At 60.6% G+C, this 47,418-nt stretch carries 50 protein-coding genes and 1 pseudogene; 46 read left to right on the plus strand and 5 right to left on the minus strand.

Annotation, left to right across the window (positions count from 1 at the left end; genetic code table 11):
- The coding region (locus BM063_RS13485; RefSeq protein WP_092040145.1) for an ISNCY family transposase at positions 1 to 1,229 on the minus strand (1,229 nt) is incomplete at its 3' end.
- A gap of 176 nt (positions 1,230 to 1,405) precedes the next feature.
- On the opposite strand from BM063_RS13485, the gene rlmN reads away from it, so the two are divergent.
- The 7 genes from rlmN (at position 1,406) to spoVM (ending at position 7,646) form a co-directional block, all read left to right on the plus strand.
- The gene (rlmN, locus tag BM063_RS13490; RefSeq protein ID WP_092040007.1) at positions 1,406 to 2,446 is read left to right on the plus strand and encodes a dual-specificity RNA methyltransferase RlmN; all 1,041 of its coding nucleotides are present in this window, start codon (positions 1,406 to 1,408) and stop codon (positions 2,444 to 2,446) included.
- Between the two features lie 55 nt (positions 2,447 to 2,501).
- Positions 2,502 to 3,254 (plus strand): Stp1/IreP family PP2C-type Ser/Thr phosphatase, encoded by a 753-nt coding sequence (locus BM063_RS13495; protein ID WP_092040147.1) that lies wholly within the window; start codon positions 2,502 to 2,504, stop codon positions 3,252 to 3,254.
- Positions 3,255 to 3,283: 29 nt separating this feature from the next.
- Positions 3,284 to 4,921: a Stk1 family PASTA domain-containing Ser/Thr kinase gene (gene pknB, locus BM063_RS13500; protein WP_245752282.1), complete on the plus strand. Its 1,638-nt coding sequence runs from the start codon at positions 3,284 to 3,286 to the stop codon at positions 4,919 to 4,921.
- A gap of 115 nt (positions 4,922 to 5,036) precedes the next feature.
- Positions 5,037 to 5,921, plus strand: a complete 885-nt coding sequence (gene rsgA, locus BM063_RS13505) for a ribosome small subunit-dependent GTPase A (protein ID WP_092040013.1) — start codon at positions 5,037 to 5,039, stop codon at positions 5,919 to 5,921.
- Positions 5,915 to 6,598, plus strand: coding sequence for a ribulose-phosphate 3-epimerase (rpe, locus tag BM063_RS13510; RefSeq protein WP_092040016.1), 684 nt, complete (start codon positions 5,915 to 5,917; stop codon positions 6,596 to 6,598). The genes rsgA and rpe overlap by 7 nt, the downstream gene beginning before the upstream one ends.
- Positions 6,599 to 6,728: 130 nt before the next feature.
- Positions 6,729 to 7,382 (plus strand): thiamine diphosphokinase, encoded by a 654-nt coding sequence (locus BM063_RS13515; protein ID WP_092040018.1) that lies wholly within the window; start codon positions 6,729 to 6,731, stop codon positions 7,380 to 7,382.
- A gap of 180 nt (positions 7,383 to 7,562) precedes the next feature.
- Positions 7,563 to 7,646: a stage V sporulation protein SpoVM gene (spoVM, locus tag BM063_RS18350; RefSeq protein WP_143085365.1), complete on the plus strand. Its 84-nt coding sequence runs from the start codon at positions 7,563 to 7,565 to the stop codon at positions 7,644 to 7,646.
- A 253-nt stretch (positions 7,647 to 7,899) separates the two neighbouring features.
- On the opposite strand, the gene rpmB is transcribed toward spoVM, so the two are convergent.
- Positions 7,900 to 8,088: a 50S ribosomal protein L28 gene (gene rpmB / locus BM063_RS13525; RefSeq protein WP_092040023.1), complete on the minus strand. Its 189-nt coding sequence runs from the start codon at positions 8,086 to 8,088 to the stop codon at positions 7,900 to 7,902.
- Positions 8,089 to 8,260: 172 nt separating this feature from the next.
- Here rpmB and BM063_RS13530 point away from each other — a divergent pair, with 172 nt between their 5' ends.
- From BM063_RS13530 to coaD, 9 genes are all read left to right on the plus strand, one after another.
- On the plus strand, positions 8,261 to 8,626 hold the full coding sequence (locus BM063_RS13530) for an Asp23/Gls24 family envelope stress response protein (RefSeq protein WP_092040026.1): 366 nt from the start codon (positions 8,261 to 8,263) through the stop codon (positions 8,624 to 8,626).
- A gap of 48 nt (positions 8,627 to 8,674) precedes the next feature.
- Positions 8,675 to 10,315 carry a DAK2 domain-containing protein gene (locus BM063_RS13535; RefSeq protein ID WP_092040150.1) on the plus strand — a complete coding sequence of 547 codons (1,641 nt, stop codon included), beginning with the start codon at positions 8,675 to 8,677 and terminating at the stop codon, positions 10,313 to 10,315.
- Between the two features lie 15 nt (positions 10,316 to 10,330).
- The gene (locus BM063_RS13540; protein WP_092040028.1) at positions 10,331 to 11,185 is read left to right on the plus strand and encodes a DegV family protein; all 855 of its coding nucleotides are present in this window, start codon (positions 10,331 to 10,333) and stop codon (positions 11,183 to 11,185) included.
- 76 nt (positions 11,186 to 11,261) lie between these two features.
- Positions 11,262 to 11,921 (plus strand): L-serine ammonia-lyase, iron-sulfur-dependent subunit beta, encoded by a 660-nt coding sequence (sdaAB, locus tag BM063_RS13545; protein WP_092040031.1) that lies wholly within the window; start codon positions 11,262 to 11,264, stop codon positions 11,919 to 11,921.
- Between the two features lie 27 nt (positions 11,922 to 11,948).
- A complete protein-coding gene (gene sdaAA / locus BM063_RS13550) occupies positions 11,949 to 12,839 on the plus strand; it encodes an L-serine ammonia-lyase, iron-sulfur-dependent, subunit alpha (RefSeq protein WP_092040034.1) in 891 nt (296 codons plus the stop codon).
- Entirely contained in the window at positions 12,836 to 14,884 is a 2,049-nt protein-coding gene (recG, locus tag BM063_RS13555) for an ATP-dependent DNA helicase RecG (protein ID WP_092040038.1), read from the plus strand. Before sdaAA ends, recG begins: the two co-directional genes overlap by 4 nt.
- Before the next feature lie 86 nt (positions 14,885 to 14,970).
- Positions 14,971 to 15,288 carry a hypothetical protein gene (locus BM063_RS13560; RefSeq protein WP_092040043.1) on the plus strand — a complete coding sequence of 106 codons (318 nt, stop codon included), beginning with the start codon at positions 14,971 to 14,973 and terminating at the stop codon, positions 15,286 to 15,288.
- Between the two features lie 914 nt (positions 15,289 to 16,202).
- Positions 16,203 to 16,763, plus strand: coding sequence for a 16S rRNA (guanine(966)-N(2))-methyltransferase RsmD (rsmD, locus tag BM063_RS13570; RefSeq protein ID WP_092040048.1), 561 nt, complete (start codon positions 16,203 to 16,205; stop codon positions 16,761 to 16,763).
- 19 nt (positions 16,764 to 16,782) lie between these two features.
- The gene (coaD, locus tag BM063_RS13575; protein ID WP_092040050.1) at positions 16,783 to 17,274 is read left to right on the plus strand and encodes a pantetheine-phosphate adenylyltransferase; all 492 of its coding nucleotides are present in this window, start codon (positions 16,783 to 16,785) and stop codon (positions 17,272 to 17,274) included.
- Here the strand turns inward: coaD and ylbJ are convergent.
- A complete protein-coding gene (gene ylbJ / locus BM063_RS13580; RefSeq protein WP_245752279.1) occupies positions 17,271 to 18,527 on the minus strand; it encodes a sporulation integral membrane protein YlbJ in 1,257 nt (418 codons plus the stop codon). The two genes, coaD and ylbJ, sit on opposite strands and share 4 nt — an antisense overlap.
- A gap of 89 nt (positions 18,528 to 18,616) precedes the next feature.
- On the opposite strand from ylbJ, the gene BM063_RS13585 reads away from it, so the two are divergent.
- The 27 genes from BM063_RS13585 (at position 18,617) to BM063_RS13720 (ending at position 42,146) form a co-directional block, all read left to right on the plus strand.
- On the plus strand, positions 18,617 to 19,435 hold the full coding sequence (locus BM063_RS13585; protein WP_092040058.1) for a patatin-like phospholipase family protein: 819 nt from the start codon (positions 18,617 to 18,619) through the stop codon (positions 19,433 to 19,435).
- A gap of 7 nt (positions 19,436 to 19,442) precedes the next feature.
- Positions 19,443 to 20,549 (plus strand): SepM family pheromone-processing serine protease, encoded by a 1,107-nt coding sequence (locus tag BM063_RS13590; RefSeq protein ID WP_177199167.1) that lies wholly within the window; start codon positions 19,443 to 19,445, stop codon positions 20,547 to 20,549.
- A 12-nt stretch (positions 20,550 to 20,561) separates the two neighbouring features.
- Positions 20,562 to 21,065 carry a YceD family protein gene (locus BM063_RS13595; protein WP_092040065.1) on the plus strand — a complete coding sequence of 168 codons (504 nt, stop codon included), beginning with the start codon at positions 20,562 to 20,564 and terminating at the stop codon, positions 21,063 to 21,065.
- A 32-nt stretch (positions 21,066 to 21,097) separates the two neighbouring features.
- Positions 21,098 to 21,271: a 50S ribosomal protein L32 gene (gene rpmF, locus BM063_RS13600; RefSeq protein WP_092040153.1), complete on the plus strand. Its 174-nt coding sequence runs from the start codon at positions 21,098 to 21,100 to the stop codon at positions 21,269 to 21,271.
- A 141-nt stretch (positions 21,272 to 21,412) separates the two neighbouring features.
- Complete coding sequence (fapR, locus tag BM063_RS13605; protein WP_245752281.1) at positions 21,413 to 21,982, plus strand: transcription factor FapR; 570 nt, start codon at positions 21,413 to 21,415, stop codon at positions 21,980 to 21,982.
- 12 nt (positions 21,983 to 21,994) lie between these two features.
- A complete protein-coding gene (gene plsX, locus BM063_RS13610; protein WP_092040073.1) occupies positions 21,995 to 22,993 on the plus strand; it encodes a phosphate acyltransferase PlsX in 999 nt (332 codons plus the stop codon).
- Positions 22,990 to 23,991 (plus strand): beta-ketoacyl-ACP synthase III, encoded by a 1,002-nt coding sequence (locus BM063_RS13615; protein WP_092040077.1) that lies wholly within the window; start codon positions 22,990 to 22,992, stop codon positions 23,989 to 23,991. The genes plsX and BM063_RS13615 overlap by 4 nt, the downstream gene beginning before the upstream one ends.
- A 31-nt stretch (positions 23,992 to 24,022) precedes the next feature.
- Positions 24,023 to 24,961, plus strand: a complete 939-nt coding sequence (gene fabD / locus BM063_RS13620) for an ACP S-malonyltransferase (protein ID WP_092040080.1) — start codon at positions 24,023 to 24,025, stop codon at positions 24,959 to 24,961.
- A 42-nt stretch (positions 24,962 to 25,003) separates the two neighbouring features.
- Positions 25,004 to 25,747: a 3-oxoacyl-ACP reductase FabG gene (fabG, locus tag BM063_RS13625; RefSeq protein ID WP_092040086.1), complete on the plus strand. Its 744-nt coding sequence runs from the start codon at positions 25,004 to 25,006 to the stop codon at positions 25,745 to 25,747.
- Positions 25,748 to 25,885: 138 nt separating this feature from the next.
- Complete coding sequence (locus BM063_RS13630) at positions 25,886 to 26,122, plus strand: acyl carrier protein (protein WP_092040090.1); 237 nt, start codon at positions 25,886 to 25,888, stop codon at positions 26,120 to 26,122.
- A 100-nt stretch (positions 26,123 to 26,222) separates the two neighbouring features.
- On the plus strand, positions 26,223 to 27,479 hold the full coding sequence (fabF, locus tag BM063_RS13635; RefSeq protein WP_092040093.1) for a beta-ketoacyl-ACP synthase II: 1,257 nt from the start codon (positions 26,223 to 26,225) through the stop codon (positions 27,477 to 27,479).
- A gap of 5 nt (positions 27,480 to 27,484) precedes the next feature.
- Complete coding sequence (gene rnc / locus BM063_RS13640; RefSeq protein ID WP_092040156.1) at positions 27,485 to 28,177, plus strand: ribonuclease III; 693 nt, start codon at positions 27,485 to 27,487, stop codon at positions 28,175 to 28,177.
- A gap of 99 nt (positions 28,178 to 28,276) precedes the next feature.
- Complete coding sequence (locus BM063_RS13645; RefSeq protein WP_092040096.1) at positions 28,277 to 28,609, plus strand: tRNA-binding protein; 333 nt, start codon at positions 28,277 to 28,279, stop codon at positions 28,607 to 28,609.
- Between the two features lie 36 nt (positions 28,610 to 28,645).
- Positions 28,646 to 32,233, plus strand: coding sequence for a chromosome segregation protein SMC (gene smc, locus BM063_RS13650; protein ID WP_092040098.1), 3,588 nt, complete (start codon positions 28,646 to 28,648; stop codon positions 32,231 to 32,233).
- A 15-nt stretch (positions 32,234 to 32,248) separates the two neighbouring features.
- A complete protein-coding gene (ftsY, locus tag BM063_RS13655; protein WP_092040101.1) occupies positions 32,249 to 33,241 on the plus strand; it encodes a signal recognition particle-docking protein FtsY in 993 nt (330 codons plus the stop codon).
- A 1,479-nt stretch (positions 33,242 to 34,720) separates the two neighbouring features.
- Complete coding sequence (locus BM063_RS13665; RefSeq protein WP_092040106.1) at positions 34,721 to 35,209, plus strand: hypothetical protein; 489 nt, start codon at positions 34,721 to 34,723, stop codon at positions 35,207 to 35,209.
- A 126-nt stretch (positions 35,210 to 35,335) separates the two neighbouring features.
- Positions 35,336 to 35,668: a YlxM family DNA-binding protein gene (ylxM, locus tag BM063_RS13670; protein ID WP_092040109.1), complete on the plus strand. Its 333-nt coding sequence runs from the start codon at positions 35,336 to 35,338 to the stop codon at positions 35,666 to 35,668.
- A gap of 40 nt (positions 35,669 to 35,708) precedes the next feature.
- Positions 35,709 to 37,061, plus strand: coding sequence for a signal recognition particle protein (ffh, locus tag BM063_RS13675; protein ID WP_092040118.1), 1,353 nt, complete (start codon positions 35,709 to 35,711; stop codon positions 37,059 to 37,061).
- Positions 37,062 to 37,092: 31 nt separating this feature from the next.
- Positions 37,093 to 37,365 carry a 30S ribosomal protein S16 gene (gene rpsP / locus BM063_RS13680; protein ID WP_092040122.1) on the plus strand — a complete coding sequence of 91 codons (273 nt, stop codon included), beginning with the start codon at positions 37,093 to 37,095 and terminating at the stop codon, positions 37,363 to 37,365.
- Between the two features lie 32 nt (positions 37,366 to 37,397).
- The gene (locus tag BM063_RS13685) at positions 37,398 to 37,625 is read left to right on the plus strand and encodes a KH domain-containing protein (RefSeq protein ID WP_092040125.1); all 228 of its coding nucleotides are present in this window, start codon (positions 37,398 to 37,400) and stop codon (positions 37,623 to 37,625) included.
- A gap of 80 nt (positions 37,626 to 37,705) precedes the next feature.
- Positions 37,706 to 38,230, plus strand: a complete 525-nt coding sequence (gene rimM, locus BM063_RS13690) for a ribosome maturation factor RimM (RefSeq protein WP_092040158.1) — start codon at positions 37,706 to 37,708, stop codon at positions 38,228 to 38,230.
- A 10-nt stretch (positions 38,231 to 38,240) separates the two neighbouring features.
- On the plus strand, positions 38,241 to 38,990 hold the full coding sequence (trmD, locus tag BM063_RS13695; protein WP_092040161.1) for a tRNA (guanosine(37)-N1)-methyltransferase TrmD: 750 nt from the start codon (positions 38,241 to 38,243) through the stop codon (positions 38,988 to 38,990).
- Positions 38,991 to 39,083: 93 nt separating this feature from the next.
- Entirely contained in the window at positions 39,084 to 39,431 is a 348-nt protein-coding gene (gene rplS / locus BM063_RS13700) for a 50S ribosomal protein L19 (RefSeq protein WP_092040127.1), read from the plus strand.
- A gap of 93 nt (positions 39,432 to 39,524) precedes the next feature.
- On the plus strand, positions 39,525 to 40,073 hold the full coding sequence (gene lepB, locus BM063_RS13705) for a signal peptidase I (RefSeq protein WP_092040130.1): 549 nt from the start codon (positions 39,525 to 39,527) through the stop codon (positions 40,071 to 40,073).
- Positions 40,074 to 40,085: 12 nt separating this feature from the next.
- Positions 40,086 to 40,994: a ribosome biogenesis GTPase YlqF gene (ylqF, locus tag BM063_RS13710; protein ID WP_092040133.1), complete on the plus strand. Its 909-nt coding sequence runs from the start codon at positions 40,086 to 40,088 to the stop codon at positions 40,992 to 40,994.
- Positions 40,963 to 41,769, plus strand: coding sequence for a ribonuclease HII (locus BM063_RS13715; RefSeq protein WP_092040137.1), 807 nt, complete (start codon positions 40,963 to 40,965; stop codon positions 41,767 to 41,769). The genes ylqF and BM063_RS13715 overlap by 32 nt, the downstream gene beginning before the upstream one ends.
- 5 nt (positions 41,770 to 41,774) lie before the next feature.
- Positions 41,775 to 42,146, plus strand: coding sequence for a YraN family protein (locus BM063_RS13720; RefSeq protein WP_092040164.1), 372 nt, complete (start codon positions 41,775 to 41,777; stop codon positions 42,144 to 42,146).
- A gap of 68 nt (positions 42,147 to 42,214) precedes the next feature.
- Here the strand turns inward: BM063_RS13720 and BM063_RS13725 are convergent, their stop codons facing one another.
- Positions 42,215 to 42,781: a hypothetical protein gene (locus BM063_RS13725; protein WP_092040140.1), complete on the minus strand. Its 567-nt coding sequence runs from the start codon at positions 42,779 to 42,781 to the stop codon at positions 42,215 to 42,217.
- 254 nt (positions 42,782 to 43,035) lie between these two features.
- Here BM063_RS13725 and BM063_RS13730 point away from each other — a divergent pair, with 254 nt between their 5' ends.
- The 3 genes and pseudogenes from BM063_RS13730 (at position 43,036) to BM063_RS13740 (ending at position 47,167) form a co-directional block, all read left to right on the plus strand.
- Positions 43,036 to 44,376, plus strand: coding sequence for an FAD-binding oxidoreductase (locus BM063_RS13730; protein ID WP_177199169.1), 1,341 nt, complete (start codon positions 43,036 to 43,038; stop codon positions 44,374 to 44,376).
- Between the two features lies 1 nt (position 44,377).
- Positions 44,378 to 45,682 (plus strand): annotated as a pseudogene (locus BM063_RS18030) ((Fe-S)-binding protein); the annotation flags it as partial.
- A gap of 63 nt (positions 45,683 to 45,745) precedes the next feature.
- A complete protein-coding gene (locus BM063_RS13740) occupies positions 45,746 to 47,167 on the plus strand; it encodes an FAD-linked oxidase C-terminal domain-containing protein (RefSeq protein ID WP_425439167.1) in 1,422 nt (473 codons plus the stop codon).
- 58 nt (positions 47,168 to 47,225) lie between these two features.
- Here BM063_RS13740 and BM063_RS17860 read toward each other — a convergent pair.
- The coding region (locus BM063_RS17860; RefSeq protein ID WP_218154445.1) for a hypothetical protein at positions 47,226 to 47,418 on the minus strand (193 nt) is incomplete at its 5' end.

Below are 47,418 nucleotides of genomic sequence, written 5' to 3' on the forward strand. Positions count from 1 at the left end.
CATGGGTGATTGGGAGCAGGCTTACGAGGTTTCGTAACGCCTGCCTTTTCTTTTTCCGGCTTCGAAGCAGGCTTTCGAACCGGTTTTTCCACCCGCTTGACGAACAGGATCTCCCCGCTATGCTCGATGCACACCGAACCGTCCAGGGTCTGGCGAACCTCCACCTCCGTTTTGAGCGGAAGGATGCGGTCGGATACGATCTTGTACGTGTGTCCTTGGTACGAGATCGTTTGACCCGAACCCACTTTCCGGTATACCCCCCGGTAGCAAAGGATGTGCTTCAGGGCGCGGGGGTGGGTGTAAGGGACGAAGGCAGATTCTTTTTCAGCCGGTTCCACGGCGAACAGCCGATTGTGTTTTTCGATCAACTCGGGCAGAACCTCGTTTCCTTCGTCGACGGAGCCGACCTTTCGTAAACGGAGCTCAATGATCCAGCGGTCCTGTGTCGTCTGGAAGCATCGCTCAATCCGGCCCTTAGCTTGTGGAGACAGGGCTTTGATATGCTCGATCCCCAATTCCTCCAGGGCCAGTCCAAACTGCGTTTTTTGGGGACTGAGACCCGCCAGCTCCTGTTTCACCGTCAATGTCTCGTTGGGGGACTCGAAGATACGGTGGCGATCGGTATAGACAGCGACAGGAAGGCCATGCTTTTGGATCACATCCGTGAGGAGACGGAAATAGCCTGTCAGGTCCTCCGTGGGTTGGAACCGGGCCGCCAGGATGGCACCGGTGGCATCATCCACCGCTTTCAACAACACGCAAGGCTCTCCCCGGTCTTCAAACCAGGCATGGGGGCTGGCATCGAGGTGAACCAACAAGCCGGCTTGCGGTTTTCGCGGCCGGGGACGATGGGCTTTGGGGGGACGGCGTTTGCGTGCCGGTCGGATCCCGGCGGAGCGCAGGACTCGCCGCACGGTGGAGGGACTGACCCGGATGCCCTCGTACTCCGCCAGCAATTCAGCAAAATGATGGTCGTTGGATCCTTTATACCGTTTGCTTTGGTACAACTCCACGATAGTGTGTCGCAGGTCTTCCGACAAGGCATGCGCCGGTTTTCTACCCCGGTTCTTATGTACAATCCCTTCTTCCCCCTCCTGAAGAACCCGGGCTTTGATCCGGTACACCTGACGAACGCTGAGCCCCAACAGCATAGCGGCTTCACGAGTGGTGATCTGTTGATGAAGGAGACGTTGGATGACAGCCAATCGTTTGACTTCTTTTCTGCTCATGGTAATCGTCTTTTCTCCCATAACTGACATTTTCTCAGACGCGTTATGGGATGACAATATCACAGACGCACAACATCCCCGGCGGCCGCACTTTTCATTCGGCCAAATCACTGTTATAATAATGAAAGTTTTGGTGAAGGCGTTGATCCGCCGAACACCGCGGATGGAGACGGAAAATGAAACCTGTTGCTTACGGACTGAACACGGACCATTGGAAAAACTGGATGGATCAACAAGGCCAGCCGTCATGGCGAGCGGATCAGGTCATGAACTGGCTTTTTCAAAAGCGGATCACGGATTTCAAAGAAATGACCAACCTGCCCCGCGATCTCCGCCTTCGATTGGCGGACTCGTTCACCCTGGATCCGCTGACGCCTCTTGAAGTCCAGACTTCCCGGGACGGAACGGTGAAGTTCCTGTTTGGGCTCCGGGACGGACATGCGATTGAAACGGTGATCATGCGCCACCGTTATGGAAACAGCGTCTGTGTGACCACCCAGGTCGGGTGCCGCATCGGCTGCACCTTTTGCGCCTCGACCCTGGGAGGGCTGAAGCGCAATCTGGAGGCCGGGGAGATCGTCGCCCAAGTGGTGGCCGCCCAGCGCTTTCTCGATCCGAAGGGGGAGCGCGTCCGGACGGTGGTTGTCATGGGTTCAGGCGAACCCTTCGAAAATTATGAGGAAACCATGCGGTTCATCCGGGTGATCAACGATCCCGGAGGGCTCCGGATCGGCCAGCGGCACATCACCGTATCCACGAGCGGCGTCGTACCCTGTATCCGAAAGTTTGCCGAGGAAGGGCTGCAGGTGGGTTTGGCCGTCTCCCTGCATGCCCCGAACAATGAGCTCCGGTCCAAACTGATGCCGATCAACCGCCGATATCCTTTGCCCGAACTGATGGATGCTTGTCGGTATTATCTGGAGCTTACAGGGCGGCGCATCACCTTCGAATACGCCCTGATCGGCGGTCGAAACGACGGGGAGGAGCATGCCCACGAGCTGGGGCAACTGCTCTCGGGGATGAAATGTCTGGTCAATCTGATTCCCGTCAATTTCGTGCCGGAGCGAAACCTTCAGCGGACTCCGCGGGAGCAGATCTTGCGTTTTCAGCGAATCCTGCAGTCCTACCGGGTCAACACGACCATCCGCCGGGAACACGGGAGCGACATCGATGCGGCCTGCGGCCAGTTGCGGGCCAAGCGGATCGGGGTGCTGTAGACACCCTCTCAATTGCAATAAGAGGGTTGGAGGCGTGGAGAAAGGAGTTGCCGGCATGGAAACAGCATGGCGCACGGACAAAGGGAAGGTACGTCCGCACAATGAGGATGCCGTTGAATTGTTCAGGACGGATTTTGGATCGCTGGTTGCGGTGGTCGCCGACGGCATGGGAGGTCACCGGAGCGGCGAAGTGGCCAGTCGGCAAGCGGTGCAGGTGATCCGGCGTGAGCTGCGCTCCCTTTCCCCCGATGCCAGCACGGAGGAGCAGAAAAAGCGGCTGTTGGACGCGGTGGTGAAGGCCAACGCGGAAGTGCACCAGTTGGCCTCCGGAAACGAAGAGTACCGCGGGATGGGGACGACGGTGATCGCCGCGGTGGTGAGCGAGTCAGAAGTGGTTCTCGCCCATATCGGAGACAGCCGGGCATACATCCTTCACGACGGGGGACTGTACCAGCTGACGGAGGATCATTCGCTGGTCAACATGCTCCTGAAGCACGGCCAGATCACCGAGGAGGAGGCCCGCACCCACCCCCACCGCAACATGATCGTCAAGGCTTTGGGAACCAATACGGAAGTGGAAGCGGACATCATCGTCACTCCCTGGGAAAAGGAGGACATTCTCCTGATTTGCTCCGATGGACTGACCGGCATGGTGGAGGAACGGGACATCGGTCTGGTCCTGACATCGGATGTTTCCTTGTCGGAACAGGCGGACAAACTGATCCGGTTGGCACTGGATGCGGGAGGAACGGACAACATTTCTTTGATCCTGATTAAAAATGCAGGCGGGACGACCCCGTCATCGTAGCTCGGAGGAGGAGCGGGATGACCATGTCGATGGAAGGGAGAAAGCTGGGGGGAAGGTATGAGATCCTCTACCGGGTGGGCGGCGGCGGCATGGCCGTGGTGTACAAGGCGAAGGATCTGCTGCTCAACCGCTACGTGGCCATCAAGGTGATGAATGAATCGCTCAGCAACGATACGGAGTTTATCCGGCGGTTCAGCCGGGAAGCGCAAGCGGCCGCCAGTTTGTCTCATCCCAACGTGGTGAACGTCTACGATGTGGGTCGGGAAGGACATATCCATTACATCGTGATGGAATATGTGGAGGGACCGACCCTTAAAGAATACATTCAGGAAAGCGGTCCGCTTCCTCCCGAGGAAGCGGTTTACATCGCAACCCAGATCTGCGATGCACTGGCTCACGCCCACGACAATCAAATCATCCATCGGGACATCAAACCCCACAACATTCTTCTCGGGTATAACGGCCGGGTCAAAGTGACCGACTTCGGAATCGCCCGGGCGGCCACTTCTTCCACCATCACCCAGACCGGGTCGGTGATGGGGTCCGTTCACTATTTCTCGCCGGAACAGGCCCGGGGTGGAGTCATCGGTGAAAAATCCGATCTCTATTCCCTCGGGATCGTGATGTACGAGATGGTGACGGGAGAGCTTCCCTTTGACGGGGATTCCGCCATCGGCATCGCCCTCAAGCATTTGCAGGAACAGGCGGTGGAACCGCGGCAGCTTCGTCCCGATCTGCCGGACGACGTGAACCGGGTCATCCTGAAGGCTTTGGAGAAGGATCCGAATCAGCGGTTTGCATCCGCCCGGGCGATGATGCAGGAGCTCCAATATATCCTCCACGGGATGGATTTGCCTCAGCCCGGCTGGGTGCAAAACGCCTCCCGAATCAGAGAGGAGGAGGCGCGAAAGCCGGCTCCGAACCGGGAAGAGGAGGCGGAGATTGCCTCGAAGGAGCCTCGCGACATTCCCCCTGTAGGAGAGAAAACCCTTTCCCGCCTCGAACGGCTCCGTCATGCGCCGGCGGATAAGGAGAAAACCCTCCTGCAGCGGACGGTCGTCTGGCTGGAAAATGCCCGCGCCAACATGCCCTGGTGGCAGAAGGTGCTTTTCGGAATGTTTACTTTTGCCGTGATCATCACCCTGTCGATTCTCGGATTCAACGCGGTGATGGGCATTTTCACCGGCGGCGATGACACTCCCCCCGCCAGCGCGAATCCCAACACGGTGAAGATGGCGGATCTGACGGGGAAGCAGCTGGATGAGGCGAAAAAATGGCTGAAGGACAATGGTTTCGGGACCCCCAAGGTCAAAGTGGAACAGAACGGGAAGTATAAGCACAATGAAGTGATCGATCAAAGCCCCTCACCGGGGGAACGGGTGGTGCCGAGGAAGACCCAGGTCACCCTCACCGTCAATTCGACGGAGAACATGATCGAGGTGGACAATTTTAAGGGGCTGTTCCAGTCGCGGATTCAGAGCGAGTATATGAATAAGGGATACCATATCGAGTTCCGATGGTGGGACTTCGGAGTGGAAAAGGGAAAAGCGTGGGCCCAGGATCCCGCTCCCGGTGAGTATGTGAAACCCGGGGACACGGTTTACGTTTGGATCAGTGTTCCGGGAAAAAACATCCATCCGCCTCCCGGACGGGATGATGATGACTGAGGAGATGATCTCCGCCGGCGGCCATTTCAGGCGGGGATCATTTTCGCGGTCCGTCGTCCATGGACTTTCTCCTGGAAGGGATTGACATCAGCATCCGGGGCGAAGGAGGTTGTCTATGCCGGAGGGACAGATCGTACGCGCGGTGGGCGGTTTTTTTGACGTGCGCACGCCGGAAGGGGACATCCGGTGCCGGGCGCGCGGGATATTCAAGAAGAAAAACTTGTCGCCCCTGGTGGGGGATTATGTGATTTTCGAAAGGACGGGACCGGAAGAGGGGGTGGTGACGGAGGTCCGGCCGCGCCGCACAGAGCTGGTCCGGCCGCCGATCGCCAACGTGGAGCAGGCGGTGGTTCTCTTCTCCCTTCGGGAACCTCCCTTTCAACCGGTGCTGCTGGATCGCATCCTTGTCCACTGCGAGCGGGTGGGGCTCCGCGTGTGCATCTGTCTGACGAAACTGGATCTGGTTCCGGATCGGTCGGAAGTGGAACAGATTGCCAAGATCTACACTCCCGCCGGGTACCGGGTGGCAGCCACCAGCATCCGCACCGGCGAGGGCGTGGAGCAGGTGAAGGAGTGGTTGAAGGACACCTTGTCCGTCTTCGCCGGCCCCTCCGGGGTGGGCAAATCCTCCCTGCTCAACGAAATCCTTCCGGGCCTCAGGCTCCGGACGGGGCAGGTGAGCGCCAAATTGGGGCGCGGCCGCCACACCACCCGCCATGTGGAGATCATCGATCTTCCCGACGGCGGCCGGGTGGCGGATTCCCCCGGGTTCAGCCGGTTGGATTTCACCGGGCTGGAGGAAACGGAATTGGGGGATTATTTCCCCGAGATCCGGGAGCACGCCGTCCATTGCGCTTTTCGGGGATGCCTGCACCGGGATGAACCGAACTGCGCCGTGCGGGAGGCGGTGGACAAAAGGGAGATCGATCCCGGACGCTATCGAAATTATCTTCAATTTTTGCAGGAAATCATCGAGAATCGGAGGTTCAAGAAATGGTAAAAATCGCGCCCTCCCTGTTGTCCGCGGATTTTTCCCGCCTGAAGGAGGAGCTGGCAGAAGTGGAAGCGGCGGGCGCCGATTGGATTCATGTGGACGTGATGGACGGGCATTTCGTTCCCAATCTGACCATCGGCCCCTTGGTGGTGGAGGCGATCCGGCCTCACACGCGCTTGCCCCTGGATGTGCACCTGATGATCGAGGAGCCGGACCGCTACATTCCCGCCTTTGCCAAAAGCGGGGCGGACTGGATCACCGTCCATCAGGAGGCCTGTCCCCATCTTCACCGGAGCGTGTCCCTCATCGCGGAGCAGGGAGTCAAGGCGGGGGTGGCGATCAATCCGGCGACGCCGGTTTCCCTGCTGGAGCCGATCCTTCCCTACGTCGATCTCGTGCTGGTCATGACGGTCAATCCCGGATTCGGAGGGCAGAAACTGATCCCCACCGCCCTGAAGAAAGTGGAAGAGGTGAGAAGGCGGCTGGAGGATCTGGGCCGGACCGACGTGGAGATCGAGGTGGACGGCGGGATTCATCCGGGGAACGCAGGGGAAGCGGCTGCGCTGGGAACAACGGTTCTGGTCGCCGGATCGGCGGTTTTCGGCGCACCGGACCGCGGGGAAGCCATCGCCGCGATCCGATCGGCGGCGGAAGCGGGGAAATCCGTCCGTCCCTCCGGATGAGCTTCTAGGTCCGGAAGAAATCTTTCGCCTCCCGGGGGTGAGGCCTGCATCAATCCCTCCTCGGTGCGAGCCCTTCCCCGGGTTTGGGCACGGCCTTCAAAGCCAGTTTTTTCGTTGGCGGTGAGATGCGATGCAGCCTCGAAGTTCCGGCCGGGTGGTGATCGTGACCGGCGGCGGAGTGGATGCGGAAGATTTGGAGGAAATCCGTCCGCGGGAGGATTTTTTGATCGGGGTGGATGGCGGCCTCCATGCCCTCCTTGAAGCCGGCCTCCTTCCCCACCTGGCGGTGGGCGATTTTGATTCGGCGGGGTTGGAGATGCACGAGAAACTTGCACGCATGGGGGTTCCCACCGAGAAACTGCCCGCCGAAAAGGACGTGACGGATACGCACTTTGCCGTGATGGAAGCCCTTAAACGGCGTCCCGAATCCGTCCTCCTCCTGGGAGCGGTCGGCACGAGGATCGATCACACGTTGTCCAATCTGTTCCTCCTGGAGACGGTGGAACGGGAAGGGGTGCGCGGGGAAATCCGCAACCGTCACAACCGGATTCGCCTCCTTCGCGGCGGATCCCTTCGGGTGCGGAAAAGCCGTTACCGCTATCTTTCCCTGCTGCCTCTTTCGGACACTGTGTCGGGGGTGACCCTCACCGGCTTTCGTTATCCTTTGACGGAAGCGGTTCTGCGAAGGAGCGATTCCCTGGGCGTCAGCAACGAGCTGGTGGAGGAAGAGGGGGAGATCAGGCTCCGATCGGGAATGCTCTTTGTCATCGAAAGCCGGGACTGACCTTTCGCCGCGCGAAAAGGGCATTCAGCCAGGCGGGCCGCCTCGTCCGGGAACGGACGAGGCGGCCCGCGGCTCTTTTCGCCCTCCTGCCATCTTTCAGGCACACATCGGCGGATTCCGCATATATATAAGTGAGCGGATGACGGTCGGGTCGACGACATCTGGCAAGGAGGGGTAGGGGTGAAATTTTACACCATCAAACTTCCGAAGTTTCTCGGCGGGATGATCAAAGCCCTGTTGGGGATCTTCAGCAGGGAAAAATGAGAAGCGGCGGTGGACGTGCGAAATCGCCCAGAAAACACCTCCTGCGGCATCCCGGATCTCGATGTGGAGCGACGCCGGGACATGGCGGGTGATGTCCTGGGAATCCGGGCCCGATCCGCCGGGGGCGCGCTGGGCGATTTTGGCATGTTCAGACCAGGTTGGGGCAGGCGGCCTTTTTTCTTTCTGTTTCCGATTGGACGGGATTTGGCGCACCGGTGCGGTGCGCTTTATTTAATGAAAAAACCCGTCGTCATCAGACGCGGGTTACTTTTCCCGATTTGAGGGCTTTGGTGCTCACATACACCCGTTTCGGCTTGCCGTCAACGAGGATGCGAATCTTTTGCACGTTCACGCCCCATTTGCGCTTCGATTTCCGGTTGGAGTGGCTCACCCTGTTGCCGGTGTGCCCCTGTTTTCCGGTAATGTAGCAGCGGCGCGCCATCCGACTCCACCTCCCGTCCGATATGTGCAACAACACCATCATATCTTAACACAGATTCTCCTCCCTTGCAAGGATGCGTAACCTTCAGTATGATAGGTGTGGTCATGTTTTTTCCTATGATCCCGTGTTGTCGAATCGTTTTACCATGCTCCCACTCCAAGGAGGAATCGCGATGGCGGTTGAAATGTCCACCTCCCTCGGCCGCATTGACGTGTCGGAAGAGGTGATCGGCACCATTGCGGGTGCCGCGGCGATGGATTGTTACGGACTGGTGGGAATGGCTTCCCGAAGCCAGTTGAAGGACGGAATTTCCGAGTTGCTCGGATGGGAAAATTTGAACAAGGGAATTGAAGTGCGCACCGAGAACGGAGAGTTGGTGGTCGATCTCCACATCATTGTCAGTTACGGCACCAAGATCTCCGAGGTGGCGCACAACGTGCAGTCCAAGGTGAAGTACACCCTGAACCAAATGGTCGGATTGACGGTGAACCGGGTCAACGTCTTTGTTCAGGGTGTGCGTCTGGTGAATGAGGATTGAGGGGGATACGGTTTGACACACAAGATTGATGCGGCTTGCTTTCATCGGATGATACGCGGCGGCGCCCGTTTCCTCCGGAAAAATGAGGAGCGGGTGAACGCATTGAACGTATTTCCGGTTCCGGACGGCGACACGGGCACCAACATGAACCTGACGCTCTCCTCGGGAGTGAGGGAAATGGACAAGGTTCCCTCTTCCTCGCGGGTGGGCGATTTGGCGGAAGCCCTTTCAAAGGGCCTCCTGATGGGGGCCAGGGGCAATTCGGGGGTGATTTTGTCCCAGCTCTTTCGCGGTTTTTCCAAGGCAGTGGCGGGTAAGGAGACCATCGGCGCCCGGGAGCTGGCAGAGGCGTTTAAACGGGGCGTCGATATGGCATACAAGGCGGTCATGAAACCGGTCGAGGGGACCATTCTGACCGTTTCCCGGGAAGCGGCGGATATGGGGGTGATCCGTTCCCGGCAGACGGAGGATCCGGTGGAAGTCCTGGCGGAAATGTTGTCCGGGGCCCGGAAATCCTTGGAGAGGACGCCCCAACTGCTGCCGATCTTGGCGGAGACGAATGTCGTCGATGCCGGCGGGCAAGGATTGGTGTATATCCTGGAGGGCTTTTTGTCCGCTCTCCGGGGAGAGGAGATTTCAGGGGACGACTTTTTCGACGACAGGGAGGACGGCACCCTCGCCTCCGTCGCCCACGGCGAGACGGCCCAGTCGAAGATCGATCCGGCGACGATCGAACATGGTTACTGCACGGAGTTCATCATTCGCCGAAAGGATGCGGGAACCTTCGACGAGGGGGCTTTCCGGGGAGAGATGGGCGCCTTCGGCGATTCCCTGCTGGTGATTGTCGATGACGAATTGGTCAAGGTACATATCCATTCGGAACGTCCCGGCGATGTCCTGAATTTCGCCCAGAAGTTCGGCGATCTGACGAACATCAAGATCGAAAACATGCGGGAACAGCATGCCCATTGGTCGGGTGCCGACGCGCCCTCGAAGCGGGAGACGGTATCCCCGGAGCCGGCGGCGGAGCGCAAGGACCACGGCGTCGTTGCGGTGGCTTCCGGCGAGGGAGTTGTCAAGATGTTCCGCAGTCTGGGCGCCGACGGAGTGATCGAGGGCGGCCAGACGATGAATCCCAGCACGGAAGACATCGTGAAGGCGATTCGGGGTTTGTCCGCCGATCACGTGTTTGTCCTTCCCAACAACAAGAACATCATCATGGCCGCGGAGCAGGCGGCGGAGCTGGTGGATGTCCCGGTGACGGTGCTCCCGACCCGCACCGTGCTTCAGGGCCTGACGGCGCTGATCGCCTTTGATCCCGATGCCGATGCGGAGAGGAACCGGGAAAAGATGATGAAAGCGCTCGAGGGCGTTCGCTGCGGCGAGGTCACCTATGCGGTGCGGGATTCCCAGGTGAACGGCCATTCGATCAAGGAAGGGGACTTCATCGGAATCTACGAAGGAAAGATCGAGACGGTCGGCGGAAGCCTGATCGCCACTTCCAGGGACCTTCTGCAGAAGATGCTCGCCCGGGGCGGGGAACTGGTCACCATTCTGTATGGAAAGGACGTGACCGACGCCCAGGTGAAGGAATTGTCCGATTTTCTGGCGAGAAACTATCCCGATGTGGAGAGCGAAATTCATTACGGAGGTCAGCCGCTGTATTTCTTCCTCATCACCATCGAGTAGCGGGAGGTGCTCCACGTGGGCCGAGTGAAAGTGATCACGGACAGCACGGCGGATATTCCCGCCGAATTGATTCGGGAACTGGACATCGGAGTGGTGCCCCTGAAGGTGCATATGGGGGGGACCTCTTATCTTGACGGCGTGACCATCAAAGCGGAGGAGTTTTACCGGAAGCTGCGCGAGTCCTCGGAACTTCCGACCACATCCCAGCCGTCGCCGATCGATTTTGTGGAGGCGTATCGGGAAGCGGCCAAGGAGGGAGACACGGACATTTTGTCCATCCATCTTTCTTCGGCCCTGAGCGGCACCTATCAATCGGCCCTCTTGGCCAAGTCGATGGTGGAAAACGAGTTCAAGGTGACGGTGCTGGATTCGAAAAAGGCCTCCTTTGCCATCGGTCTGATCGTTGTGGAAGTGGCCCGGGCGGCCAAGGCCGGGAAGTCGATCGATGAGTGCGTCGCCCTGGCCAACCGGATGATCGAGAAAGAGCAGGTCCTGTTTTTGGTGGACACGCTGGATTATCTGCAGAAGGGGGGAAGGATCGGCAAGGCAGCGGCCCTTGTCGGATCGCTGCTGAATATCAAGCCGATTCTCTCCCTCAGCGATCAGGGGGAAGTCTGCCCCGTCGACAAGGTGAGAGGCGGGAGCAAGGCGGAGGCCCGGGTGTTCGAATTGCTTCGCGAGAAAGTGGCGGCCGGAAGCCGGGTGATTGCCGGAGTGGTCCACGCCGAACGGAAGGCCAAGGCGGAGGAATGGGCCGACAAATTGAGAGAACTATATGAGGTGAAGGAATTGACGATCACCGATGTGGGCCCGGTGATCGGCACCCACACGGGCCCCGGCGTGGTCGGCATCATCCTTTATGCGGAATGATTCCGCAGGGCAAAGCGCAGTTGATGGCTCCCGCCGCTTTGTGACCGGGACGGGGAGTCGGTGGGGAGGGAAATGCATGAAATATCGTTCGGTGTTTGACATCATCGGCCCGGTGATGATCGGTCCTTCCAGCTCCCACACGGCGGGGGCCGCCCGGATCGGCCGGGCCGCCCGGCGATTGTTCGGGAGAAAGCCCGACCGGGTGTTGGTGACGCTGTACGGCTCCTTTGCCAAGACCTACCGGGGGCACGGCACGGACATCGCCCTGATCGGCGGGGTGCTCGATTTTGACACCTTCGACAAGCGGATCGTGAAATCCCTGGAAATCGCCCGGGAGCAGGGGATCCGGGTGGAGTTCCGGGAATCGGAGGAGGTGCCCGAGCATCCCAACACGGTTCGGCTCCGCCTGGAAGACGGGCGGGGAGCGATGGAGGTGGTCGGCGTTTCCATCGGGGGCGGCAAGATGGAAATCGTGGAGTTGAACGGTTTCGAACTGAAGATGACCGGCAACTCCCCGACCCTGCTCGTTCCGCACCAGGATCGTTACGGAGCGATTGCCGCCGTCGCCGGGGTCCTTGCCCGGCATCGGATCAACATCGGGTATATGCAGGTCTCCCGCAAGGAAAAGGGGTCTGAAGCCCTGATGATCATCGAGACGGACCAGCCGGTGGAGCAGGAGGTGCTGGATGAGATCGCCGCCCAGCCGGGGATCGAGGGGGCCACTCTGTTCGCCTGAATGTCGTGTCCGAAAGGAGACGGGTGTATGAGATTTCGAACCGTAGCTGAGCTGGTGGAGATTGCCGAGTCGGAGGGCATTCCCATCTCCGAAGTGATGATCCGCTCTGAAATGGAGGCGACGGGACAGACCCGGGAGCGGATTATTAAAAAAATGGAAGAAAGCCTGGAGGTCATGGAAAAGGCCATCCGCCGCGGCCTGGAGGAGGAGGTTCGCTCCCGCAGCGGATTGACGGGCGGAGACGCCCGCCGCATCGATCAATACCGAAGGAGCGCCAAGGTGTTGCTTTCCGGCAGCCACGTGCTGGATGCCGTCGCCAAGGCGACCGCCACCTCCGAGGTGAACGCGGCGATGGGGACGATCGTGGCCACACCGACGGCCGGTTCCTGCGGCATTCTTCCGGGGTGCGTATTCGCCGCGGCGGAAATTTTGGGAAGCGACCGGGAGCAGATGGTGCGCGCCCTGTTTGTCGGCGGAGCCATCGGATATGTGATCGCCAACAATGCGTTTATCTCCGGAGCGGCGGGGGGTTGCCAGGCGGAAGTGGGTTCCGCCACGGGAATGGCCGCTGCGGCGGTGGTGGAGATGGCCGGAGGAACGCCTTCCATGTCGGCGGAGGCGGTGGCCATCGCATTGAAAAACATGCTCGGCCTTGTGTGCGATCCCGTGGCCACGTTGGTGGAGGCTCCCTGCGTCAAGCGCAACGCGATGGGAGCGGCCATCGCCATGGTGGCGGCCGACATGGCCCTGGCCGGCGTCCGGAGCGTGATCCCCACGGATGAGGTGATCGAGGCGATGTACCGGATCGGTCGCGATATGCCGGTGTCGCTGAAGGAGACGGCCTTGGGAGGGCTGGCGGCCACCCCGACGGGTCGGGCGCTGGAGCGCAAGATCTTCGGGACGCCGACGAAGGAATGAAGTTGTCGGAAATCCCCGTCACCCAAGTGGCCGGCGTGGGGGAAAAGCGGGCGGAAGATCTGCACCGGTTGGGGATTGAAACGGTGGAGGATCTTTTGACCTATTTTCCCTTTCGGTACGATGACAACCGGTTGACCGACCTGAAAAGGGCCGGCCACGGGGAGCGGATCACCGTCCGGGGGGAGGTGTTCGGGGAGACGAGCATTCGCTGGTACGGCAGGAAAAAGTCCCGCCTCAGCGGAAAACTGATGGTCGACGGTCTCCCCATCACCGTGATCTGGTTCAACCAGCCCTTTTTGCGGGACAAGCTTTTGCCCGGCAAGACGATCATCGTCGCCGGCAAGTGGGATCGCCGCCGCTTGCAGCTCACTGCGGAACGCACCCTGCTCGATCCCCGGCGGCAGGGGTTTGAAGCGGACCGATTGGCTCCCGTCTATTCCGTCTCCGGATCGATCAAGGTGCAGTGGCTGCGGAAAGCCATTCATCAAGCCTTTGTCCAGTTTGGACGCCATATTGAAGAGCCTCTCCCGGAAGCGCTGGTCCGTCGATACCGCCTGATGGATCGGGCGAAAGCCATGTATCTCCTCCACTTTCCCCGGGGATGGGAAGAGGGGAGGCAGGCCCGGCGCCGGATGGTGTACGAGGAGCTTTTTTTGTACGAACTGAAAATCATGGCTTTAAGGCGCCGGATCCGACGGGAATCGAGAGGGATTGCGCGCAAGCTGGACCGGAAACGGATCGAAGCGTTTATCGACGCCCTTCCCTTTCCCTTGACCCGTGCCCAACGCCGTGTGGTGGATGAGATTCTGACCGACATGGCGAAGGAGGAGCAGATGTACCGCCTTTTGCAGGGGGATGTGGGATCGGGGAAAACGGTGGTGGCGGCGATTGCCTTGTATGCCAATCATCTGAGCGGCTATCAGGGCGCCCTGATGGTGCCGACGGAAATCCTGGCGGAACAGCATGCCGAAACCCTCGGAAAGCTGCTGGAGCCCCGCGGGGTGCGCGTGGTGACGCTGACGGGGCGCCTGTCCGCACGGCAGAGGCGGGAAGTTCTCAGGGATATCGGCAACGGATCCGCCCACGTGGTGGTGGGAACCCATGCCCTGATTCAGGAGGGGGTGGAGTACCACCGGCTGGGCCTGGTGATCACCGACGAACAGCACCGTTTCGGCGTGAAGCAGCGCGCCCGCCTGCGGGAAAAAGGGGAGTCTCCCGACGTGCTGTTCATGACGGCGACCCCCATTCCTCGCACGCTCGCAATCACCGCTTTCGGCGAGATGGATGTCTCCGTGATCGACGAGATGCCCAAGGGGAGACAGCCGGTGGAGACGCATTGGGTGAAACCCGATGTGTGGCCCCGGGTGATCCGGTTTATCGGCGAGCGGTGCCGGTCCGGGGAACAGGCCTATGTGATCTGCCCGCTGATTGAAGAGTCGGAAAAGATGGATCTGCAGAATGCCCAGGCCCTTTATGAAGAACTGACCAAAGCGCTGGCGCCCCTCCGGGTCGGACTGCTTCACGGCAAAATGGCGCCGGATCACAAGGATGAAGTGATGCGCCGCTTTGCGGCGGGGGATGTGCAGGTGCTGGTTTCCACCACGGTGGTGGAAGTGGGCGTCAACGTGCCCAGAGCGACCGTCATGGTAATCTATGACGCCGACCGCTTCGGGCTGGCCCAGTTGCATCAGCTTCGCGGCCGGGTCGGACGGGGCGGCGGCGAGGCGTTTTGCATTCTCGTGGCCGACCCGAAGTCGGAGACGGGCGTGGAGCGCATGCGGATCCTGACGGAAACCGTGGACGGGTTTGAGATTGCCCGAAGGGACCTGGAGCTGCGGGGCCCCGGGGAATTTTTCGGCGTGAAGCAGAGCGGAATGCCGGAATTCCGCATTGCCGATCTGTCCCGGGATGAGCGGATTTTGGAAGTGGCCCGGGCGGACGCCTGGGAGCTCGTGTCCCGCTCGGACTTTTGGGAGCGGAAGGAATGGGCGCCGCTGCATGCTTTCCTGAAAAAGGAAGGTCTGGACAACCCGAGCCTGGATTAAAGGCGTTTTTTCGGGCCGATATCCAAACCCCTTTTTCCTCCCGTGCATATTGTGCAGGGAGACAAAAACCAGTTGGGGGCTTGGGAGTGAAACCGGAAGCGAACGCCTTGTACGAAGAAGCGGCGCAGTATATCAACCGGGTGTTGGGCCGCAGAGCGGTAAGCGTCCGCCGCATCCATCGCGTGATCGAACAGGCGAAGCAGGTTCGCCGCTCCGGCGGGGCTTTCGCTCTGCTTCATTATTCGACGGAGTTGGTTCACCGTTTGTTTGCGCCGGATGAGGTTGAAAAGTTGAAGCGGTCGTCCCGGTACGGGGAACTGGCCCGCCGATTGATCGATTTGATGGTTGAGGAGCGGGTCATCACCCGGCGGGAAGCGATGATGTTGAAGCGGGCGGTCCGTTGAGGACGCCCGAAGGGCGAGGAGAGGAAGTTTGCGGCAGGGCGACGGCCCGGCGTGTTGCCTTGCCGACGAAGCCAATACGGTTCGGGAAGGGAGGGGAACGTCTCCTTTGAAAAAAAAGAGGCAAGTGGTTCGTCCGCAGGTTCCCGGCATCGACCGGCCTCCTCGGTTCCAAAGGGGACGGGAAGCCGACCGGTTTTCCCCTCCGCCTCCTTTTTTTCCGGAAAAATTCCCCGAAGGGGGTTTACCTTGGATTCCGCGGATGGATGAAGCGTCTCCCCCAGATTTTCCGCGTCAGCGGGGGGAGCCGGCGCGGGATTTCCATTTCCGGGATTTGTGGGAGTGGGAGATGGAGATTCCTCCCCCGGATGAGTGGGAAGCGCTTTTCGACAGGGATGGGGAGGAAACGGGGGAAGGGAGAAAGAGCGCCCCGGAACCGGGGGGCGGAACCGGGCGGTTTCGCCCGAAAAATCCGTTTTCGCGGAAAGCAAGGCCGGTCCAGCCGTTGGAAAGCGTGGAAAAGCTGTCTCCTTCCTTTGATGAAACGGAAGTGCTGGACAATATGTGGACCCGTTCGCTCTTGAGGGGAAAAAGAAGGAGGAGTTGAGGCCCGCCGAAGATTCGGCGGGCTTTTTTCAAAAAAAATCGGCTCCCGAATGCTTCGGGAGCCCATGGTATCCGCCCGGAGGCGGATACTGTATGGGAGAGGAGAAACCGGAGGAAGAGCTTATGGGGAAACTTAGTCTTCGCGGTGACGGCATCCTCCTGTGCCGTCGCTACTATCTTTTCCCATGAAGAGGGAATATATACATTGTCATGTTATTTTTTGTGATCAGGGTGAATCTCTGCCGTTTTTCTCCCGGGGGTCTTTTGTGGTAGGATTATTTATGTTCAATCCGCCGCGGGGGGTGGTGGGGATGCGCGTAATTGCCGGCTCGGCCCGCGGCATCCGGTTGAAAACGGTTCCCGGAAATCGCGTTCGGCCGACGCTGGACCGGGCGAAGGAAACCCTGTTTCAGGTGATCGGCCCCTATTTCGACGGAGGCTGGGTCCTGGACCTGTTTGCGGGCACGGGCTCCCTCGGCATCGAAGCCCTGAGCCGGGGGTGTGACCGGGCTGTCTTCGTCGACCGATCCCGGGCCAGCGTGCAGACCATCAGGGACAATTTGCAAAAAACCGGTTTCATCGAGCGTTCGGAGGTGCATCGGGAGGACGTCCGGAGCGCCCTACGGAAGCTGGTTCGGCGGGGGATCCGGTTTCGGCTGGTTTTTTTGGATCCTCCCTACCGGGAGAACCTGCTTGTGCCGGTGCTGAAGAAAGTCGCCGAAATTTCCCTGCTCCGGGAAAACGGCATTGTCATCGCCGAACACGACTTTCGCCTTTCCCCGCCGGATCGGGTTGCTACGCTTGTGGCCTATCGGCGGCTGACCTTCGGAGAGGCGGCCATCACGCTGTACGCTCCGGACGCGGACGAATGAAACAAAGGAGTTGGCGAACATGAGCATTGCGGTGTATCCAGGCAGTTTTGACCCGATTACATACGGACACCTGGACATTATCCGAAGGGGAAGTCGGGTCTTTGACAGGCTGATCGTGGCCGTGCTGCACAATGCCTCCAAGAAGCCCCTTTTCACCTTGGAGGAGCGGATGGAGTTGATCCGCGAGGTGACGAAGGGGATGCCCAATGTGGAGGTGGACAGTTTCGACGGACTGTTGGTGGATTATATCCGCTCCGTCAAGGCCGACGTCATCCTGAGGGGGCTTCGGGCGATTTCCGATTTCGAGTACGAACTGCAAATCGCCTCCATCAACCGGGAGATGAACAAGGAAGCGGAAACGTTGTTCATGATGACCAACAACAAATATTCTTTTCTCAGCTCCAGTATTGTCAAAGAATTTGCCAAATACGGAGCCGATGTGGGTGAATTGGTTCCCGACGTGGTGAAAAAGGCCCTGATGATCAAGTACGGTCATCTGCCGAAGGATTAACCGGCTCTGCGAAGCGCCGCCGCGGTTCGCCGGATCCATCGGATGGCGGTCGCGACGACGATCATCCCGGTGAGCAGAAGGAGCGCCCTACCGCCGATGTGCAGGAACCGTTCCAGCATGGAGGTCCATCCCGCTTCCGGAACTTGCTGCAAAAAGGCCGGGATGGCGGCGTCGGACAGGAGATATTGATGAACGGGATCCCAAATGATCAGGGTGATCAGGCCGGCGAGGACCCCGTGCAGAAGCCGGGCGAAAAAATAGGGCGTGTAGCGGATGTCGGTTTTGCTCAGGATGCTGGCCACCTGGGCGTGGACCGAAAGGCCGCTCCAGGCGGTGACCACGCCGGCGACGGCGATTTTGTAGACCATGTCCACCGTTTCCGGGGCGACGCTGGCCCTTTGGGCTCCCAGAGTGATTTCAAAGGTTCCGGTGATCAGGGCGGGTGCCAGTTCCGTCGGGATCTGCAGAAGGGAAAGCAACAGGCCGAGAAAGCCGGCGAGCAGCTCGGTGACCCCGATTTTCGTCAAGACGTCGGTGATGACGGAGAACATGATGATGTATCCTCCGACGAGGAGCAGGGTTTGGATGGAGGAAGTGACGGAGTCTCCCATCAGCTGCCCCAGGCTGCGCCCGTCCTTGAGCCGGGCCTGGTGCATGGCCCGGAACGCTCGCAGGAGAAAGAAGGATTGATCGCTGGGAACAGGCGGTGTGGAATCCCCGCGCGGATCGTGAAACCGCATCGCCAGACCGACCAGCAGGCTGGAAGTATAGTGGGCGATGGCGATCACCACGCCGAGGGAAACGTCGTGGAAAAATCCGACGGCCACGGCGCCGAACATGAACAGGGGATCCGCGGTGTTGGTGAAGGAAACCAGCCTTTCCCCCTCGGAGCGGGAGAGCAATTTCTGCTCCCGAAGGCGGGCCGTCAGTTTGGCGCCGATCGGATAGCCCGATGCCAGTCCCATCGCCATGACAAAGGCGCCCGTTCCGGGAACGCGGAAAAGGGGGCGCATGAAGGGCTCCAACAGAACTCCCATAAAGTGAACGACGCCGAAACCCATCAGGATTTCCGATGCGACAAAAAAGGGGAGCAGGGCGGGAAAGACCACGTCCCACCAGATTTTCAGCCCCTTCAGGGCCGAGTCGAAGGCCTGCTCCGGATACAAAAGAAGCGAGAGAACCAGGAAAGCCGCCACTGTTCCAAACAGGATCGTTTTCAAATGATTTCTGTGTACAGACGTCCTGGGTTGCACCTTCTTTCCTCCCGTTCTTGCAGTGTTTGATAACATGTCTACGCGACGGGCGACGGAAATAGACCGCTCGTCTATCCTGCGGGGGGAGAATGTACCTTGGGGAAAAAGGGGGGAATTTTTTGTCACGGCCAAAAGTGGGGCTCGCTTTGGGGTCGGGGGCCGCGCGCGGGTTGGCCCACATCGGGGTGTTGAAAGTGCTGGAACGGGAGGGTATTCCGGTTGACATGATCGCCGGAAGCAGCATGGGCAGCCTGATCGGGGTGGTTTATGCCAACGGGGCCGATCTGGACATGATGGAACAGCTGGCGATTCATCTGAAGCGGAACCAGTGGCTCGATTTCACCCTTCCGCGCCGCGGATTGATCACCGGCGACCGGATCCGGGAACTGGTCCGGCTTCTCACCCATGGAAAAAACCTGGAGGATCTGCGCATTCCCACATCCGTGATCGCGACGGATTTGACCAACGGCGAGCGGGTGGTCTTCACGACGGGGCCGATCGACCTGGCGGTGCGGGCGAGCGTGTCGATTCCGGGGATTTTTGAGCCGGTGGAATGGGAAGGACGGACCCTGGTGGACGGGGGCGTCATCGACCGGGTGCCGGTCTCGGTGGTCAGGGAAATGGGGGCCGACGTGGTGATTGCCGTCGATGTGATTCCACCGGCGGGCGGGCTTAAAATCCGAAATATTTTCGACGTGATTGCCCAATCCTTAGAAGTGATGGAAAGGCAAATCACCCATCCGCAACTTTTGACGGCCGACGTGGCCCTCCATCCCGATCTGTCCGACATCAGTCCGACCGCGTTCACCCGGGTGGATGTGTGCATTCGCCGGGGGGAGGAGGCCGCCCTCGCCAAACTGGATGAAATCCGCCGGGCAATCGGCGGTGACGGCCGTCCTGAAAGGTGAAATCGGGATGAACCGCAGAAGATGGGGAATTCTTGGGCTTGCCGTCCTGCTCATCGTGACGGCCGCCTGGTTTATACCTGCCCCCTATTTCGTGCTTCGCCCCGGCACGGCGGTTCCCGTCCTGCAACTCGTCGACGTGGCCGGGGGAAATTTTCGCGAGAAGGGCCGGTTTTTGCTCACCACGGTGAGCGTCAGCGAAGCAAGCGCGCTTCAATGCCTCTTTGCCTGGATGATTCCCGGAAGCAGTCTGGTGCCCAGGGAGAAGTTGCTGGAGCCCGGGGAAAGCCCGGATGCATACCGCCTGCGTCAACGGGAGTGGATGCTGCTCTCGCAACAGAACGCCATCATCGCCGCCTTCCGCCACGCGGGACGGCCGGTCGAGGAGATCCTCCTGGGCGTGAAGGTGCTTCGGACCTTGTCCGGCATGCCCGCCGAGGGCGTCTTGGCTTCCGGCGACCGGATCGTGGCCTTGGACGGCCGCCCGATCCGAACCGTTCCGCAACTGCTCCGGGCGCTGAAGGGAAGGCGGGAGGGGGAAGCGATCCGCATCACCCTGTGGCGGAAGGGGAGAAAATTGGAGAGGACGCTTTCATTGGTCCGCTTTTCCCGGGCCGAGGGAGGACAGGTGGGAATCGGCATCGTTCCGGTAACGGAGCGCCGCGTCCAAACGAAGCCGGCGGTCCGCATCCGGGCCGATCACATCGGAGGCCCCTCCGCCGGGCTGATGTTCGCCCTGGAAATTCTCAACCAGTTGACACCCGAGGATTTGACGCGGGGGTTGAAGATCGCCGGCACCGGAACCCTTTCCGCCGAAGGGGAGGTGGGCCAAATCGGCGGGGTGGAACAGAAGGTGATGGCCGCGGAACGGGAGGGTGCCGATCTCTTCTTTGTTCCCGCCGACGTCCGCCCCGGGGATTCCAACCAGTCCCGGGCGGAGGCGGTCGTGCGGAAGATCGGCAGCCGCATGAAAATCGTCCCCGTCCATTCCCTGGAGGAAGCGGTCGGCTATTTGAAACGCTTGGGGAAAGAGCGGGCGGAAGCGCCGAACATTGACACACCCGCCAACTTGGCATATAATAACCCTGTTTTGATGGCCCGGGCGGGTGCCCTGTGAGGTGTATAAGCCATGCGTCTCTATCTGCCGGAAATAGTTCGGGCAAACAAGCCCTTGGTTCGCGAGGAGACGATCGAGTTTGAGGGGATTGAGCGGGAAGTTCCTCAGCTGGTCAGGCTGGATCCCGTACGGGTCCGTGTGAAGGCCTTGGAAGAGAACGGTCTCTTTCACGTCAGCGCCGAGCAGCGGGCCCGGGCGGTTCTCACCTGTTCCCGCTGCCTGTCCCCCTTTGAGAAAACCTTGTCGGGGCAGTGGACGCAGGTGTTCACGAATCGGGCGGACCGGGCGGAAGAAGGGGAGATCTGCTTCGTCGAGGGAGATCACATCGACCTGACTCCCTATGTCCGGGAAGCGGTTCTTCTTGAGATTCCCTACGCTCCTGTCTGCCGGGAGGAGTGCAGGGGTCTTTGTCCCGAGTGCGGCGCGGATCGGAACAGGGAGACCTGTTCGTGCCGCACCGAACGGATCGACCCCCGGCTTGCCGTCTTGAAGGAGCTTCAAATCCCCGAGGATTGACGGGGCTTTTCAAACAAGGGGAGGTGATTGAGGTGGCGGTACCTTTCAGGAGAACGTCCAAAACGCGAAAGCGCAAGCGTCGCACCCATTTCAAACTGTCCGTTCCGGGGATGGTGCGCTGCCCCCAGTGCGGCGAGTGGAAACTTGCCCACCGGGTCTGCAAGGAGTGCGGTTATTACAAAGGCGAAGAAGTGGTGGAGAAGTGATGGAATCGGGGAGCCGGAGCACAGGCCGGCTCCCCGATTCTTTTTGTGAATCTCCGGCGCTTGTTTTTCAGGGTGGTTTTGTATATACTGAATTGGGACTTGGTATTAACACGTGGTCCTAAAAGGGTGGTGAGCCCGGCAGTGCGACTCCCCAAAAAGGAGCGGCAGCGGCAGTTGAAACTGGCGCTTCAAGCCAACCCTTTCCTTACGGATGAGGAGATGGCCCGGAGACACGGGGTCAGCGTCCAGACCATCCGACTGGACCGGATGGAGCTGGGGATACCGGAACTGCGCGAACGGATCAAGGATATGGCCGAGGGCAATTTTGACCGGATCCGCTCCCTGGCTCCGGAAGAGGTGATCGGCGAGATTGTCGATCTTCAGCTGAATCAAAGCGGCGTATCCGTGCTGGAGATTCGCGAAGAGCACGTGTTTTCCCGCAACCGGATCGCCCGGGGGCATCACCTGTTTGCCCAGGCCAACTCCCTGGCCGTCGCCGTCATCGATGCGGATGTGGTGCTCACCGCCTCGGCGGCGATCCGGTTCGTAAGGCCGGTGCGCCTGGGGGAAAAGTGCATTGCCAAGGCCCGCGTCGTCAAATCCACCCCTCACCGGATCCAGGTGGATGTGGAGACCTTTGTCAACGAGGAAAGGGTGTTTCAGGGAGTGTTCGACATGTACCGCGCCAGGGAGGAGAAAGGCAAGAAGTGAGGAGGAGAAGGGATGCGGATTGCATTGGACGCCATGGGCGGCGATCACGCGCCGAAGGCGATCTGCGACGGAATCCGCTCGGCGGCTCAGGAGTGGCGGGACGACGAGTTCGTTCTGATCGGCCCTGAGGAGGTTCTGAAGCCGCTTTTCGCGGACGGGTTTCCGTCCAACGTACAAATTCTCCATGCGGCGGAATGGATTGGACCGGATGAGGAACCGGTGAAGGCCGTCCGACGAAAAAAAGAATCCTCCTTGGTAGTCGGTTGCCAACAGGTGAAGGAAGGGAAGGTTGACGCCTTCATCAGCGCGGGAAACACCGGCGCGTTGATGGCGGCGGGACTTCTTTACACCGGTCGGATACCGGGCATCGACCGGCCGGCGCTGGCCCCGATGTTTCCGAGCTTGACCGGCAGGGGGACGCTGGTGCTCGACGTGGGGGCCAATCCCGAAGCCAAGGCGCATCATCTGGCGCAATACGCACTGATGGGAAGCATCTATTCCGAAAAGGTGCTGGGATTTGAAAATCCCCGGGTGGGTTTGCTCAACATCGGGACCGAGGAGGGAAAAGGGACCGAGCTGATCAAGGAGGCGTACCGGTTGATCCGGGAGTTGCCGATCCATTTTGTGGGCAATGTCGAGTCCCGGGACATTCTTCACGGTGTCTGCGACGTGTTGGTCTGCGACGGGTTCAGCGGGAACATCCTCCTCAAGACGTCGGAGGGCGTGGCCAAAGCGATCATGGACCGGCTCAAACAGGAGTTCACCCGAACGCTTTGGAACAAGATGGCTGCGGCCGTGCTGAAACCGGGCCTCAAGCGCTTCGCCCGGGAGATCAATTACAAGGAGCACGGCGGAGCGCCCTTGCTGGGACTTTCCGGTCCGATCATCAAAGCGCACGGTTCCTCGGACGCGAAAGCGATCTTTCACGCCGTCCGCCAGGCCCGCCTGTTCGTCGAACGGGGGGTTATCCCGCGGATCACCGAGGATTTACATAGAATCGAGAGGGGCTGAACAGCTTGAAACCGGTGGGGATCATCGGGACAGGTTCATATCTGCCGGAGAAGGTCTTGACCAACAAGGATTTGGAAACCATGGTAGATACGACCGATGAATGGATCGTCAGCCGGACGGGAATCCGGGAGCGGCGCATCGCCGCGGAAGAGCAGGCCTCTTCCGATCTGGCGGCGGAAGCGGCCCGCAGGGCGCTGGAGTCGGCAAAAGTGACGGCGGATCAGCTGGATTTGATCATCGTGGCCACCGTGACTCCCGACATGATGTTCCCGGCGACGGCCTGCCTTTTGCAGGACCGGCTGGGGGCGAAGAAGGCGGCCGCGTTCGATCTGTCCGCGGCCTGTTCGGGATTCTTGTACGGGATTGCGACCGCGTCCCAGTTCATCCAAAGCGGCATGTACCGTTATGCCCTGGTGGTCGGTGTGGACTGCCTGTCCAAAATCACCAACTGGGAGGACAGAAACACCTGCGTGCTCTTCGGCGACGGAGCCGGAGCGGTCGTCCTGGGACCGGTGGAGGAGGGAAGCGGTTTTCTCTCCTTTGAGCTGGGTGCCGACGGGTCCGGCGGGGATTTGCTGAAGCTGCCCGCGGGCGGATCCCGCATGCCGGCGAGCCGGCACACGGTGGACGAGCGCCTCCACACCATTTCCATGGCCGGCCGGGAGGTTTTCAAGTTTGCCGTCCGCGTGATGGGCAATGCCGCGGAGGAGGCGCTCTCCAAGGCGGGGATGAAGAAGGAGGACATCGACTTCCTCGTGCCCCATCAGGCCAACATCCGCATCATCGACGCCGCCGTCGAGCGGTTCGGACTGTCGGAGGAGAAGGTGATCGTCAACCTGGACCGTTTCGGAAACATGTCCTCCGCCTCCATCCCGGTGGCCCTGGATGAAGCGGTTCACCAGGGACGGATCAAAAAGGGGGACACGCTGGTGCTCGTCGGCTTCGGCGGCGGTCTGACCTGGGGGGCGGCGGTGCTGAAGTGGTCGATGGACACCTGATGGATGCGCGCTGAGAGGAGGGGAGAGAAACATGGGGAAAACGGCATTTCTGTTTCCGGGCCAGGGCTCGCAAAAGGTGGGGATGGGACGGGATCTCGCCGAAGCGCACCAGGGAGCGCGGGAGATCTTCGCCCGGGCGGATGAAGCCCTCGGCTTTTCCCTGTCCAAGCTCTGTTTTGAGGGACCCGAGGAGAAGCTCCGTTTGACCGCATATACCCAGCCGGCCATACTCACCACCAGCATCGCGCTGTACACGGCCTTTTCCGAAGGGGGGATCGTCCCGGATCTGGTGGCCGGACACAGTCTGGGCGAGTATTCCGCCTTGGTGGCGGCCGGTTCGCTGAACTTTGCCGACGCCGTCCGCATCGTGCACCAGCGCGGGAACTTCATGGAAGAAGCGGTTCCCGCGGGAAAAGGGGCCATGTCCGCCGTGATGGGCCTTGACCGGGACACCCTGGAGCGGGTGTGCCGCGAAGTTTCCCGGGAAGGCCGCGTGGTGGAGCCCGCCAATTTGAACGCACCCGGACAGATCGTCATTTCGGGGCACAAGGAAGCGGTGGAGGAGGCGGGCGAGCGGGCCCGCCAGGCCGGCGCCCGTCGGGTGGTTCCGCTGGCGGTGAGCGGCCCCTTCCACTCCAGCCTGATGAAACCGGCGGCGGAGCGACTTTCGGAGGTGTTGGCCGATGTGACCGTATCGGACGCATCGGTTCCCGTGGTGGCGAACGTGTCGGCCCGTCCGGTGACGGATGCCCGGACGATCCGGCAGTCCTTGATCGATCAGGTGGCTTCTCCCGTGCTGTGGGAAGACAGCGTCCGCTGGATGATGGAACAGGGAGTGGACACCTTCGTGGAGATCGGCCCCGGAAACGTGCTGACGGGTCTGGTGAAAAAGGTGAACCGCCGGGTGACCGCCCTGTCGGTGCAGGATGTTCCCTCCCTGGAAAGGGCGCTGGCGGAACTGAAGGGGTAGTCCTTGGGACGCAATCCTGACCTAAAAGGAGGAATGTTCCCCATGTTGTCCGGAAAAGTGGCGATTGTGACCGGCGGGTCCCGGGGGATCGGACGGGCCATTTCCATCGCCCTGGCCGATGCGGGTGCCGATGTGGCCGTCGTTTACGCGGGCAATCGGCAGGGGGCCGAAGAGACGGTTTCCGAGATCGAGAAGCGGGGCCGCCGGGGAATGATGATCCAGGCGGACGTTTCCCAGGCGGACCAGGTGGATTCGGCGGTGAAACAGGTGCTTGACGCCTTCGGGAGGATCGACATACTGGTGAACAACGCCGGGATCACCCGGGACAATCTGGTCCTCCGCATGAAGGAGGAGGATTGGGACCGGGTGATCGACACCAATCTGAAGGGGACCTTCCTCTTCAGCAAGGCGGTGATCCGGCCGATGATGAAGCAGCGGTCCGGACGGATCATCAACATCGGTTCGGTGGTCGGGGTGAGCGGAAATCCGGGGCAGGCCAACTACGTGGCGGCCAAGGCGGGGGTGATCGGCATGACGAAGGCGATGGCCCGGGAGTTGGCCAGCCGCGGGATCACGGTGAATGCGGTCGCTCCGGGTTTCATCGAGACGGACATGACCGCCGTTTTGGGGGATGAGGTGCGCGCTCAGATCAAACAGCAGATTCCCCTCGCCCGCTTCGGTTCCCCTGAAGACGTGGCGGCCGCCGTCCGGTTTTTGGCTTCGGACGACGCCGGATACATCACCGGGCAAACCCTGCATGTGGACGGGGGAATGGTGATGGTTTGAGCCCCGTTCCCATTGAAAGGGGGGATGCCGCCTCAGAGTCGCGACGGAGGGGAAATTGTCTCCTTGTACCCTCACCTCGGTTTTTGTTAATCTTTAATAAGTGTAATCCTTTTCATCATGCAGTGGAGGTGAACGGAGATGTCCGATACGCTGGAGCGCGTGAAGCGCATCATCGTCGACCGGCTGGGCGTGGATCCGTCACAGGTGACGCCGGAGGCGTCCATCAAGGAAGACCTGGATGCCGATTCCCTCGACGTGATGGATCTCGTTTTGGAGCTGGAAGATGAGTTCGGTTTGGAGATTTCCGATGAAGAGGCGGAAAAAATCTCCACGGTGGGAGATGTGGTTCAATACATCGAATCTCATCAGAAGTAAGTCAGGAAAAAAGTCCCGTCGTGTTTCAGCGCGGGACTTTCTCCCTGTCCTTAAGGTGTGAAGTTTTCGATTCATTAATTGACGAAAGGCGGTAGCCGAAGTGAGACGGGTAGTGATTACCGGTGTGGGAGTCATCTCCCCGATCGGAAATGACCGCTCCACGTTTTGGAACAACCTGATCGCCGGCAAGTCCGGAGTGGGACCCATCACGCAGTTTGATCCCAGCGATTATCCGGTCCGGATCGCGGCCGAGGTGAAGGACTTCGATCCTTTGGATTTTTTGGATCGGAAAGAGGCCCGGCGCATGGATCGCTTTGTTCAGTTCGCCGTGGCCGCGTCCCGGATGGCGCTGGAGGATGCCCGGCTGGACATGTCCAAGGAGGATCCCGACCGGGTCGGCGTTTACATCGGATCCGGCATCGGCGGATTGGCCACCTGGGAGGAACAGCACAAGATTTTACTGGAGCGGGGGCCGAGGCGGGTCAGCCCCTTTCTCATCCCGATGATGATCGCCAACATGGCCTCCGGTCAGGTGTCCATCGCCACCGGGGCGAAGGGTCCCAACAGCTCCGCCATTTCGGCCTGTGCGACGGGCACGCATTCGATTGGAGACGCCTTCAAGATCATTCAGCGCGGCGATGCCGATGTGATGATCGCCGGAGGCGCGGAGGCGACCATCCGGCCGCTCGCCTTTGCCGGTTTCTGCGCCGCCCAGGCATTGTCCAGGCGAAATGAGGAACCGGAAAAGGCCAGCCGACCCTTTGACCGGGAGCGGGATGGGTTCGTGATGGGAGAAGGGGCCGGAATTCTCATCTTGGAAAGCCTGGACCACGCCCTCAAGCGGGGAGCCCCGATCATCGCGGAAGTGGCGGGCTACGGAATGACCGGAGACGCCTACCATCTCACGCAGCCCGCGCCGGAAGGGGAAGGGGCGGCCCGAGCCATGCTCCGGGCGATCCGGGACGCCGGGCTGAAACCGGAGGAGATCGACTACATCAACGCCCACGGGACCTCGACGGAGTACAACGACAAGTTTGAGACGATGGCCATCAAAAAGGTGTTCGGTGAACACGCCTACAAGCTGGCCGTCAGCTCCAACAAATCGATGATCGGCCATCTGCTGGGAGCCGCCGGCGGGGTGGAAGCGATCGCCACGGCGCTCACCCTGAAGGAGCAGGTGATCCCGCCGACGATCAACTACGAGCATCCCGATCCCGATTGCGATCTGGACTATGTCCCCAACGAAGCGCGGCGGACCCGGGTGCGGGCAGCCCTGTCCAACTCCCTGGGATTTGGCGGGCACAACGCGACGCTGGCGTTCAAGGCCTTTGACGATCAAGAGCCGGACCTGGGGTGACCGCGATGGATCTGTCCGCACTGGAAAAACAGCTCGGAATTTCGTTCCGAAATCCCGAGCTGTTTCGCCAAGCTTTCACCCATACCTCCTTCGCCCACGAACGGCGCGAGGGAGACGCCCTCGCCCACAACGAGCGATTGGAGTTTCTGGGGGATGCGGTGCTGGAATTGCTGGTGTCGGAGCATTTGTACCACCGGTATCCCGGAAAGAGCGAAGGTGATCTGACCCGGATGCGGGCCCGGGTGGTCTGCGAGCCCTCCCTGGCTCAATTTGCCGAAGAGTTGGGTTTTGGCCGGCTCGTCCGTCTGGGAAAGGGGGAAGAGATGACCGGAGGCCGCAGGCGCCCCGCCCTGCTGGCGGATCTGTTCGAAGCCTTTGTCGGAGCCCTTTATCTGGATCAGGGCCTGGGGGAAGCGAGGCGGTTCCTCCAGAAGGTCGTCTTTTCCCGCATCGACGAAGCGTGGTTGTCCCGGATCGTCGACGCCAAGACGCGGCTTCAGGAGATTGTTCAGCAGGAGCGGACCGGCTCCCTGACGTACCGGATCGTCGATGAATGGGGGCCGGCCCACGACCGCCATTTCGTGGCGGAGGTTCTCCTGGACGGGCGGACGCTGGGCCGGGGGACGGGCCGCTCCAAAAAAGAAGCGGAGCAGGAAGCGGCGGCCGCGGCGTTGAAGGAGCTGGATTCCGGATTTTAGATGAAAGACCACCGAACTCGTGGAAGGTCGGTGGTTTTCCCGTTTATTGCCCGGAGGAATCCGGCGCCTTCCGGAGAAATGGGAAAAGAGGGATGTGCGATGCAAGCCACCTATGCCGATTTTGAAAAGATCGAGATGCGGGTGGGCCGGGTGGTCCGGGCGGAAACCTTTCCCCGGGCGAAAAAGCCCGCTTACCGGTTGTGGATCGATTTTGGCGCGCTGGGCGTTCGCAAGAGCAGCGCCCAGATCACCAAGTTGTACAAACCGGAGGAACTGGTCGGCCGCCAGGTGATTGCCGTGACCAATTTCCCGCCGCTTCAGGTGGCCGATTTCATGTCGGAGGTGCTCGTCCTCGGCGTGGTGCTGGAGGACGGAGGGGTGGCCCTGATCGGGCCGGACCGGGAAGTTCCTCCGGGCAGCCGGATTCTGTAGGGAAGAAGCCTTCCGGAAGGGAAGGGGGGAGAGGAGTTGTATCTGAAAAGGCTTGAAATGGTCGGCTTCAAATCCTTCGCCGATCGTTCGGAGTTGGAGTTCGTCCCGGGCGTCACCGCCATCGTGGGGCCCAACGGCAGCGGCAAGAGCAATGTGACCGACGGCATTCGCTGGGTGCTGGGGGAGCAGAGCGCCAAGCTGCTGCGCGGCGCCAAGATGGAGGATGTCATCTTCTCGGGCAGCGAGACCCGAAAGCCGGTGGGATACTGCGAAGTGTCCCTCACCCTGGACAATTCCGATCACCGGTTGAACATCGATTTTTCCGAGGTGACGATCACCCGTCGGGTGTATCGCTCGGGGGAGAGCGAATACGCCATCAACCGCCGGCCCTGTCGGCTGAAGGATATCACCGAGCTGTTCATGGACACGGGCATCGGGAAAGAAGCCTATTCGATGATCGGTCAGGGGCGGATCGACGATATTCTGAGCACCAAGTCGGAAGACCGGCGGGCCATCTTTGAAGAGGCGGCCGGGATCGTCAAATACAAAACCCGCAAGCGGGAAGCACAGCGGAAGCTGGAAGTGACGGAACAAAATCTGGAGAGAATCCGGGATCTGATCAGCGAGCTGGAAAATGCGATCGGACCCGTTTCGGAACAGGCGGAAAAAGCCCGCCGGTACAAGGAGTTGCGGTCCCGGCTTGAGCAGGCGGAAGTGGGCCTGTACGTACATAAGATTGAAAATCTCCACCGGAAGTGGCAGGAATCGAAGGAAAAGGCGGAGGAACTCGCCCGGCTGCATTTGGAGCTTTCCACCCGGCTGAGCGCCCGGGAGGCCGCCCTGGAAGAGATTCGGCTGCACCTCAGCCGCCACGAGGAGGAGCTGGACCGCCGCCAGGGCGAACTCATCCAAATCAGCGAGGAGTTGGAAAAGGCGGAAGCGCGCCGGGAGGTGGCGGAGGAACGGATCCGGAACCGGGAAGCGGCCCGAAGCGGAATCGAGTCGAGAATCCGCGAACTGGAGGAAGAGCGGGAGCGCCTGAAGGGCGAATGGGAACGGATCCGGGAAGCGTGCCGCCTCAAGCAAAAGGAACTGGAGGAGGCCGAACACAACCTCGGACGGTTGGAACAGAAAATGACCGCCGCAGGTGACGATGCCGACAGCCGCCTTCACCAGCTGAAATCCCGCATGTACGAGCGCTCCGCGGAGCTGGCCTCCCTCTCCAGCGAAGGCCGTCGCCTGGAAGAAGCCCTGGAAGAAGAGGGTCGCCGCCTGGAGGCCATGTCGCGCCAGGGCGAGGAATTGGCGAAGGACGCGGCGGGACTGGATCAAAAATCCGCCGATCTCCGGCGGGAAATGGAGCAGGTGGCGGCGGATTTGAAACAAGCCGCGGACCGCTACCGGGAGCTCAAGGGAGAGCTGGAAAAAGTGTCCGCCGATTTGGAGGCCGTCCTCGGCGAGCTCCGGCAGGCCGAGGAAGAGTGGGGCCGGCTCCGTTCCCGCCACGAGCTGATCAAGGAGATGGAGTCGGAACATGCCGGCTTTTTCCAGGGCGTCAGGGAAGTCCTCCAGGCCAGAGACCGGAACGAGCCGGGGCTTGCGGCGGTCCGCGGCGCCGTCGCGCAGCTGATCCGTGTCTCCGCCGAACATGAAGTTGCGGTGGAAACGGCCCTGGGAAGCGCCCAACAGCACCTGGTGGTCGATGACGAGGAGACGGCCCGCCGGGCGATCCGGTTTTTGAAAAAGCGGCATCTGGGCCGTGCGACCTTTCTCCCCCTCGATGTGATTCAGCCCCGCGGGCTTTTGCCGGAGGATCGCCGGCGGCTGGAGGGCGTTTCCGGATTTGTCGGAATCGCCGCCGACCTGGTCGACTGCGATGCAGAGGTTCAAAAGGCGGTCCGGTTCTTGCTGGGCCACGTGGTCGTTACCCGAACCCTGGAAGACGCCGGCGAGGCGGCGCGGCTGCTCGGTCACCGATACCGGGTGGTCACCCTGGAGGGGGACGTGGTGCACCCGGGAGGATCGATGACGGGGGGAAGCCGGCAGTCATCCAAGGCCAACCTGTTGAGCCGTTCGCGCCAGCTGGAGGAGCTGGAGCGGGAATTGGCCCGTCTCGGCGAAAAGCGGGATGCCCTTCGTCGCCGGGCGGAAGAGCTGAAGCGCCTGCGGGAGGATGTGGAGGAGCGGCTGGTTTCGGTCCGGGAGCGGGGGGAAAACCTCCGCCTGCGGGAACAGGAGCTGAAGGGGCGCGAGCGGGAACTGGCCGCCGAACGCCGGGCCCTGGAGGAGCGAATCGCGGGCAACCGGTCGGACCGGGAGGAAGCCCGGCTGCGGAAGGCGCGCTTGGAGGAGGATCTCAGGGAGTTGTCGAAGCGGCGCGCGCAGCTGGAACAGGAGCAGAGGGACGCAAGCGAGCTGCTTCGGGATTTGGAAAGGGAGGCGGAGCGACGCGCGCGAGAAAAGGGGGAAACCGACCGCCTTCTGACCGAAGGGAAGGTGGCGGTGGCCCGTTTGACCCAGGAAGTGTCCAACCTGGAGGAGAACGCGGAACGGGCCCGTCGGGAGGTCGCCCGGATCGAGGAACAGCTGATCCGTTCCCGGGAGGAAATGGAAAGTTTGGAGGCGGAGATCCGGTCGCTTCGCCAGGAGGTGGCCCGCCTGCTGGAACAGGTCTCCGAACTGCGGGAAGCCAAGGCCGCGGCCCAGGAGCGGCACGCCGAGGTCCGGAAGGAGCGGGATCGGCTGTACGGCGAACGGGAGACCGGCGAGGGGGAAGCCCGCGAACTGCGGAAATCCCTGCGCCGGCGGGAGGAGGAATTGCGCCAGCTGGAGGTGCGGGTCAACCGGCTGGATGTGGAGCTGAATCACCTGCTGCAAAAGCTGGCGGAGGAATATGAGATGAGCTTCGAGTTGGCGCGCCGCCGATACGGCGTTCCGGAGGATCCCGTCGCCGCCGAAAGGGAGGTTCAATCCCTCAAGCAGAGCATCGCCGCCCTCGGCGAGGTGAACCTGGGGGCGATCGAGGAACACCGGAGGCTGACGGATCGCCTCTCCTATTTGAAGGAACAGCAGCAGGACCTCGTCCAAGCGAAAAACACGCTGTATGAGGTGATCCAAAATATCGATACGGAGATGGCGCGCCGCTTTTCGGAGGGCTTTGAGGCGATCCGGCGGGAGTTTCAGGAAGTGTTTCGCCACATGTTCGGCGGCGGCCGGGCCGATCTTTACCTGACGGAGCCGGAGAATCCCCTGGAGACGGGAATCGATATCGTGGCGCAGCCCCCGGGAAAAAGGCTGCAGCACCTGAGCCTGCTGTCCGGGGGGGAACGGGCCTTGGCGGCGATCGCCCTCCTGTTTGCGGTCCTGCGCGTCAAACCGGTGCCCTTCTGCGTGTTGGACGAGGTGGACGCCGCCCTGGATGAAGCCAATTTGGCCCGTTTTGTCCGTTACCTGCGGGATTTTTCCCGGAACACCCAATTCATCGTGATCACCCATCGGAAACAGACGATGGAAGGCGCCGATGTTCTGTACGGCATTACGATGGAGGAATCGGGGATTTCCAAGCTGGTTTCGGTCAAACTGGAGGATGTGGCGGAAGAAAGCGCCGTGACAGCAAAGGGATGAAACGGGGGATCAAGCATGAGCTTTTTTAAGCGGTTGAAGGAACGGGTGTCCCGCACGACGGAATCGGTCACCCAAGCCTTTGTATCGGGGCTGAGCAAGACGAGCAATTCCCTCGTGGGCGCGATGGACGATCTCTTCCGGCGGAGCAAGATCGATGAGGAGATGTACGAGGAACTGGAGGAGATTCTGATCGGCGCCGACGTGGGAGTGACCACCACGATGGAGCTGACCGATCGGTTGCGCCGGGAAGTGAAGGAGCGGAAAATCAAGGATCCGCAGGAGCTGAAACCGCTCCTGTCGGAGATTTTGTCCGATCTCCTTCGCGGTGACGAAGGGGATTTGAAGATGAACCTCGCCCGGGAAGGTCTTTCGGTTCTCCTCTTTGTGGGCGTGAACGGCGTGGGCAAGACGACGACGATCGGGAAGCTGGCCCACAAGTTGAAGGAGGAGGGAAAGAAGCCCCTGTTGGCCGCCGGAGACACCTTCCGCGCCGGGGCGATCGAGCAGCTGGAGATCTGGGGGAAGCGGGTCGGCGCCGATGTCATCAAGCATCAGGCGGGGGCGGACCCCGCGGCGGTGATCTACGACGGCATCCAAGCCGCCCGTTCACGCCGAGCGGACGTTCTTCTGTGCGACACCGCCGGCCGCCTGCAAAACAAGGTGAACCTGATGGAGGAGCTGAAAAAGGTGCACCGGGTGATCCGGCGGGAAGTGCCCGATGCTCCCCATGAAGTCCTCCTGGTTCTGGATGCCACCACCGGGCAGAACGCCATCCAGCAGGCGAAAACCTTCCGGGAAGCGGTGGGGGTGAGCGGCATCATTCTGACCAAGCTGGACGGCACCGCCAAGGGCGGAATCGTCGTCGCCATCCGCCGCGAGCTGGGGATTCCCATCAAATGGGTCGGGCTGGGGGAAAAGGTGGAGGATCTGCAGCCCTTCGACCCGGACCAGTTCGTACACGCCCTCTTTGCCGATTCGATCCGGGAGGAAGAAATGCGGGCCGAGTGACGGCCGTCCTCCGGGGCGGGAAATGGGCGAAGGAAGCTGTCGACGGGGGCGATGGCTTGTTACGACTTTTTCGGCAAGCCCCCGACGGCTCCTCCCGATCCGTTGTCTGTCGCCCAGACTTTTTTGCGAACCGAAAGATAAGGGTCCTGTCCGCTTGGCTCCCTTCCGCGGGACGCATGACGGGAACGGTTTAAAACCACCTGAGGGAATGGTCGGGACCGTCGCGAACAGTATTATTATTGGGATGATCATGGGGGACAGAAGTCCTTTCCACGACAACACACGACCGGCAATTTCCAAACATGTCCGGTCGTGTGTTGTTGTCAATAAAAGGGATGGATCACACAAGCCAAGGGTGATTTTTTGCAGTTCACGTTTTTTTAATTGGGAGTTTTAAATGATCATGAAAGAGGATAAGATCACTTTGGAGCTTTCCAAAAAAGAGGCGATTGGATTTTTCGATCGGCTTTGCCGGTTGAATGAATCGGAAATCATCTCTTTGAGGATCCAGCTGAACCGGGTACTGTGGGGGATATGGGATGCAGCTTGAATCGGCGCTCGCAGAGCCCTTCAGCCCCGATTATCGCGATATGCGCGCCGCGGCACGGGAGAAAATCCGCGATGCGGCGGGATGAGGACGCGAAGGAAAATGGAGAGTTCTTCATGCCCAAAAGGGAAAAAACAAGATTGGGGAACCGAGGCCATGCGGGGATCGGGCAGGAGCATAAAATTTTTCCTCGGCGAAAGCCGCGCCGGAAGCTGCGGCAAAGGCGGGACGATTCCAGAGGCCAGGCAACCTGACGGAGTATGTGCAAGCTGTGCTTTTCGGATGACCGTGCGCGATGCCGGTATTGGCCGCAATGCAATGATTCGGCTTCCGGAACCACGGGGGTTGGACATTCCCGAGGACATGCGCCCGATGAGGTCGACACGCTGAAAAGCGGGTTCTGTATGGGATTTAGGAAATTGGAAGTTCTATTTGCGGAGCACCGAAATTGTCGAATGGGATTGAATATGCCGGGGTTGGCTTAAGATGCAAGATCCCCCGCGGAGGATGATGCGTCGGAACGGGATTGTGATTGAGCCCTTACGAAGGTTCCCGGTTCGTTTTATTGAGAATGTTCAAAGGCGCAAAAATTCCCCCAAAAAACCGCTGCCCAAAAGGAAATCTTGCGATCCGGATCAATGGGCCCCTCCGGTTTGATGGAGGATTGTTCGAAGCATACGGGATCCGCCGGAAGATCATGCCCATTGTTCGGGGTTGAAGGAACGGTTCATCCGGGGCGGATGAGATGGAGGATTGCGCTGCTGAATCCGGTCGACTGATGGAATGGCACGAGGAAGTTTTCAGCTTAGCGAAAATCCGCGATGGCCTGTCGGAGAGGATTGGCCAACCGGCCCCGATGGGACGCGGGATTGCCGCGGATCATCACGCTTCGGGCTGTTTCGCGCCCCTCGGCCCGAGAAGGAGGAGGTCTTATGCTTCAAATCAAAACATACATTTACGCCCCATTCGGCCCGAAGCAGGCGGCTCAGAAAATCCCGATCGATGATATCGATGCGTTGAAAAGGGCGGCCCCCTATATGGATTTAATGAAGCTGGAAGGATATATCGATCTTTCCTATTATGGGACTCCGATAATGGACGATAGTCTGACCGATTTGATCTTCTTTACCTGGGACGAGATGCTTCGCGCCATCCGATCCGTTGTGGAAACGGGGCGCGGGTGCGTGGGATTTTGGTGGGACGTCAAGGCGATATGCCTGAAACAGACGAATCCCCGCTTCCTTTTGTTGAAAGTGAGCGGCAAGGGATGGTTGTTGCCAAAAGATGAGCTGTTGACGGTTTTGGTCGATGGGGCCATCCAGTTTTTTCAGGGGATGTTCAGCGTGTTCAGCAGATACAAAAGGGATTACGAGGCTTGTTTGCAGTTGAAGGAGTGGCTCATTCGGGAGAGGCACATATAAGCGGTTTCGGGGCATCGGTGCCGGCGGAACGGACATCAGGCCGACTTTCAAGGAAAACATCTTGACACCCGCGTTTGGTTTCTATATGATGAGGTACTGTAGGCCTCCGCTGCCGAGGTGACGGCCATGCTGGAGAAGACCACCCGGATCAATCTGCTTTACGACTTTTACGGACCGCTGCTGACGGAAAAGCAGCGGAAGATGCTGGAGCTCTACTTTCACGAGGATTGGTCCTTGGGGGAGATTGCAGGACACTACGGAATCTCCCGCCAGGCGGTCTATGAAGCGGTGAAGCGGGCGCAGGACGTGATGTTTGATTTGGAAAACCGCCTAGGCCTTTTGGAGAAGCACCGCAGAAGACGGGAGATCGCGGAGGAAATGTTGCGCCGGCTCGAGGAGATTCCGGAAGGGAAACGGGTGGCGGAGCCGTTCATCAAGCAGCTGTTGGACCTGGACTGACCGGTTGGCAGAAGGATTTCGCCGGACGGGAGGCGAACAGATGGCTTTTGAAGGGTTGTCCGAACGGTTGCAGGCCGTCCTCGGAAAGTTGCGCGGCAAGGGCAAGGTGACGGAGGCGGACGTCAAGGCGGCCATGCGCGAAGTGCGCCTTGCCCTTTTGGAAGCCGATGTAAACTTCAAAGTGGTGAAGGAATTCATCGACCGCGTCCGGGAACGGGCGGTCGGCCAAGAGGTGTTGAAAAGCCTGACCCCCGGTCAACAGGTGATCAAGGTGGTCAACGAAGAGTTGACCCGTCTGATGGGTGGGGAGCAGAGCAAGCTGACCTTTTCCCCTTCCCCGCCCACGGTGATCATGATGGTCGGGCTGCAGGGGGCCGGGAAAACCACCACCGCCGGAAAGTTGGCCCTTCATCTGAAAAAACAGAACCGCCGCCCCATGTTGGTGGCCGGAGACGTCTACCGTCCGGCCGCCATCCGCCAGCTGGAAGTGCTGGGGCAGCAGATCGACGTGCCGGTTTTCTCCCTGGGCGACAAGGAAAGCCCTGTTCGCATCGCCGAGGAAGGCGTGAAGCGGGCCCGGGAGGAAGGGTGTGACACGGTCCTGATCGACACCGCCGGCCGGCTGCACGTCGACGATGCGATGATGGAGGAGCTTGCGTCGATCAAAGAATCCGTCAATCCCCGGGAAATCCTGCTGGTGGTGGACGCGATGACCGGTCAGGATGCCGTCAACGTCGCGGAACAGTTTCACAACCGGCTGGGTCTGACCGGCGTGGTGCTCACCAAGCTGGACGGAGACACCCGGGGGGGTGCCGCGCTGTCCGTCAGGGCGGTGACCGGTTGCCCGATCAAGTTTGTGGGAACCGGGGAAAAGATGAACGCCCTCGAACCCTTCCATCCGGACCGGATGGCTTCGCGCATCCTGGGGATGGGCGACGTGCTCACGCTGATCGAGAAGGCCCAGGCGGCCGTCGACGAAGAGCGCGCAAGAGAGCTCGAGCGGAAGATGCGCACGCAGCAGTTCACCTTTGACGATTTTCTGGAGCAGCTGCAACAGGTCCGCAACATGGGCCCCCTCGACGAAATCCTCGGGATGATTCCGGGCCTGAGCCAGGCGAAGGAACTGAAAAACCTGCAGGTGGATGAGAAGCAGCTGAGCCGGGTGGAGGCGATCATCCGGTCGATGACGCCCCAGGAGAAGCAGCATCCGGAAATCCTCAACGCCAGCCGCCGTCGCCGGATCGCCCGGGGAAGCGGCACTTCCATCCAGGAAGTGAACCGGCTGATCAAACAGTTTGAGAACATGAAAAAAATGATGAAGCAGCTTTCGACGCAGGGAAAAGGCGGCAAGAAAAAGTGGAGAAGAGGGGGATTTCCCTTTCCTTTCCGCTGATGCCGGGACTTTGTAAAGGAGGTGAGAGGAGATGGCCGTTCGAATTCGCCTGAAGCGCATGGGAGCCAAGAAAAAGCCCTTCTACCGGGTGGTGGTGGCGGATGCCCGCTCGCCCCGGGATGGCCGGTTCATCGAGGAGATCGGATATTACAATCCGCTCACGGATCCGGCTCAGATCAAGATCGACGAGGAAAAAGCCCTCAAGTGGCTGGCGACGGGCGCACAGCCGTCCGACACGGTGCGCAGCCTGTTCCGCAAGGCGGGAATTCTGAAAAAGGTCCACGAAGCGAAGTACCAGAAGTAATTCCCGCAGGCCAATAAACAGGGGGGATTCCCATGGAAGAGCTGATCCGGGTGATCGCCCAGGGACTGGTGGATCACCCGAATCAGGTCAGCGTCGTCAAGCGGGAAGGGGAGCGGGCCGACGTGTACCAGTTGTCCGTCGCCCCTGAGGACATGGGCAAGGTGATCGGCAAGCAGGGGCGTGTGGCCAAGGCCATCCGCACCGTCGTCAGCGCGGCTGCGGGAAAGGACGGGAAACGCGTCGTGGTGGAGATCGTCTGAGGGCGGTCTTCGCGCTTCCCGCCCGGCAAATCCGGGTTTGCAAAGAAGAAGACTGGCTGCAAGGGAAGGGAATGCGGGTGATGAACCAGCCGGAGTGGCTCAAAGTCGGCCAGATCGTTGGAACACACGGGATTCGCGGTGAAGTCCGGGTGATTTCCCGGACGGATTTTCCGGAAGAACGCTTTTCGCCCGGCGTCCGCCTGATGCTTCGCCACCCGCGCCTTGAAAGTCCCGTTCCCCTGACGGTGGAACGGAGCCGTCCGCACAAGCGGGTCCTTTTGATCAAGTTCCGCGAGTGGAACAACATCAATGACGCGGAGCCCTACAAGGGCGGCGAGTTGGTGGTGGAGGGATCCGAAGCGTTGGATCTGGATGAGGGAGAGTACTATTTTTACCAGATCATCGGGTGCGAGGTGGTCACCACCGAAGGGGAGCGGGTCGGCGTGGTGGAAGACATCCTCCAGCTGCCCGCCAACGATGTGTGGGTGGTCCGACCGGATGGAGGAGGCCGGGACATCCTGATCCCCTACATCGATGATGTGGTCCGGCGGGTCGACCCGGAGGCGGGACGCGTGACGATCCGCTGGATGGAAGGGTTGAGATGAGGTGGCACAAATACGGTTTGATGTGCTGACGCTGTTTCCGGAGATGTTTTCCGGCTTCCTCTCCACCAGCATCATCGGAAGGGCGCGGGAAAAGGGATTGATCGCCGCGGAAGTGATCGATTTCCGGCAGTTCAGCACCGACAAGCACCGCACGGTGGACGACACCCCCTACGGCGGAGGGGGAGGAATGGTGCTGAAACCGGAGCCGATCTTCCGGGCGGTGGAGCATCTATTGGCCGATGAGAGCGAAAAACCGCCCATCCTGTTGATGTCCCCCCAGGGGAAGCCGTTCACTCAACGGAAGGCGGAGGAGCTGGCCCGTCACCGTCGACTGGTCCTGATCTGCGGCCATTATGAAGGATTTGATGAACGGATCCGGCAACACCTGGCCACCGAGGAGCTTTCGATCGGGGACTATGTGTTGACCGGAGGGGAACTTGCGGCGATGGTGGTGATCGACTGCGTCAGCCGCCTCATACCCGGAGTGTTGGGCAACGAATCCGCGGCGGCGGAGGATTCCTTTTCCATGGGACTTTTGGAATATCCCCAGTACACCCGTCCGGCCGATTTCCGGGGATGGAAGGTACCCGAGGTGCTGCTCTCCGGAAATCACCGGAAAATCGAGGAGTGGCGCCGGAGAGAGTCTCTTCGGCGCACCTGGGAGCGCCGGCCGGATCTTCTGGAGCATGCCGAATTGACCGAGGAGGATCGGGCCTACCTAAGGCGTTTGGAGCAGGAGGGCAAACCTCCTTCGGATTGAGTTCCCACTGCGCCTGTGATAAAATATGCATTGTTTTAAAGTGCTTTCACGGTCGGTCGGGCGCGCACTGTTTGCGTGGAAGGAGGGAGAGAGATGCATCCGATTGTTCGGGAAGTGACGAAGGAGCAGCTTCGAAGCGATATCCCCGAATTCAAGGCGGGTGACACCGTCCGCGTGCACGTCAAGGTGCTCGAAGGTCAGCGCGAACGGATTCAGGTGTTCGAGGGCGTCGTCATCCAGCGGCGGGGAAGCGGCATTTCCGAAACCTTCACGGTGCGGAAAGTTTCCTACGGGGTTGGTGTGGAACGCACATTCCCCCTGCATTCCCCACGGATTGACAAAATCGAAGTGGTGCGCCGAGGGAAAGTTCGCCGTGCCAAACTGTTCTACCTGCGGAAACTGCAGGGGAAAGCGGCCCGGATCAAAGAAGTGCACCGCTGATGCGCGCAGGAAAAAAGGGCTTGAATTTCAAGCCCTTTTGTTTCACGTTTTGAAACCAGAAAATTGGGATGTTGAGAGGTCAGGAGGAGCTTCATGGAACCGTACGTTCCCCGTTCCGCCAGGCACCGCAAAAAAGGCGGAAATGAGGCGTGGGAATGGGTGCAGGCCCTGGTTATCGCCTTTATCCTGGCGTGGATCATCCGCTCGTTTGTGTGCGAACCTTTTCACGTTTCCGGTCCGTCAATGCGGGAGACGCTTCATGACGGTGACCTGGTGCTGGTCAACAAACTGGTGTACAAGCTTCGCGAACCGAAGCGCGGCGAAGTGATCGTATTCGATTATCAGAAGGAAAACCGGGATTACATCAAGCGGGTGATCGGCCTTCCGGGCGACATCGTCGAGGTGCGCAACGGCAGGGTTCTGGTCAATGAAAGGAGCATACCCGAACCGTACATAAAACCGGGCACTCCGACTTCCGACATGCCTCCCACAAAGGTTCCCGAGGGGCACCTTTTCGTCATGGGGGACAACCGCGGGAACAGCAGCGACAGCCGGGACATCGGACCGGTGCCGATCGACTGGGTGGTGGGGAGGGCGGACCTCGTCTTTTGGCCGTTGACGGATTTTGGCTTGCTGTGGTGACGGGTGATGAACATGACGATCCAGTGGTTTCCCGGCCATATGGCCAAGGCCCGCCGACAGGTGGAAGAAAAAATCAAAATGGTGGACGTGGTGCTGGAGCTGTTGGATGCGCGCCTTCCCCAGTCCAGCCGGAACCCCTTGATCGATCGGCTGGTGGGTGACCGTCCCCGAATCGTGTTGATGATGAAAAGCGATTTGGCGGATGAAGCCGTCACCGATGAATGGGTCCGGTTTTTCCGCGGACGGGACGTCGAGGCGGTGCCCATCGATGCCGAAAACCGGCGCCAGATCGCGGAGATTCCCCGGGTCGCAGGCCGCCTGTTGGAAGAGAAAAAGTCGGCCCTGGAGCGGAAGGGCATCCGTTTCCGACGGATCCGCGCCATGGTTCTGGGCATTCCCAATGTGGGAAAATCGACGCTGATCAACCGTTTGGCGGGCCGCAGCGCCGCCCGGACGGGCGACCGTCCCGGGGTGACCCGGGGGCAGCAGTGGATCCGGGTCGGGAACACCATGGAGATCCTGGACACTCCCGGAATCCTGTGGCCCAAACTGGAAGATCCCCGCGTCGGACTTCGCTTGGCCGCCAGCGGTGCGATCCGGGAAGAGATTTTGCCCCTGGAGGAAGTGGCCGCTTTTCTGCTTCGATACTTGCGCGGGCGTTACCCCGATCGCCTTCGGGAACGGTACCGGTTGGAGGATCTTCCCCCGGCCGAAGGGGCCGACCTGCTGGAGGAGGTGGGCCGACGCAGGGGATGCGTGGCAAAAGGGGGAGTCATCGACCGGGAAAAGGCGGCGGAGATCGTTCTTCGCGATTTTCGCTCGGGACGCTTTGGCCGCGTTTCCCTGGAACGGCCCGCAGATTGGCTGGAGGACGGGGAGGGAACATCGGATGAAAGTGCGGGGAACGATCCGGGAAATTGAGGAGTGGCTCGCCGGAGGTTCCGGCGTATCCCGCGCGGTGTTGGAGGAACTGCTGCGGGATCCCCGGGCGGGCGTGCGCCAAATCGCCCTTCGCCATCTTCGGAAATTGGAACGGATGGAGCGGGAGGCCGCCCGCCTCGAAAGGATGTGGCAGACGGAGCGTACATACTGGGCGAAGGGCTATGGGGCGGTCGCCGGATTGGACGAAGCCGGTCGCGGTTGCCTCGCCGGTCCCGTGGTGGCGGCGGCGGTGATTCTTCCGGAAGATTTCGATGTTTCCGGCTTGAACGATTCCAAACAGCTGAGCCCTGCGGAGCGGGAAGAGCTCCGGGGACGGATCGACCGGGAAGCGACGGCCGTCGGGATCGGCATGGCGGACGTGGAGTACATCGATGCCCACAACATCCTGCAGGCCACCTATGAAGCGATGCGGAGAGCGGTTTCGAATCTTCCGGCCCCGCCGGACGCGCTCCTGGTGGACGCCTTGACCGTTCCCGGCCTGGCGATTCCTCAACAGGCGATCATCAAGGGGGACAGCCTCAGCCACTCCATCGCCGCGGCCTCCATTGTGGCCAAGACGGAGAGGGACCGGTGGATGGAGGCGGCGGCCGCCCGCTATCCCGAGTACGGCTTTGACCGGAACAAGGGGTATGCGACACCCGACCACTTGGCCGCGCTCGATCGTTGGGGACCGTGCCCCCTTCACCGCCGCAGTTTCGCACCCGTCCGGGAACGGCTGCAGGGATCGCTTTTCCCGGAGCGGTCGATGGGGTGATCTTCATGCGGGAAGGAGGCGATCCCCGGCGGGAGACCGGACGCATCGGGGAGGAATGGGCCCGGCGTTTCCTCGAATCCAAGGGATGGAAGATCCTGGACACCAACTGGCGCACCCGCTGGGGGGAATTGGATATCATCGCTCTGGCGGAAGGACAGGTGATCGTGGTCGAGGTGCGGACGACGCGGGGAACCCGGTTCGGATACGGCCATGAATCGGTGGACATTCGCAAGAGGCGGCAGGTCCGCCGGCTTGCCCTTCGCTATCTTCAGGAAAAAGGGCTGCATCATCTGCCGGTCCGCTTTGACGTGATTTCCGTCCTGCTCGGCGGGGACAACCGGCCGAAAAACCTCCGTCACCTGGAGGGCGCCTTTTAAAAAGGGGCCTTAAAAAGCCCCCCTTCGCGAAAGCGGAGGGGGGCAATTTGTTCCGGGACCGCGATGTTTCACACGGCCTTGGAATAGCTTTCCAGAAGGCGCCGGTACAGTTCGTCCCCGCCGATGTGGATGTGCAGGGCCACGTCGTCATTGCCGATATTTTGCCACTGATAAAACTGCTGGAACACCAAGTAGATGCATTTTTTCACTTCGGGATGGGGATAGCGCTTCAAGTCGACGAACAGGCTGTAAAGATCCGGTTCGTCCACCAGATGGGGGGTGACTTTCATTCTCTTCAGCGTTTGTTCCAAGCCCTTCAGCATCCAGCTCATCCACATGGGACGGGCGTTTTTCTCCTGGGAATCGAAGTATAGGCTGAAGCCCATCATCGGATACCGGTGGATGTCCGTTTCCGTGTAGGTGGATTTTCCCTCGCTTTTGGAGTCGTAAAGGAAAAATTCAATATGTACTTGAAAATGCTCTTCTTCTGCTCCCCGATCAACGCTCCTGGCCCGTTCCGCCCTTGGGCGATTGTCCATTTGCTCATCGCGGGGTTCCGGATCCGCCGGATGCTCCTCCTTTTCGGAAGCATGCCGATCCCTTTGGATGAGCAGGCGCTTAAAAAGAGATATCACGGAAACCACCTCTTTTTCAATGTTCGGCCAGGGTTGTCCCGTTCGACTCCGTCCTTTCCCGGGGGTCGAAGAGGGGCTGTCACCGGGTTTTTTCAGAGTTCCTACATCTATAACACTAATATAGTACATTTTTGTGGTTTGTGCCATCAACCTTCAATTTTCTTAAGCGGATTCCCATTTTTCCGGCTAGGGCGGATACTCAGAAAACGAAGCCGAAATGTGATAATCTAAAATTGATGAAGGGAGGGACGCCATTGGCTCTGTCTGACGACCGGTTGGAAGATCTGACCGCGATTTTCGGGAGGGATCGGGTCGTTCGGGAAGCACCGGAGGGAACCCTGTGGGGATCCTCGACGGGGCCTGTCGTGTATGCGGAATCGGAGGAAGAGGTCCAAAGGGCGGTCCGATGGGCCGCCGAGAAAAAGGTGGCGATCGTTCCCCGGGGAAGGGGAGCCTATGCCGGGTACGGCCACCCGGTGAACCGGGACTTCATCATCCTTTCCCTTGAACGGATGGACGGCGTGCTGGAACACTCGGCCGGTGATCTGACGGTCACGGTGAGGGCGGGAACCACTCTGTCCGCTTTAAGGGAGCACTTATCCAGAAGGGATCAGTTTCTCCCCCTGGATCCGCCCCGGCCGGAACTGACCACGGTGGGTGGGGCGGTGGTGACGGGGATGACCGGACCCAAGCGCCTCAAGTACGGCACCGTGCGGGATTGGGTGCTCGGCCTGCGGGTGGTCCTCGCCGACGGACGGGTGATCCGAACCGGCGGAAAAGTGGTGAAAAATGTGGCCGGATACGACATGAACAAATTGTTTGTCGGGTCGCTGGGCACCCTGGGGATCATCACCCAATGCACCTTGAAATTGCGTCCGGTTCCCCCCGTGGAAATCCTGATTTTTCTGGAAGCGGACGATTGGAAAGCGGTGTACCGCCTGAGCCGCCGCCTGCTGGATTCCTCCTTGGAGCCTGCGGCGGTGGAGGCGATCAACGGCGGAGCGATCCGTCTGTTTTCCGAAGATTGGAGCGCCCCCTGCGGCTTGATGGTCGGGTTTGAGGATGAGCGCCCGGCGGTGGAGATGCAGTGGGACCGGGTGAAGAGCTGGGCGGAGGAGGAGGGGCTCCGTTTGCGCTTTGTATTGGAAGGAGAAGATGCCGCCGAAGGTTGGCGGGTGTTGGGGCAGTCGTTTCCCTGCGCCTCCGATTCGTCGGATGGCGAGGTGGCGGTGGCGGTGAAAGGCATCACTCTGCCCGACCGGGTGACGGAAATGCTCGGAGCGGTGGACGAGGTGTCCACAAAGGGCGATCTGCAGGTGGCGGCCCACGGAGGTACGGGAACCGGGGTGATCCGGGCGGTGTTCCGGGCGCCGACGGAGAGGCTGGAGGCGCTCACCGCCGCCTTGAAGCGGCTGCGGGAGCGGTTCGAGGAGCCGGGGGGTTATCTGGTGCTGGAGCAGGCACCGCTTGAAGTGAAGGAGCGGGTTCCCGTATGGGGACGGCCGCCCGGCGGGCTTTTCCTGATGCGCCGGCTCAAGGAGCGCTTCGATCCCGACGGCCGGTTCAATCCGGGACGCTTTGTGGGAGGGATGTGAAATGGCTGCGGTCACCGGCTATCCTTATCCGGATCCCCCGGACGAGGAGAAATGGTCTGTCTGCATTCACTGCGGGATGTGTCTCGACGCCTGTCCCACCTATCAAGTGGAAAAGCTGGAACACCAGTCGCCGCGGGGGCGGGTGCATCTGATCAAGGCAGCGGGCGAAGGGCGGATCGCGCTGGATGAGGGATTGTACGACCCGGTTTTTCAGTGCCTCGATTGCCGCGCCTGTGAAACGGCCTGCCCTTCCGGCGTGCAGGTGGGTTCCCTCATCGAGGCGGCGCGCGGGCAGCTGTATCAGGCGATGCCGCCCCGCGGCTGGAAGGGGATGGTCGGCCGCCTCTTCCTGCGGCACATCTTTCCCCATCCAAAGCGGCTCCATTTTCTCGGAAAATTGCTGAGGTTTTATCAGCGCTCGGGCCTGCAGGCGGCGGCCCGGAAGCTGGGACTCCTTTCGCTTTTGCCCGGCCACCTGCGCGGAATGGAAGCGGCGCTGCCGGAGATCCCCGAATCCCCCTCTCGGAAGCGCCTTCCGAAGGTGTCTCCCGCCCGGGGAGAGCGAAAGTACCGGGTGGCTTTGCTGACGGGTTGCGTGATGGATGTGGTGTACGGCGGAGTCAATGAGGCGACGGTCCGGGTGCTGACGCGCAACGGATGCGAGGTGGTGATCCCGGAGGGGCAGCGCTGCTGCGGGGCCCTGCAGGTCCACGCCGGAGATCGCGAGACGGCCAAGAAGCTGGCCCGGCAAAACATCGACGCCTTCCTCGAGGCGGGGGTGGACCGGGTGATCGTTAACGCCGCCGGTTGCGGTTCCGCGATGCAGGAGTATGGGGAGCTTTTGGCCGGGGATCCGGAGTACCGGGAAAAGGCCGCCCGGTTTGCCGCCATGGTGCAGGATGTGTCCGCTTTTCTGGATGAAATCGGCTATGAGCCGCCTTCCGGAAGAGTGGAGGGGACCGTCACCTATCACGAAGCATGCCATCTGGCCCACGGTCAGCGGGTGAGGCAGCAGCCGCGGAAACTGCTGAAGAGCGTTCCCGGCCTCACCCTGGTGGAGATGCCCGACGCGGCCCGCTGCTGCGGCAGCGCGGGGGTCTACAATCTGACCCACCCGGACATGGCGGGCCGACTGCTGGAGAAGAAGGTGGACGACATTCCCGAAGGGGTCGATTACGTGGCCATGGGAAATCCCGGATGCATGCTGCAGATCGCCATGGGAATCCGGAAGCGCGGCGGCCGGGAGCGGGTGGTGCACACGGTGGAGCTGCTGGATGAGGCCTACCGGCGGGAGGAGGCGCCGGAGGAGGAAGCGGCCGCCGTCGCGGAGGCTCCCGCCGGGGCCGTGTCCGAAGTCCGGGATGAGGGACTGATCGAGGAGTTGATCCGCCTTCTGGGCAAGGATGCGGTCCTTTTTAAAAAGGAGGATCTCCTCGCCTACGAGTGCGATGCGTACACACTGGAGAAGGCGCTGCCCCGCGCCGTCGTATTTCCCAGGAACACCGAGGAGACGGCCGCCGTGGTCCGCCTGTTGAACCGGCGGAAAATCCCCTTCATCCCGCGGGGAGCGGGAACGGGGTTGAGCGGCGGGGCCACCCCCCGGGGCGGGGAAGTGATCATCAGCCTGGCCCGGATGAACCGGCTCCTCTCCGTCGATTTGCCCAACCGGCGCGCCGTGATCCAGCCCGGTTACATCAACCTGCACCTGACGCAGGCGGTGGCGGATCAGGGATATTACTACGCCCCCGATCCCTCCAGCCAGCAGGCCTGCACCATCGGCGGGAACGTGGGGGAAAACGCCGGAGGCGCCCACTGTCTCAAGTACGGGGTGACCACCAACCACGTGTTGGGGCTCAAGGTGGTATTGCCCGACGGGGAAGTGACGGAGCTGGGCGGGTTGCCGGACACGCCGGGGTACGATCTGGTGGGCCTGTTTGTGGGTTCCGAGGGAACGATGGGCATCGTCACGGAAATCACCGTCCGGTTGATGAAGCAGCCGGAAGGCGTCCGCACAGTGCTGGCCCTCTTTGACCGGGTGGAGGACGCCAGCGAGGCGGTATCCGACATCATCGCCGCGGGAATCCTGCCCGCCGCCCTGGAGATGATGGACGCCCTGGCCATCGAGGCGGTGGAGAAGGGGACGTTCCCCGTGGGTTATCCCGAGGGTGTGGAAGCGGTGTTGCTGGTGGATGTGGACGGGGTGGAAGCGGGCCTGGAGGAGCAGATCCGGAGGATCGTCGAGGTCTGCCGGAAGCACCGCGTCCGCGAAGTGCGCCCCGCCGCCTCGGAGGAAGAGCGGGCCCGCTGGTGGGCCAACCGGAAAACCGCCTTCGGAGCGGTGGGAACCCTCTCTCCGGATTATCTGGTGCAGGACGGAGTGATTCCCCGGAGCCGGCTGCCGGAAGTGCTGGCCCGGATCGCGGAGATCGGCAAGGAAAAAGGGGTACGCATCGCCAACGTTTTCCATGCCGGCGACGGCAACCTGCATCCCCTGATCCTGTTTGATTCCCGGGTTCCCGGCGAAACGGAGAGGGCCGTTCAGGCCGGATCCGCCATCCTGAAGGTGTGCGTCGACGCGGGCGGCAGCATTACCGGGGAACACGGGGTCGGACTGGAAAAGCGGGAAGAGATGAAATATCTCTGGACCGAGGAAGAGCTGGAGGTTCAACATGCCGTCCGCGAAGTGTTCAACCCGGAGGATCTGTGCAATCCCGGCAAGATGTTGCCCCGCCCCGCCCGCTGCGCCGAGGTGAAGAGGCATTCGAAAGATTCGGCGTCCCAACAAAAGTGACCGAAAGATTGGATAAACCCGCATTTTGCAGCCGCGGCGCTGCAGGATGCGGGTTTTTTCAAACCTGACAAGTTGGGATCATGAAAAGCCCGATTATAAAAACACTTTCCCTGTTTGCAGCTCCTTTACAGATCTTCTGAATACAAGCTATTTCAAAAACATGATCTGCCAATGTAAAATGGAAGTATGAGTACGAGACATGAGCTGACAGACGAACAATGGGCTGTGATTGAGCCGCTGCTTCCCAAACC

This window comes from Planifilum fulgidum (assembly GCF_900113175.1).
Classification (GTDB): domain Bacteria; phylum Bacillota; class Bacilli; order Thermoactinomycetales; family DSM-44946; genus Planifilum; species Planifilum fulgidum.

Excerpts from the sequence above, each read along its gene's own strand:
- rlmN (WP_092040007.1), top strand. The coding sequence starts at position 1,406 with ATGAAACCTGTTGCTTACGGACTGAACACGGACCATTGGAAAAACTGG.
- BM063_RS13495 (WP_092040147.1), top strand. The coding sequence starts at position 2,502 with ATGGAAACAGCATGGCGCACGGACAAAGGGAAGGTACGTCCGCACAAT.
- pknB (WP_245752282.1), top strand. The coding sequence starts at position 3,284 with ATGGAAGGGAGAAAGCTGGGGGGAAGGTATGAGATCCTCTACCGGGTG.
- rsgA (WP_092040013.1), top strand. The coding sequence starts at position 5,037 with ATGCCGGAGGGACAGATCGTACGCGCGGTGGGCGGTTTTTTTGACGTG.
- rpe (WP_092040016.1), top strand. The coding sequence starts at position 5,915 with ATGGTAAAAATCGCGCCCTCCCTGTTGTCCGCGGATTTTTCCCGCCTG.
- BM063_RS13515 (WP_092040018.1), top strand. The coding sequence starts at position 6,729 with ATGCAGCCTCGAAGTTCCGGCCGGGTGGTGATCGTGACCGGCGGCGGA.
- rpmB (WP_092040023.1), bottom strand. The coding sequence starts at position 8,088 with ATGGCGCGCCGCTGCTACATTACCGGAAAACAGGGGCACACCGGCAAC.
- BM063_RS13530 (WP_092040026.1), top strand. The coding sequence starts at position 8,261 with ATGGCGGTTGAAATGTCCACCTCCCTCGGCCGCATTGACGTGTCGGAA.
- BM063_RS13535 (WP_092040150.1), top strand. The coding sequence starts at position 8,675 with ATGATACGCGGCGGCGCCCGTTTCCTCCGGAAAAATGAGGAGCGGGTG.
- sdaAB (WP_092040031.1), top strand. The coding sequence starts at position 11,262 with ATGAAATATCGTTCGGTGTTTGACATCATCGGCCCGGTGATGATCGGT.
- sdaAA (WP_092040034.1), top strand. The coding sequence starts at position 11,949 with ATGAGATTTCGAACCGTAGCTGAGCTGGTGGAGATTGCCGAGTCGGAG.
- recG (WP_092040038.1), top strand. The coding sequence starts at position 12,836 with ATGAAGTTGTCGGAAATCCCCGTCACCCAAGTGGCCGGCGTGGGGGAA.
- rsmD (WP_092040048.1), top strand. The coding sequence starts at position 16,203 with ATGCGCGTAATTGCCGGCTCGGCCCGCGGCATCCGGTTGAAAACGGTT.
- coaD (WP_092040050.1), top strand. The coding sequence starts at position 16,783 with ATGAGCATTGCGGTGTATCCAGGCAGTTTTGACCCGATTACATACGGA.
- BM063_RS13585 (WP_092040058.1), top strand. The coding sequence starts at position 18,617 with ATGTACCTTGGGGAAAAAGGGGGGAATTTTTTGTCACGGCCAAAAGTG.
- BM063_RS13590 (WP_177199167.1), top strand. The coding sequence starts at position 19,443 with ATGAACCGCAGAAGATGGGGAATTCTTGGGCTTGCCGTCCTGCTCATC.
- BM063_RS13595 (WP_092040065.1), top strand. The coding sequence starts at position 20,562 with ATGCGTCTCTATCTGCCGGAAATAGTTCGGGCAAACAAGCCCTTGGTT.
- plsX (WP_092040073.1), top strand. The coding sequence starts at position 21,995 with ATGCGGATTGCATTGGACGCCATGGGCGGCGATCACGCGCCGAAGGCG.
- fabD (WP_092040080.1), top strand. The coding sequence starts at position 24,023 with ATGGGGAAAACGGCATTTCTGTTTCCGGGCCAGGGCTCGCAAAAGGTG.
- fabG (WP_092040086.1), top strand. The coding sequence starts at position 25,004 with ATGTTGTCCGGAAAAGTGGCGATTGTGACCGGCGGGTCCCGGGGGATC.
- BM063_RS13630 (WP_092040090.1), top strand. The coding sequence starts at position 25,886 with ATGTCCGATACGCTGGAGCGCGTGAAGCGCATCATCGTCGACCGGCTG.
- rnc (WP_092040156.1), top strand. The coding sequence starts at position 27,485 with ATGGATCTGTCCGCACTGGAAAAACAGCTCGGAATTTCGTTCCGAAAT.
- BM063_RS13645 (WP_092040096.1), top strand. The coding sequence starts at position 28,277 with ATGCAAGCCACCTATGCCGATTTTGAAAAGATCGAGATGCGGGTGGGC.
- ftsY (WP_092040101.1), top strand. The coding sequence starts at position 32,249 with ATGAGCTTTTTTAAGCGGTTGAAGGAACGGGTGTCCCGCACGACGGAA.
- BM063_RS13665 (WP_092040106.1), top strand. The coding sequence starts at position 34,721 with ATGCTTCAAATCAAAACATACATTTACGCCCCATTCGGCCCGAAGCAG.
- ylxM (WP_092040109.1), top strand. The coding sequence starts at position 35,336 with ATGCTGGAGAAGACCACCCGGATCAATCTGCTTTACGACTTTTACGGA.
- ffh (WP_092040118.1), top strand. The coding sequence starts at position 35,709 with ATGGCTTTTGAAGGGTTGTCCGAACGGTTGCAGGCCGTCCTCGGAAAG.
- rpsP (WP_092040122.1), top strand. The coding sequence starts at position 37,093 with ATGGCCGTTCGAATTCGCCTGAAGCGCATGGGAGCCAAGAAAAAGCCC.
- BM063_RS13685 (WP_092040125.1), top strand. The coding sequence starts at position 37,398 with ATGGAAGAGCTGATCCGGGTGATCGCCCAGGGACTGGTGGATCACCCG.
- rimM (WP_092040158.1), top strand. The coding sequence starts at position 37,706 with ATGAACCAGCCGGAGTGGCTCAAAGTCGGCCAGATCGTTGGAACACAC.
- rplS (WP_092040127.1), top strand. The coding sequence starts at position 39,084 with ATGCATCCGATTGTTCGGGAAGTGACGAAGGAGCAGCTTCGAAGCGAT.
- lepB (WP_092040130.1), top strand. The coding sequence starts at position 39,525 with ATGGAACCGTACGTTCCCCGTTCCGCCAGGCACCGCAAAAAAGGCGGA.
- ylqF (WP_092040133.1), top strand. The coding sequence starts at position 40,086 with ATGACGATCCAGTGGTTTCCCGGCCATATGGCCAAGGCCCGCCGACAG.
- BM063_RS13715 (WP_092040137.1), top strand. The coding sequence starts at position 40,963 with ATGAAAGTGCGGGGAACGATCCGGGAAATTGAGGAGTGGCTCGCCGGA.
- BM063_RS13720 (WP_092040164.1), top strand. The coding sequence starts at position 41,775 with ATGCGGGAAGGAGGCGATCCCCGGCGGGAGACCGGACGCATCGGGGAG.